General features: G+C 70.7%; 48 protein-coding genes and 1 pseudogene. 27 read left to right on the forward strand and 22 right to left on the reverse strand.

Features of this window, described 5'->3' with window-relative positions; all coding sequences use genetic code 11:
• Window positions 1-211 precede the first annotated feature (211 nt).
• Window positions 212-1,311: pseudogene (locus V6U89_RS25085) on the forward strand (carboxylate-amine ligase).
• 45 nt (window positions 1,312-1,356) lie between these two features.
• Here the strand turns inward: V6U89_RS25085 and V6U89_RS25090 are convergent.
• Window positions 1,357-3,141 (reverse strand): N-acetylglutaminylglutamine amidotransferase, encoded by a 1,785-nt coding sequence (locus V6U89_RS25090; protein ID WP_334574297.1) that lies wholly within the window; start codon window positions 3,139-3,141, stop codon window positions 1,357-1,359.
• Window positions 3,142-3,532: 391 nt separating this feature from the next.
• Here V6U89_RS25090 and V6U89_RS25095 point away from each other — a divergent pair, with 391 nt between their 5' ends.
• The 3 genes from V6U89_RS25095 to V6U89_RS25105 all read left to right on the forward strand — a co-directional run bounded on the left by V6U89_RS25095 (window position 3,533) and on the right by V6U89_RS25105 (window position 5,700).
• Window positions 3,533-3,814, forward strand: a complete 282-nt coding sequence (locus V6U89_RS25095) for an STAS domain-containing protein (protein WP_334574145.1) — start codon at window positions 3,533-3,535, stop codon at window positions 3,812-3,814.
• A gap of 97 nt (window positions 3,815-3,911) precedes the next feature.
• Entirely contained in the window at window positions 3,912-5,126 is a 1,215-nt protein-coding gene (locus V6U89_RS25100; protein ID WP_334574147.1) for a hypothetical protein, read from the forward strand.
• Window positions 5,119-5,700: a hemerythrin domain-containing protein gene (locus tag V6U89_RS25105; protein ID WP_334574149.1), complete on the forward strand. Its 582-nt coding sequence runs from the start codon at window positions 5,119-5,121 to the stop codon at window positions 5,698-5,700. Before V6U89_RS25100 ends, V6U89_RS25105 begins: the two co-directional genes overlap by 8 nt.
• Window positions 5,701-5,812: 112 nt before the next feature.
• Here the strand turns inward: V6U89_RS25105 and V6U89_RS25110 are convergent, their stop codons facing one another.
• Window positions 5,813-6,553: an SDR family oxidoreductase gene (locus tag V6U89_RS25110; RefSeq protein WP_334574151.1), complete on the reverse strand. Its 741-nt coding sequence runs from the start codon at window positions 6,551-6,553 to the stop codon at window positions 5,813-5,815.
• 131 nt (window positions 6,554-6,684) lie between these two features.
• Here V6U89_RS25110 and V6U89_RS25115 point away from each other — a divergent pair, with 131 nt between their 5' ends.
• Complete coding sequence (locus V6U89_RS25115) at window positions 6,685-7,194, forward strand: RrF2 family transcriptional regulator (protein WP_334574152.1); 510 nt, start codon at window positions 6,685-6,687, stop codon at window positions 7,192-7,194.
• Window positions 7,195-7,525: 331 nt separating this feature from the next.
• On the opposite strand, the gene V6U89_RS25120 is transcribed toward V6U89_RS25115, so the two are convergent.
• Window positions 7,526-7,765 carry a tautomerase family protein gene (locus V6U89_RS25120; protein ID WP_334574154.1) on the reverse strand — a complete coding sequence of 80 codons (240 nt, stop codon included), beginning with the start codon at window positions 7,763-7,765 and terminating at the stop codon, window positions 7,526-7,528.
• 35 nt (window positions 7,766-7,800) lie between these two features.
• Window positions 7,801-8,517: an SDR family NAD(P)-dependent oxidoreductase gene (locus V6U89_RS25125; protein ID WP_334574156.1), complete on the reverse strand. Its 717-nt coding sequence runs from the start codon at window positions 8,515-8,517 to the stop codon at window positions 7,801-7,803.
• Window positions 8,518-8,656: 139 nt separating this feature from the next.
• On the opposite strand from V6U89_RS25125, the gene V6U89_RS25130 reads away from it, so the two are divergent.
• The 10 genes from V6U89_RS25130 to V6U89_RS25175 all read left to right on the forward strand — a co-directional run bounded on the left by V6U89_RS25130 (window position 8,657) and on the right by V6U89_RS25175 (window position 20,810).
• The gene (locus V6U89_RS25130; RefSeq protein ID WP_334574158.1) at window positions 8,657-9,274 is read left to right on the forward strand and encodes a TetR family transcriptional regulator C-terminal domain-containing protein; all 618 of its coding nucleotides are present in this window, start codon (window positions 8,657-8,659) and stop codon (window positions 9,272-9,274) included.
• A 282-nt stretch (window positions 9,275-9,556) separates the two neighbouring features.
• Window positions 9,557-10,468 carry an MBL fold metallo-hydrolase gene (locus tag V6U89_RS25135; protein ID WP_334574160.1) on the forward strand — a complete coding sequence of 304 codons (912 nt, stop codon included), beginning with the start codon at window positions 9,557-9,559 and terminating at the stop codon, window positions 10,466-10,468.
• A 92-nt stretch (window positions 10,469-10,560) separates the two neighbouring features.
• On the forward strand, window positions 10,561-12,654 hold the full coding sequence (locus V6U89_RS25140; RefSeq protein ID WP_334574163.1) for an amylo-alpha-1,6-glucosidase: 2,094 nt from the start codon (window positions 10,561-10,563) through the stop codon (window positions 12,652-12,654).
• A gap of 226 nt (window positions 12,655-12,880) precedes the next feature.
• On the forward strand, window positions 12,881-13,831 hold the full coding sequence (locus V6U89_RS25145) for an NADP-dependent oxidoreductase (RefSeq protein ID WP_334574165.1): 951 nt from the start codon (window positions 12,881-12,883) through the stop codon (window positions 13,829-13,831).
• A 474-nt stretch (window positions 13,832-14,305) separates the two neighbouring features.
• A complete protein-coding gene (locus V6U89_RS25150) occupies window positions 14,306-15,685 on the forward strand; it encodes a ferredoxin reductase family protein (protein WP_334574167.1) in 1,380 nt (459 codons plus the stop codon).
• 45 nt (window positions 15,686-15,730) lie between these two features.
• A complete protein-coding gene (locus V6U89_RS25155) occupies window positions 15,731-16,213 on the forward strand; it encodes an FMN-binding protein (RefSeq protein ID WP_334574169.1) in 483 nt (160 codons plus the stop codon).
• Window positions 16,210-16,944: an FAD:protein FMN transferase gene (locus V6U89_RS25160; RefSeq protein ID WP_334574172.1), complete on the forward strand. Its 735-nt coding sequence runs from the start codon at window positions 16,210-16,212 to the stop codon at window positions 16,942-16,944. The genes V6U89_RS25155 and V6U89_RS25160 overlap by 4 nt, the downstream gene beginning before the upstream one ends.
• 126 nt (window positions 16,945-17,070) lie before the next feature.
• Entirely contained in the window at window positions 17,071-19,473 is a 2,403-nt protein-coding gene (locus V6U89_RS25165) for a PEP/pyruvate-binding domain-containing protein (protein ID WP_334574176.1), read from the forward strand.
• 36 nt (window positions 19,474-19,509) lie between these two features.
• Window positions 19,510-20,175: a hypothetical protein gene (locus V6U89_RS25170; protein WP_334574180.1), complete on the forward strand. Its 666-nt coding sequence runs from the start codon at window positions 19,510-19,512 to the stop codon at window positions 20,173-20,175.
• A gap of 53 nt (window positions 20,176-20,228) precedes the next feature.
• Window positions 20,229-20,810, forward strand: a complete 582-nt coding sequence (locus tag V6U89_RS25175) for a TetR/AcrR family transcriptional regulator (RefSeq protein WP_334574181.1) — start codon at window positions 20,229-20,231, stop codon at window positions 20,808-20,810.
• Between the two features lie 8 nt (window positions 20,811-20,818).
• Here the strand turns inward: V6U89_RS25175 and helR are convergent, their stop codons facing one another.
• Window positions 20,819-23,218, reverse strand: a complete 2,400-nt coding sequence (gene helR, locus V6U89_RS25180; RefSeq protein ID WP_334574184.1) for an RNA polymerase recycling motor ATPase HelR — start codon at window positions 23,216-23,218, stop codon at window positions 20,819-20,821.
• Window positions 23,219-23,470: 252 nt separating this feature from the next.
• Window positions 23,471-25,024 carry a glycerol-3-phosphate dehydrogenase/oxidase gene (locus V6U89_RS25185; protein ID WP_334574188.1) on the reverse strand — a complete coding sequence of 518 codons (1,554 nt, stop codon included), beginning with the start codon at window positions 25,022-25,024 and terminating at the stop codon, window positions 23,471-23,473.
• Window positions 25,025-25,070: 46 nt separating this feature from the next.
• Between V6U89_RS25185 and V6U89_RS25190 the strand changes: the two genes are divergently transcribed.
• Both V6U89_RS25190 and V6U89_RS25195 read left to right on the forward strand, forming a co-directional pair.
• Window positions 25,071-26,633, forward strand: a complete 1,563-nt coding sequence (locus V6U89_RS25190; RefSeq protein WP_334574190.1) for an FAD-binding oxidoreductase — start codon at window positions 25,071-25,073, stop codon at window positions 26,631-26,633.
• Between the two features lies 1 nt (window position 26,634).
• Window positions 26,635-27,549: a diacylglycerol/lipid kinase family protein gene (locus V6U89_RS25195; RefSeq protein WP_334574192.1), complete on the forward strand. Its 915-nt coding sequence runs from the start codon at window positions 26,635-26,637 to the stop codon at window positions 27,547-27,549.
• A 17-nt stretch (window positions 27,550-27,566) separates the two neighbouring features.
• On the opposite strand, the gene V6U89_RS25200 is transcribed toward V6U89_RS25195, so the two are convergent.
• The 3 genes from V6U89_RS25200 to V6U89_RS25210 all read right to left on the reverse strand — a co-directional run bounded on the left by V6U89_RS25200 (window position 27,567) and on the right by V6U89_RS25210 (window position 31,016).
• Window positions 27,567-28,160, reverse strand: a complete 594-nt coding sequence (locus V6U89_RS25200) for a TetR/AcrR family transcriptional regulator (RefSeq protein ID WP_334574194.1) — start codon at window positions 28,158-28,160, stop codon at window positions 27,567-27,569.
• Between the two features lie 187 nt (window positions 28,161-28,347).
• Window positions 28,348-29,553, reverse strand: coding sequence for a chitosanase (locus V6U89_RS25205; protein ID WP_334574197.1), 1,206 nt, complete (start codon window positions 29,551-29,553; stop codon window positions 28,348-28,350).
• Window positions 29,554-29,786: 233 nt separating this feature from the next.
• A complete protein-coding gene (locus tag V6U89_RS25210; protein WP_334574201.1) occupies window positions 29,787-31,016 on the reverse strand; it encodes a trypsin-like serine peptidase in 1,230 nt (409 codons plus the stop codon).
• An 88-nt stretch (window positions 31,017-31,104) separates the two neighbouring features.
• Here V6U89_RS25210 and V6U89_RS25215 point away from each other — a divergent pair, with 88 nt between their 5' ends.
• The 4 genes from V6U89_RS25215 (at window position 31,105) to galE (ending at window position 36,137) form a co-directional block, all read left to right on the forward strand.
• On the forward strand, window positions 31,105-31,641 hold the full coding sequence (locus tag V6U89_RS25215) for an alpha/beta fold hydrolase (protein WP_334574204.1): 537 nt from the start codon (window positions 31,105-31,107) through the stop codon (window positions 31,639-31,641).
• A gap of 86 nt (window positions 31,642-31,727) precedes the next feature.
• Window positions 31,728-32,711 (forward strand): 2-dehydropantoate 2-reductase, encoded by a 984-nt coding sequence (locus V6U89_RS25220; RefSeq protein WP_334574205.1) that lies wholly within the window; start codon window positions 31,728-31,730, stop codon window positions 32,709-32,711.
• Window positions 32,712-33,164: 453 nt separating this feature from the next.
• Window positions 33,165-34,988 (forward strand): glycosyltransferase family 2 protein, encoded by a 1,824-nt coding sequence (locus tag V6U89_RS25225; protein WP_334574208.1) that lies wholly within the window; start codon window positions 33,165-33,167, stop codon window positions 34,986-34,988.
• A 60-nt stretch (window positions 34,989-35,048) separates the two neighbouring features.
• Window positions 35,049-36,137 carry a UDP-glucose 4-epimerase GalE gene (gene galE, locus V6U89_RS25230; RefSeq protein WP_334574210.1) on the forward strand — a complete coding sequence of 363 codons (1,089 nt, stop codon included), beginning with the start codon at window positions 35,049-35,051 and terminating at the stop codon, window positions 36,135-36,137.
• 37 nt (window positions 36,138-36,174) lie between these two features.
• On the opposite strand, the gene V6U89_RS25235 is transcribed toward galE, so the two are convergent.
• Together V6U89_RS25235 and V6U89_RS25240 are read right to left on the reverse strand one after the other, a co-directional pair.
• Window positions 36,175-36,762 (reverse strand): DinB family protein, encoded by a 588-nt coding sequence (locus tag V6U89_RS25235; RefSeq protein ID WP_334574212.1) that lies wholly within the window; start codon window positions 36,760-36,762, stop codon window positions 36,175-36,177.
• Between the two features lie 149 nt (window positions 36,763-36,911).
• Window positions 36,912-38,534 (reverse strand): right-handed parallel beta-helix repeat-containing protein, encoded by a 1,623-nt coding sequence (locus tag V6U89_RS25240; protein ID WP_334574214.1) that lies wholly within the window; start codon window positions 38,532-38,534, stop codon window positions 36,912-36,914.
• Between the two features lie 344 nt (window positions 38,535-38,878).
• Between V6U89_RS25240 and V6U89_RS25245 the strand changes: the two genes are divergently transcribed.
• Complete coding sequence (locus V6U89_RS25245; RefSeq protein ID WP_334574216.1) at window positions 38,879-41,149, forward strand: hypothetical protein; 2,271 nt, start codon at window positions 38,879-38,881, stop codon at window positions 41,147-41,149.
• A gap of 108 nt (window positions 41,150-41,257) precedes the next feature.
• Here V6U89_RS25245 and V6U89_RS25250 read toward each other — a convergent pair whose 3' ends face one another.
• The 5 genes from V6U89_RS25250 to V6U89_RS25270 form a co-directional block, all read right to left on the reverse strand.
• Window positions 41,258-42,538 (reverse strand): FUSC family protein, encoded by a 1,281-nt coding sequence (locus tag V6U89_RS25250; protein ID WP_334574218.1) that lies wholly within the window; start codon window positions 42,536-42,538, stop codon window positions 41,258-41,260.
• A 223-nt stretch (window positions 42,539-42,761) separates the two neighbouring features.
• On the reverse strand, window positions 42,762-43,706 hold the full coding sequence (locus tag V6U89_RS25255; RefSeq protein WP_334574220.1) for a hypothetical protein: 945 nt from the start codon (window positions 43,704-43,706) through the stop codon (window positions 42,762-42,764).
• The gene (locus V6U89_RS25260) at window positions 43,703-44,194 is read right to left on the reverse strand and encodes a hypothetical protein (RefSeq protein ID WP_334574222.1); all 492 of its coding nucleotides are present in this window, start codon (window positions 44,192-44,194) and stop codon (window positions 43,703-43,705) included. Before V6U89_RS25260 ends, V6U89_RS25255 begins: the two co-directional genes overlap by 4 nt.
• Before the next feature lie 3 nt (window positions 44,195-44,197).
• Window positions 44,198-45,415, reverse strand: coding sequence for a macrolide family glycosyltransferase (locus V6U89_RS25265; protein WP_334574224.1), 1,218 nt, complete (start codon window positions 45,413-45,415; stop codon window positions 44,198-44,200).
• 151 nt (window positions 45,416-45,566) lie between these two features.
• A complete protein-coding gene (locus V6U89_RS25270; protein WP_334574226.1) occupies window positions 45,567-46,406 on the reverse strand; it encodes a helix-turn-helix domain-containing protein in 840 nt (279 codons plus the stop codon).
• A 114-nt stretch (window positions 46,407-46,520) separates the two neighbouring features.
• Between V6U89_RS25270 and V6U89_RS25275 the strand changes: the two genes are divergently transcribed.
• Window positions 46,521-47,114, forward strand: a complete 594-nt coding sequence (locus V6U89_RS25275) for an NADPH-dependent FMN reductase (RefSeq protein WP_334574228.1) — start codon at window positions 46,521-46,523, stop codon at window positions 47,112-47,114.
• 110 nt (window positions 47,115-47,224) lie between these two features.
• Here V6U89_RS25275 and katG read toward each other — a convergent pair whose 3' ends face one another.
• The 5 genes from katG to V6U89_RS25300 form a co-directional block, all read right to left on the reverse strand.
• The gene (gene katG / locus V6U89_RS25280; RefSeq protein ID WP_334574230.1) at window positions 47,225-49,501 is read right to left on the reverse strand and encodes a catalase/peroxidase HPI; all 2,277 of its coding nucleotides are present in this window, start codon (window positions 49,499-49,501) and stop codon (window positions 47,225-47,227) included.
• 23 nt (window positions 49,502-49,524) lie between these two features.
• On the reverse strand, window positions 49,525-49,953 hold the full coding sequence (locus V6U89_RS25285; RefSeq protein WP_334574232.1) for a Fur family transcriptional regulator: 429 nt from the start codon (window positions 49,951-49,953) through the stop codon (window positions 49,525-49,527).
• Window positions 49,954-50,124: 171 nt separating this feature from the next.
• A complete protein-coding gene (locus V6U89_RS25290; protein WP_334574234.1) occupies window positions 50,125-50,217 on the reverse strand; it encodes a DUF6766 family protein in 93 nt (30 codons plus the stop codon).
• 31 nt (window positions 50,218-50,248) lie between these two features.
• Window positions 50,249-50,638, reverse strand: coding sequence for a hypothetical protein (locus tag V6U89_RS25295; protein WP_334574236.1), 390 nt, complete (start codon window positions 50,636-50,638; stop codon window positions 50,249-50,251).
• A 137-nt stretch (window positions 50,639-50,775) separates the two neighbouring features.
• A complete protein-coding gene (locus tag V6U89_RS25300) occupies window positions 50,776-51,987 on the reverse strand; it encodes a low temperature requirement protein A (RefSeq protein ID WP_334574238.1) in 1,212 nt (403 codons plus the stop codon).
• 192 nt (window positions 51,988-52,179) lie between these two features.
• Between V6U89_RS25300 and V6U89_RS25305 the strand changes: the two genes are divergently transcribed.
• Window positions 52,180-52,338, forward strand: a complete 159-nt coding sequence (locus tag V6U89_RS25305; RefSeq protein ID WP_334574240.1) for a hypothetical protein — start codon at window positions 52,180-52,182, stop codon at window positions 52,336-52,338.
• A gap of 102 nt (window positions 52,339-52,440) precedes the next feature.
• Window positions 52,441-52,905, forward strand: coding sequence for an STAS domain-containing protein (locus V6U89_RS30265; protein WP_442933984.1), 465 nt, complete (start codon window positions 52,441-52,443; stop codon window positions 52,903-52,905).
• Here the strand turns inward: V6U89_RS30265 and V6U89_RS25315 are convergent.
• Window positions 52,827-54,713 carry a glycoside hydrolase family 15 protein gene (locus tag V6U89_RS25315; RefSeq protein ID WP_334574244.1) on the reverse strand — a complete coding sequence of 629 codons (1,887 nt, stop codon included), beginning with the start codon at window positions 54,711-54,713 and terminating at the stop codon, window positions 52,827-52,829. The genes V6U89_RS30265 and V6U89_RS25315 overlap by 79 nt on opposite strands.
• Window positions 54,714-54,851: 138 nt before the next feature.
• Here V6U89_RS25315 and V6U89_RS25320 point away from each other — a divergent pair, with 138 nt between their 5' ends.
• Window positions 54,852-56,135 (forward strand): AI-2E family transporter, encoded by a 1,284-nt coding sequence (locus tag V6U89_RS25320; protein WP_334574246.1) that lies wholly within the window; start codon window positions 54,852-54,854, stop codon window positions 56,133-56,135.
• Window positions 56,083-57,309: a low temperature requirement protein A gene (locus V6U89_RS25325; protein ID WP_334574248.1), complete on the forward strand. Its 1,227-nt coding sequence runs from the start codon at window positions 56,083-56,085 to the stop codon at window positions 57,307-57,309. The genes V6U89_RS25320 and V6U89_RS25325 overlap by 53 nt, the downstream gene beginning before the upstream one ends.
• Window positions 57,310-57,478 lie beyond the last annotated feature (169 nt).

Raw genomic sequence — 57,478 nt, forward strand, 5'->3', positions numbered from 1 at the left:
TCCGCCTGCGCCCCACCCCGCACGAGTTCGCCATGTACTTCGACTGCTGAGCAGTCGACCGACCCCGACCTACCGGCCGGGATCACGAGGCGGATCGGGGGCTCGACCACGGCCGACCAGCCGCTGTCAGCGGCCCGACCGGCCCGCCGACCACGATGGCAGCACGCCGCGCCGCGGTACCCCAGCACACTGCGCACGATCGGACGTGACCATGAAGCCGCACCGAGTCGCCGCCCCCGCGACACCCACTCCCACCATCCTCACCCTGGGAGTGGAGGAGGAGTTCCTGCTCCTGGACCCGGCCACCGGGGAGAGCCTGCCCGTCGCCGACCAGGTGCTGCACACGCTGTCGGGGGCCGCTCGGGAGCAGAGCCGGCAGGAGTTCCGGCACAGCCTGGTGGAGATGGTCACCCCCGTCTGCACCGACCTGGCACAGCTGCGCGAACACCTGGTCGCGCTGCGCGCCTCGTCGCGGTCGGGGCCACCCCGGTGTGCGAAGCGCACCGTACGGTGCCGGACGAGCAGCGCTACCACGCCATGTCCCGCCGGTTCGGTCCGGTGGCCCACGACCCCGCGGTCTGCGGCTGCCACATCCACGTCGGCGTGCCGGACCGGGAGCTGGCCGTGCAGGTGTGCAACCACCTGCGCCCGTGGCTGCCGGTGGTGCAGGCGCTCACCGCCAACTCCCCCCTGCACGACGGAAGGGACACCGGGCACGCCAGCTGGCGGTCCATGCAGCTGGAACGCTGGCCGAGCATCGGACCCACCCCGCACTTCGAGTCGGTCGCCGACTACGACGCCACCGTGCAGGAGTTGATCGCCGCGGGGATCATGCTCGACGCCGCGATGGTCTACTGGTACGCCCGCCCGTCCGCCGCGTACCCGACGGTGGAGATCCGGGTCGGCGACGTCTGCCCCACGGTTGACGACACGGTGCTGGTCGCCGCGCTGGTCAGGGCGCTGGTCGCCACCATGGCCGACGACGTCCGCGCCGGGGTCCGCGCCACTGAGATCCGGGACTGCCTGGTCGCCGCCGCGCACTGGCGAGCCGCCCACAACGGGGTCGACGGTGACCTCATCGACCTGCGCGGCGGCGGCGCCCGCCCCGCCTGGGACCTGATCGACGAGCTCCTCGTCACCGTCGCGTCCGCGTTGACCCGGCACGGCGATCTGGACCCGGTGCTGCGCCAGCTCGACCGGATACGCCGGGACGGCACCGGCGCGACCCGACAGCGGCGGATCCTCGCCCGCACCGACGGCGACGTCCAGGCCGTTCTGGATCACCTGACCGCCCAGACCATCGCCCACTGAACCGGCGGCGGGGCGGGCTGAGCCGACGAGCGAGCGCGCCGGGAGTCAGTGGATGTCGTGGGCTTGGAGCCAGAGCTCCAGCAGGCCGAGCTGCCAGAGCTTGTTGCTGCCGGCGGCGGCCTGCGCCTGGGCCGAATCGGCGAGCAGCTCGGCGACGTACCCGGGCCGGAACAGGCCGCGCTCCCGGGCGGCCGGCGCGGTCAGGGCCTCCTCGACGAGGTGCCGCACCGGCCCGTCGACATTGCGCAGGGCGGGAACCGGGAAGTAGCCCTTGGGCCGGTCGATCACCTCGGCCGGCAACACCTCCCGGGCCACCTCCTTGAGCAACCCCTTGCCGCCCTGCGCCACCTTGTGCTCCGGCGGGCAGACCGCGGCGAGGGCGACGAGATCCTGGTCCAGAAACGGGGTGCGCACCTCCAGCCCCCACGCCATGCTCATGCTGTCCACCCGCTTCACCGGGTCGTCCGGCAGCATCAGGTGGGTGTCCAGACGCAGCACCGCGTCCAGCGCGGTGTCCGCACCGGGCGCGGCCAGGTGCGCGGCGAGCAGTTCGCGGCTGGCGTCGTGGCCGCACGCGTACGCCGGGTCGACCACCCGGTCCAGTTCCGCGTGGTCGTGGTCGAAGAACGCGGCGGCGAACGCCTCGGCGGCACCCTCGCGGGGTACCCGGGTGAGCGGCTGGTGGTAGGCGTAGCCGGCGAAGACCTCGTCGGCGCCCTGACCCGACTGGGCCACCTTGACCTGGCGGGCCACCTGCTCGGAGAGCAGGTGGAAGGCGACCACGTCATGGCTGCCCATCGGCTCGGTCATCGCCTCGATCGTCCGGCGGACCGCCGGCACCAGGTCGTCGTTGCCGAGTTGGATGCGCTGGTGGTTGGTGCCGAAGGTGGCGGCGACCAGGTCGGAGTAGTGGAACTCGTCGCCCACCTCGCCGCCTCGGCTGTCGAAGCCGATGCTGAACGTCTGGAGGTGGTGCTGCCCGGCCTCGGCGAGCAACGCCACGATCATGCTGGAGTCCAGGCCGCCGGAGAGCAGCACCCCGACCGGTACGTCCGCCACCAGCCGCCGCCGCACGGCCGTGCGCAGCGCGTCGCCGGTCGCGGCCTGCCAGTCCCGCGCGTCCATGCCGGCGTGCGCCGGATTCCGTTGGTAGTCGGGCTGCCAGTAGACGCGCTCGCGGCTGCGCCCGCCGGACTCCACCACCCGCAGCGTGGCCGGGGGCAGCTTGCGCACGCCGCGCAGGATGGTCCGGGGCGCCGGCACGATCGAATGCCAGGAGAGGTAGTGGTGCAGCGCCACCGGATCGATGCCGGTGTCCACGTCCCCGGCGGCCAGCAGCGCCGGCAGGGTGGAGGCGAACCGTAGCCGCCCCGGCGACTCCGCCAGGTAGAGCGGCTTGATACCCAGCCGGTCCCGGGCCAGCACCAGCCGGCGCCGCCGCCGGTCCACGAGCACCACGGCGAACATGCCGACCAGGTGGTCGACGAACTGCTCACCCCACTGCGCGTACGCCACGAGGATGACCTCGGTATCGCTGGTGGAGTGGAAGGTGTGCCCGGCCTCCCGCAGCTCGTCGCGCAGCTGGGGATAGTTGTAGACGCAACCGTTGAACACCAGCCCCAGCCCCAGGTCCTCACGCACCATGGGCTGGCCGCCCGCCTCGGACAGGTCGATGACGGTCAGCCGGCGGTGTCCCAGGGTGACCCAACCGTCGTTCCACAACCCTTCGCCGTCGGGCCCCCGGGAACGCATCGCCTCCGTCATCCGGGTCACCGCGCCGGCGTCGGGGGTCGCGCCGTCGAACCTCGCCTCCCCGCTGATGCCGCACATCTCACCGGGAGCCGATCGCTCGACGTGCACCCGCCACGACAACACCCCTGCCACCGTCGTCCGCCGGTCGGCGATCCGGCCGGCGATCCGGCCGGCGGTACCGGAGCCGGCGACTACCCGGTGCGTACCTGCGGAAACCTGAGGCGGGCGGACCCGGCGGGCCGCTTCATTGCCGGCGGCGACGGACGGGTGTACGCCCGGCCTCCGGGGGTAGGGACATCGGCGGGTCAAGACACGCGCCCTGAACCGCCGCTGCCGCACCGTCCCGTGGGCAAGCGGGTGATCCCCGGTGAAGGGCGGAGGCGCCATGTCAACAGATCCGGAAACTCCCGAAGAACGAGGGACTGCCCGATCCTGCGTCGAAGGGCGACCCGGAGCGCGTGAACCCATCATGTCGTTGTCGTTGAGCTGCGACGGCGCCACCAAGGTGATCACCGCCAGCGGCGAGATCGACATGAACAACGCGCACCTGCTCGTGGAGCTGGTGGAGTTTCTCTGCCGTCCCCCGCTGCCCCCGATCGCGCTCGACCTGTCGACGGTGACCTACCTCGGTGCGCCGGCAGTCGACGCCCTGCTGCAGGTGCGCGAGCTGGTCACCTCGGCCGGTGGGCGGTTGACCCTCCGCTCCTTCGACGGCACTGTCCCCGCCGACCAGCCGGCGCCTTCCGGCTGACCGACACATCCCCTCGACACCAGCGCCTGTTCGGGCGATTCCGCTCGACGAGCCCGGGTAGCACCCCACCAGCGCACCCCGACGCGAATGGAGAGACATGTTCAATCCACTGGACCACAAGGGAATTCCCCTGGAGAGCCAGATCCGCAACTGGCGCGAACTGAATGTCGAACCGATCGATCCCGAGGCGGTCGACCCCTACACCCGGTGCCGGATCATCACGATGAACGGCATCGAGGTCGAGGCGATCAACTTCCAGCACCAGTTCGCCCGCGTCTGCCCGGACCAGGAGGTCCGGCGGCAGCTCGCGTACGTGCGGTACGTGGAGAGCCAGCAGCAGCGGGTGGTGAACTGGCTGCTGCCGGGGGTGGCGAGCGTGCTGGAGACGACCCTCGGTTACGAACAGGTGGCGGTCGACCTGACGGCCTGGGTGGCCCGGCACGAACCGGACCCCTACCTGAAGCAGGCGTACGAGTTCGGGGTGCTGGAGGACTTCGACCACCTGTACCGCTACGCGAACCTCTACGAGATGGTCGAGCGGCGCAAGGCGGAGAAGGTCGTCGACGGCCTCACCGAGGTCATGCCGGGGCGGCCGACCGTGCAGGAGCACCGGCACCCGTTCGACGAGGTCCGTACCCCGTACGACCGCAACTCGGTCGACCCGCGCTCCAAGCTGAACGCATTGACGATCCTCTCGGCCGAGCAGCAGGTGATGTTCTACTACATGAACGTCGGCCCCCAGTACATGGAGCCGATCGCGCGCCAGCTCTACCAGGAGATCAGCCTGATCGAGCAGGAGCACGTCACCCACTACGAGTCGCTGCTGGACCCGGGCGAGAGCTGGTGGGAGCGGCTGCTGACCCACGAGTACAACGAATGTTGGTTGTACTACTCCTTCCTCCAGCAGGAGAGCGACCCGCGGATCAAGGCGGTCTGGGAGCTGCACCTGCAGATGGAGCTGGCCCATCTCCAGCAGGCGGCCGACCTGTTGCGCCGACACGACGGCCGCGAGCCGGAGGAGATCGTCGGCAGCGCCGGCCTGCCCGAGCCGCTCACCTTCGAACCGAACAAGGAGTACCTGCGCCATCTGTTGGCCACCCAGATCGACCTCACCAAGCTCGGCGAGGGCTACGTCACGGAGGCCCACGAGCGCTTCGAGTGGATGCAGCAGCAGCTGCACGACGGTCAGCAGCCGCCCACCGAGCAGGTCATCGACATGCACCGCGAGCGCTTCGGCGACGAGTACCGCATCGAGACCGAGGGGCCGCACCCGGTGGAGGGGCTGCGCGCCCGGGGAGGTAGCCATGCCTGACACCGACGTCCCGGCCACGCCCGGGCCCGAGGAGGACGTGGTCGACCTGCTGCTCGCCCAGCACGCGCGCGTCGAGCAGCTCTTCCTGCTGGTCGTCGGCAGCACCGGCGACACCCGCCGGGAGGCGTTCGACGACCTGGTCCGGCTCCTCGCCGCGCACGAGACCGCCGAGGAGGAGGTGGTCCACCCGCTGGCCCGGACCCTGCCCGGTGGTGGCGGCGACGCCATGGTCGACGACCGGCTCGAGGAGGAACGGCAGGCCAAGGAGACGCTGAAGACCTTGATCGCCGGCGGCGTCGAGGCCGACGGCTTCGACACCGGCATCATCCTGCTCCGCGACGCGGTGCTCACCCACGCCCGCTACGAGGAGCGCTACGAGTTCCCCCGGCTGCGACAGCACGTGCCGGCCGACCGGCTGCGCAGCCTCGCCGCCACCGTACGCGCCGCGGAGGCCGCCGCGCCGACCCGACCACACCCGAGCGCACAGTCGGCCAAGGGCAACCTGGCGGCCGGTCCCGCGCTGGCGGTCGTCGACCGGGTCCGCGACGCGCTCCGCAAGCCGTCCGTCAGCTGAAGAACCAGGTGCCGACGCTGCCCGGATGACCGGGCAGCGGGCGACGAGCATCGGGGGCGAGCCCGGCACGGGCCGGGGCGCCCCCGATGCTCCTCACGACCGCGCACCCCGGTCAGCGGGCGGACTGCATCCAGTCCTGGTAGTGCGTGGGTGCCAGGTGGGCGTCCGGGCCCGCGATGAGCACGTCGCCGCTGACGACCGCGAACATGCCGGCCGCGTCGTCCGTGACGACCTTCCGGTTGTCCTGCTGTGCGGCCAGGGTGATCCTGCCGAGCTCGTCGAGGGCGAAGACATCCGGGCCGGCGACGTTGCGGATGCCCTGCAGCGGCGTCCCGGTGGCGACGTCCACGACCGCGTCGACGACGTCCGCGGCGGCCATCGGCTGAACCCGGGTGGCGGGCAGGCGAACGGTGGTGTCGTCGGAGGTCCAGGACATGATGGCGTTCACGAACTCGAAGAACTGGGTGGCACGCACGATGGAGTACGGCGTGGGCCCCTGCCGGAGCAGGTCCTCCTGCAGCGTCTTGGCGCGGTAGTAGTCGAGCTGCGGCACTTGGTCGACACCGACGATCGAGAGGACCACCTGGTGCCCGACGCCGGCGCGCTCCCCGGCGGCCAGCAGGTTGGTCATGGAGGTACGGAAGAAGCCGAGCGAGGCCTCGTCGAAGGTCGGCGAGTTCGAGACGTTGACGACGACGTCGGCGCCTTGCAACGCCTGGTCCAGGCCCTCACCCGTGAGCAGGTCGACGCCGGTCGACAGCGCGGCGGGGACGGCCTCGTGGCCGGCTGCGGTCAGCTTCTGGACCACCTGCGAGCCGATCATTCCGGTACCACCGACGACTGTGAGCTTCATGGCTCTCACCCTTCCACGCGCGCCGCGCGGGCACGCCAGATTTGTCGAGGACCCGCCTCGAACTCGGACAACTCTTGTCCGAGACAGTAGTCGGATAAACTTTGTCCGAGTCAAGCGGGGGGGGGGGTCGGATGAAGCTGTCAGGTGGAGTCGAGTGGGCACTGCACTGCTGCGTGGTGCTGACCACGGCGACGGAGCCCGTGCCGGCTGCCCGGCTCGCGGAACTGCACGACGTCTCCGGCAGCTACCTGGCCAAACAGCTGCAGGCACTGTCTCGCGCCGGCCTCGTGACCTCCGTCCAGGGCAAGGCGGGCGGATATGTCCTGACCAGGTCACCCGAACTGATCACCATGCTCGACGTCGTCACCGCCGTCGACGGCGCTCAGCCCGCGTTCGTCTGCACCGAGATCCGCCAGCGCGGCCCCCTGGCGACACCGCAGGAGGCCTGCACCCGGCCGTGCCCCATCGCCCGCGCGATGGCCGGCGCCGACGTCGCCTGGCGCGCCGCCCTACAGGCGATTTCCATCGCCGACCTCGCCGGCGGCGTCAACGACGACTACGGCCCTGCCGCGCTCGCCGGCCTCGGCAGCTGGCTCACCGCGCGGAACGAGGGCGACACCGCGACCGGCGAGCGGGGCTGATCGTGCAGGGCGGCTGTCGGATCCCGCGTCCCTGACGGGACTCGACCGCCACCGACACCGTGACTGGGCGCATCAACAGCGGTGCGATCACGGCGGAGCATGGCCGTGGATCGACGTGGACGACCCGCAGCCGGCTCAGCCGGCGCGGTAGCCCGGTCGCACGGCCGGAGACGATGATCGGCCGGTGGGCGAAGCTCTCGCTTCGCCCACCGGCCGATCGCCCCCGTGGGGGAACTTTCAAGGCTGCCATCGGTCCGGTCGGTGCAGGTTCACGACGACGTCGCCCACCGCCGCTGTCCGCGGCGCACGCCGCGGTACTGCGCAGGCGGTCCTATTCGCTGGAGCGCGACCGCTGCTGCTCGCGGAACTGCTCGACCGGCAGGCCGCCCCGGCCCCAGTTCTCGGTCTCGACCTCGTCGATGACGACGAAGGTCGAGTCCAACGGCTTGTTGAGGACGTCGCGCAGCAGTTCGCTCACGCCCTTGATCAGCGCGGCCTTCTCCTCGGCGGTCGCCGCCGACGCGCCGGGCGTGCTGCCCTCGCGGGTGATCTGGATGTTGACGATCGGCATGGGATGCTCCTGTCTACGGGTTGCGGTGCTGGCGGTCAGCGCCCGGCGTTCTGGCCGCCGTCGACGTGCAGGATCTCGCCGGTGACGAAGGGCGCGGATTCGAGGTAGATGACGGCGTCGACCACGTCGCTGGTCTCGCCGATCCGGCCGACCGGGTGCAGGCCGGCGAGCGCGTCGTGGGTCTCGACCGGGTGCATCGGGGTCTTGATGATCCCGGGCGCGACAGCGTTGACCCGGACTCCACGACTCGCGTACTCGATGGCCAGCGACTTGGTCGCGGAGCTGAGACCACCCTTGGTCAACGATGCGAGCGCGGACGGGACGTGCACGCTGGGCTGGTCCACCAGGCTGGTGGTGATGGTGACGATGTGACCGCCGCCGGCTGCCAGCAGGTGCGGCAGGACCCGCCGGGTGAGGTGGAAGAACCCGAAGAGGTTGATCTTGGTGACCTGGTCGAGATCCTCGTCGGTGTAGTCGGTGAACGGCTTGGCGACGAAGATCCCGGCGTTGTTGACCAGGCTGTCGATGCGGCCGAAACGCTCCACCGCCGCGTCGACCACCCGCTGCGCGGTGTCGGGGTCGGCGATGTCGCCCCGGATGGTGACGATGTCCGGATCATGGGCATCACCGATCGAGCGTGAGGTTGCCACGACGCCGTATCCCAGCTTGCGGTACGCGTCCACGAGGCCGGCGCCGATGCCCTGCGAGGCACCGGTGATCACGGCAACCTTCTGAACCTGACTGCTGCTCATGACGAACCACTTCCTGACTGGCCGAAGCCCTGGTAGGACGGCGGCTGACGGGGCCGGGAGCCGCGATCGCGACGCCCGGGACGACCACTAGACGACTGGTCGACTAAAAGCTAGCCGACCGGTCGTGTATGGTCAAAGCATGGGTCGGACCAGTGACGCACGGAACAAACTCCTCGACGCGGCCGCCACGCTGATCGAGCAGCGCGGCTACGCGGCGCTGGGGGTCGCCGAGATCTGCACGACCGCCGGCGTGCCGAAGGGCAGCTTCTACTACTTCTTCGAGTCCAAGCAGGCACTCGCCCTCACCGTCATCGACGAGCACTGGGCGACCCAGCGCCGCCAGTGGGAGGCGCTGCTCGGCAGCGGACACGACCCGCTGCGCCGCCTGCGGGACCTGTTCGAGGCCACCGAGGAGGTGCAGCGCGCCGGGCAGCAGCAGGTCGGGCTGGTCGCCGGCTGCCTGTTCGGCAACCTCGCCCTCGAACTCAGCAACCAGGCGGAGGAGATCCGCCGTCGGCTCCAGGAGATCTTCGAGGCCCAGATCGACCTCATCGAGCAGGTGGTCATCGAGGCGAAGGAGCAGGGCCAGGCCGGTCCGTCGGTCGAACCCCGGGAGGCCGCCCGGTCCATCGTCGCGCAGATCGAGGGGCGGGTCCTGCTCGCGAAGCTGCTCAACGATCCGGGGCAGTTGGAGACGCTGTGGCGCAACTGCCTGGACCTGCTCCAGGTGCCGGCGCACGCGCGGACGACCGACTGAACGACCCCGGCCGAACGTGGCGGTGCCGAACCTCCGAGCCGTCGGAGGAGTCCGCCGCATTCGCAGGTGTCCCCGTGCGGATGAGCATCGGACGATACGGCTGCCGGCCCGGACCCCGCCGAGGACGATCGAGCGTGCGTCAGGCGGTTCGACATTCAGCGACCGTGGCGCACCGTAGCGGGCACCGTTGGTCGGTGCGGTTGGCGAGGCGGGGAGCCACACGTGTCGAGAACGCCGTATTCGGACCTGGCCGAACGAGCGCGAGAGCTACCGACGGCCCCGGTGCCGCAGGCCGCCCTGGGCCCCGAGATCCCCAAGGCCGGGTACGTCCTGGAGGAGATCGCCGACGGTGTGTTCTGGCTCAGTGAGGGCATGTACCAGATGATGTTCGTGGTCACGGCCGACGGCGTCATCGCCGTCGACGCGCCACCCACCCTGGGCCACAACATCCTCCGTGCAATCGGCAGCGTGACCAGCCGCTCCATCACCCAGGTCGTCTACAGCCACCAGCACTCCGACCACGTCGGAGCGATGTCGGTCTACCCCGAGGACGTGCCGCGCTACGCGCACCGGATCACGGCGGAGCGACTCGCGCTGCTCCGCGATCCCCACCGCCCGCTGCCGACCCACGTCTTCGACGACACGCTGGCCATCGAAGCGGGAGACCACAGCCTCCAGCTCGACTACAAGGGCCCCAACCACGCCGAGGGAAACATCTTCATCTACGCCCCGACGCAACGCGTGCTGATGCTCGTGGACGTGATCTTCCCGGGCTGGGTCCCGTTCTCCAACCTCGCGGTCTCCGCGAACATCCCCGGCTTCGTCAACGCTCAGGAACAGGCGCTCGAATACCCCTTCGACAAGCTCGTCAGTGGGCACGTCACGCGGCCCGGCACCCCGGACGATGTCAGGACGCAGATCGAATACCTGAACGACCTGCGCTCCACCACCGAGGCAGCGCTCTCCTCGGTCGACGTGCAGAAGATCCTGGCCCCGGTCGACGCCACCAACGCCTGGGCCGTCTTCAAGGCCTACCTCGACGCCGTGGCCGCCCGGGCCGCCGATGAACTCGTTCCGCGGTGGAGCCGGCGCCTGGGCGGTGCCGACATCTTCACCCTGCCGAACGCATGGGCGATGGCCGAAGCCCTCCGGCTGGACTACGGCAGCATGGGTCCGTTCGGCATCGCGCCCTGAGGCGTCCACGGCAGCGGAAGGAGGTGTCGGTGTCGGCAACATCCGGGCGTCCCACGCCCGCGGATCCGATGGTCACCGGGACCGCCCGTCGCGTGCCCAGCGGCGCATGCCGTGACCTCCCGCCCGAGCTGGGGCCGGACGCGATCGGCGTGTTGGAAGGGCGCACCTTCATGCTCTCCGACGCCGTGGGCAACGTGCCGGACGGGTCCATCGGCGGGCTCGTGCACGACGACACCCGCTTCCTGAGCAGATGGGTGCTGACGATCGGCGACGCACCGCTGCTGGTGCTCTCCTCGGGCACCGTCGACCCGTACTCGGCGGCCTTCTTCCTGGCCAACTCGGGGCTACCCGGGCTGCCGGCGAACCGGGTCGGCGTGCGGCGGCAACGGTTCGTCGGCGACGGGCTCTACGAGCGCGTCGAGCTGCGCTACTTCGGCATTGAGCCGGCAGAGGTGCGGCTGCGGCTCGCGGTGGGAACCGATTTCGCCGACCTGTTCGAGATCAAGGAGTCCGGCCGGGACCGCAGCCCGCACATCGTCCGTCGGCACGCGCCGGACGGGTCGGCCCTGGAGTTCGCGTACCGCAACGGCGACTACGCGGCGACGGTGCGGATCGAAGCTGATCCGCCGGCCGACCAGGTGGACGGCGACGCGCTGGAATGGAACCTGCGGCTGGCGCGCGGACAGCAGTGGGGCTGTGAGCTGTGGGTACCGCTGCGCTGCGGCGAGGAGGACTACCGCCCCACGCCCCGCGAGTTCGGACAGGCCGTCGACCACGGCATGCAGGATCCGTCGACCCGGTGGGCGGCGAGCAAGCCGCACCTGCACGCGGACGCGGACCTGGTCCGGGACGTCTACCACAAGTCGGCGGTGGATCTCGTGTCGATGCGGATCGAGAAGACCATCGCCGGGGAACCGGTCGTGCTGATCGCCGCCGGCCTGCCGTGGTTCCTGACCGTCTTCGGCCGGGACACCCTGATCACCGCCTACCAGACCATGATGTGCGGCCCCGACGTCGCCCGCGGCGCCCTGATCGTGCTGGCCGCCCACCAGGCCACCACGTTCGACGAGTTCACCGACCGGGAACCCGGCAAGATCTTCCACGAGTACCGGTCGGGCGAGCTGACTCGGCTCGGCCTCAAGCCCTACCGCCCCTACTACGGCGGCGCCGACACCACCGCGCTGTGGCTGATCCTGCTGTCGGAGTACTGGCGGTGGACCCGCGACGACGATCTCGTCCGCCGGCTGCGCGGCAACGCCGACGCCGCCCTGGGCTGGATCGACCACCACGGCGACCGCGACGGCGACGGCTACGTCGAGTACGCCACCCGCTCCGAGCAGGGCCTGGGCAACCAGTGCTGGCGGGACTCCCCGGACGGCGTGCAGTACGCCGACGGGACCGTCCCGGTCCTGCCGATCGCCACCTGCGAGACGCAGGGCTACACCTACGACGCCAAGGTACGCCTCGCGGAACTCGCCGACGGCCCCTGGCAGGACCCGGATCTGGCCCGCCGGCTGCGGGCGGAGGCCGACCGGCTGCGTGAGCAGTTCGACCGGGACTACTGGATCCCGCGGCGGGGCGGCTACTACGCCCTCGGGCTGGACGGGGACAAGCACCCCATCGACTCGATGACCTCCAACATGGGTCATCTGCTGTGGAGCGGCATCGTGCCCGAGGACCGCGCCGGGCACGTCGCCCGGCAGCTCATGTCCGACGAGATGTTCTCCGGCTGGGGGGTCCGCACCCTGTCCACCGCCGACACCGGCTACAACCCCATCGGTTACCACCTCGGCACCGTATGGCCGCACGACAACTCCATCATCGCGGCCGGCCTCGCCCGCTACGGCTACCGGGACGAGGCGAACCGCATCGCCATGGCCATGCTGGAGGCCGCCCGGTACTCCGAGCACCGCCTGCCGGAGGCGCTCTCCGGCTACGACCGGTCCTTCGGCCGGCAACCCGTGCCCTACCCCACCGCCTGCAACCCGCAGGCCTGGGCCAGCGGCGCACCCCTGCTCCTACTCCGCACCATGCTCGGCCTGCACCCGCACGCAGACACCCTCGTCGCCGACCCGCAGCTGCCCGACGAACTCGGCCGGATCCGCCTGCACCGCGTGATGGCCGCAGGCCGGCGGTGGAACCTCGACGCCATCGGCTGCCACAGCACCCTCACCGAAGCGAAGTGACGCACGCCGACCTCCGGCGGGCTGTGGGGCACGGGTGAGCCCATGCCAGGTGCAGGCAGGCATCGGGACGCTGGTGACAGTGCTCGGCAATGCTTGTCTTGCGCCTGAGATTGCGGAAGTTCGGCGGGCGGCTGCCGAACCGCCAGATAATGCGACAGTCAGCCTGGGTGCATCCTCCGGGGCTGCTGGGCTGATCGCCATGCCTCGGGGAGGGAGCAGCCGTCGGATGAGCACGATGCACGCCGTGAGGGCTCACAGCCGGGGCGGCCCGGAGCAACTCGTGTACGAGGAGGCGCCGCGGCCCGAGCCGGGGCCCGGTGAGGTGTTGGTTGCCGTGAAGGCTGCTTCCATGACACCCCGCGAGCTCACCTGGCCGGAAACCTGGACCCACAGCTCGGATGGGACAGGACCCGAGCGCACCCCGATCATTCCGTCGCACGAGTTCTCCGGAGTCGTCGCGGCGTGCGGCGCGGGGGTGGAGAGCCCCACCGTGGGGGAGGCCGTCTACGGGTTGATCCCGTTCACCCGGGATGGCGCTGCCGCCGAGTATGTCGTTCTGCCCGCGGCCGTCGTGGCGGCCAAACCCGCCACCGTCGACCATGACCACGCCGCGGCGCTCCCACTGGCTGCGCTGAGTGCCTGGCAGGCGCTGGTGGACCACGCCGATCTGCAGGAAGGCCAGCACGTGCTGGTGCAGGGCGGCGCCGGCGGCGTGGGGAACTACGTGGTGCAGCTAGCGGCCAGCCTCGGTGCTCGCGTGAGCGCCACGGTGGCGGCGGTCGACCTGGAGTTCGTCCAGGATCTGGGTGCGGAGCAGGCAATCGACTACGCGCGCGACCGCTTCGAGGATCACGTCAGCGACCTGGACGTCGTCGTTGACCTCGTGGGAGGAGCCACCCAGTCGCGGTCCTGGGCCGTGTTGAAGCCGGGCGGCATTCTGGTCAGCCTCGCCACGCCTCCTGACGAGCAGGAAGCAGCCCGGCACGGCGTGCGCGGGGTGTACTTCATCGTCGAGCCCGAGCAGAATGCGTTGGGTTCCATCGCCGAGCTCGTCGACCACGGCCACTTGCGGCCGGTGCTGGACCGGGTACTGCCCCTCACCGAGACGCGCTCGGCTTACGAGGCGCTCGAGACGGCCAAGCGCCGCGGCAAGATCGTCATCCACGTCGCCGACTAGGGCCGGTGTCGAAGCCGCCGGCGGCGCGCCCACGGCGGGTCAGGACGGGACGGCCGCCTGCCTGTCGGACTCTCCGGGCGTACCCGGGACGAGACCATCGTCGACGGCCGCCGAGGTCCGGACGGTGGGGCGTGGGTAGGCGGTTCGCTTCCGATACGTCATCGACAACTCGGCGCTGCCCACGCCGGCGCCTGAACGCCGGTTCGCTCCCCCGCCGACATGAACGGCGCGGATGCGGGAAGAAGCGGTTCCCTGTGGCGATCAAATCGAGGAGGGCAGCGAGGCGCGTGAGGAGGGTCGCTTCCTGACTCGCCGGCTGATAGCCGCGATCGCACTCAATCATCTTTGTCCGGTGCGACGTCTCTGACCGATTCTGCGACGTACCTCCCGCTCGCCGCTGGAGCGCGCAATGGCGATGGGGGCAATCCGACGATTGACGGCCGAACAGGCGGGGCGGGTGCGGAAGGGGGTGTCGTGACGGGGAAGGCGCAGGCGGTCAGGCCCGTACGAACCACCGCATCGGCGTGGTGGGCCGATGCGATCGCCTCGGCCGCCGCGGTCAGCCTTCTGGTCGTCGTCGCGCTCTGGGTGCGGGGCGGCGGTGTGCAGGCACTTCGTGGCTGGGCGGCGGGCCTGACGTCGCTCGGCCGGCTGACCGGGCTCGTCGCGGCCGACCTGCTGCTCATCCAGGTGCTGCTGATGGCGCGCGTGCCGTGGATCGAGCGCACCTACGGGCAGGACGTGCTCGCCCGTTGGCACCGCGTCGTCGGGTTCGGGTCGTTCAATCTGATGCTTGCGCACATCGTGCTGATCACGGTCGGGTATGCCGCGACGGATGGGGTTTCGGTGACAGGTGAGGCGTGGTCGCTCGTCACCACGTACCCGGGAATGTTGCTGGCGGCCGCCGGGGCGGCGGCCCTGACGATGGTCGTGCTCACCTCCCTGCGGGCCGCGCGGCGGCGGCTGCGCTACGAGGCGTGGCACCTGCTGCACCTGTACGCCTACCTCGGCGTCGGCCTGGCGCTGCCGCATCAGCTCTGGACCGGGGCCGACTTCACCAGCTCCCGGGCCGCGACGCTGTACTGGTGGACCGCGTACGCCGCGTGCGCCGGCGCCGTGGTCGCCTTCCGGCTCGGGCTGCCGGCCTGGCGGACGCTGCGGCACCGACTCACGGTCGACGCAGTCGTCCCGGAGGCTCCCGGCGTTCACTCGATCTACCTGCGCGGCCGCCATCTGGACCGGTTGCCGGCGCGCGCCGGGCAGTTCTTCCAGTGGCGCTTCCTGAGCGGCCCGGGTTGGAGTCGCGGCCATCCGTACTCGCTCTCCGCGGTACCGCGGGAGGACACGCTGCGGATCACGGTGCGATCCCGCGGCGAGGGCAGCGAACAGGTGTCAAAGTTACGGCCGGGTACCCGTGTGCTGATTGAGGGCCCGTACGGCCGGCTGACAGCCGCCCGGCGCACGGCTCCGCGGGTCACCATGATCGCGTCCGGTATCGGAATCACCCCGCTGCGTACGTTGTTGGAAGAGTTACCGTACGCGCCGGGCGAAGCCACGCTGCTGTACCGGGCGCGCTCGGCAGAAGACCTGGTGTTCCGCCAGGAACTGGAGCGCCTCGCGGCCGTCCGTGGCCTGCGCGTGGAGTACCTGTTGGGGCCGCGCGGGCGGGCGGGGTCGTGGTTGCCGGCCGGGTTCGGCGATGACGCGGAAGCCTTGCGTGAGCTTGTCCCGGACATCGCGCAGCACGACGTGTTCGTCTGCGGACCGGATGAGTGGATGCAAACGGTCGTACGGGCGGCTCGGCAGGCAGGCGTGCCGGCGGAACACATTCACCTTGAACGCTTCACCTGGTGACTCAACCACCCATCCCCATTGCGCTCGCAATCGGAGGAGGACGACATGCGCAAGATCACTATGTGGTTTCTGGCAACGATCGCCGTGGTGGTACTGCTCTTCAGCTACCGGACGTCGACCGGACCCGACAACTCGCCTTCGGGCGGGACCGTTGGCACGAGCGCGCCAGGCGTGGTGACCGGCCCCGGTGCGCCGGCGGACCCCGGGAAATCACGGGGCACCGTCGCACGGTCCGGTTCCACGACTGTCGCCGACGGCCCAGCCGTGCAGACGAAGCGCGGGCGCGTCCAGGTGCAGGCACACATCAGCGGCGGCCGGATCACCGACATCACCCCGCTGGCGGTGCCGAACACCAACAACCGCGACCGCGAGATCAACAAGCGCGCGGTGCCGCAGCTGCGCGCCGAGGCGCTCGCCGCACAGAGCGCGCAGATCGACGCGGTGTCCGGGGCGACGGCGACCAGCGAGGGCTACACGAGGTCGCTCCAGGCCGCGCTGGACTCCGCTCAGTTCCAGGCCAAGCCATGACCAGGCAGGCATTCGTCGAGCAGATCATGGGTCTGCCCGTCAGCGTGCATGTGCGCGGTCCGGGCGCCGACTCCCCGGCGGCGGCACACGCCGCCGCCGGGGCCTTCGCCGAACTGCGCGCGATGGACGCCGTCTTCAGCCCGTATCGCCCGGACAGCCGGGTGAGCGCGCTGAACCGGGGAGAGCCGGTGCACGATCCGCTGGTCGACGCGGTACTCGACCTGTGTGAGCAGGCGCGGCAGCGTACCGACGGCTACTTCGACGCCTACCTTCCCGAACCGGGCGGTGGCGCCCGCTTCGACCCGTCCGGCCTGGTGAAGGGCTGGGCGGTCGAGCGCGCCGCGGAGCACCTGGCGGGGTACGAGTTCTACCTGAATGCCGGTGGGGACATGACGGTACGCGGCTCCTGGCGGGTGGGCGTCGAGGATCCGGCACAGCCCGATCAGCTCCTCACCGCCATCGAGGTCGTCGACGGGGCCGTCGCGACCTCGGGCAGTGCCCACCGCGGAGCGCACATCGTCGATCCGCACACCGGCGCCCCCGCTCGGGGCCTGCGCTCGGTCACCGTCATCGGGCCGTCCCTGACCTGGGCGGACGTGTACGCCACCGCAGCGGCCGCGCAGGGGCCGCCGGCAGTGACATGGCTCGCCACGCTACCCGGGTACGAGGCTCTGCTCGTCGGCGACGACGGTGCCCTACTGGCCACGCCCGGCTGGCCACTGCCCGACTGACGCGGCGGAAAGCTCGGGCGGCGGGCTTGCCGAGGATGGCCCGCCCTCGCGGTGACATTGCAGTCGCATCGCCAACCCGGTAGCGTGGGATGCAATGCAGATGCATTGCATAGAGAGAAGGCCCACATGCACGTGATCGCGTTGTCGGAGGCGACCGCCGACATGGTCGAGCTGGTCGGCGGCAAGGCGGCCGGGCTGGGCGAGCTGATCCGGCGAGGTGAGCGGGTCCCCGAGGGGTTCTGCGTCACCGCCGAGGCTCACCGGCTCGGCGTGATTCCGGAGGCGGAGATCGTCGCCGCGTACGAGCAGCTCGGTGCGGGCCCGGTGGCCGTGCGTTCCAGCGCCACCGCGGAGGACCTGCCGGAGGCGAGTTTCGCCGGGCAGCAGGACACCGTCCTGAACGTCACGGGCACCCCGGATCTGATCGCCGCGATCAGGAAGTGCTGGGAATCGCTGCACACCGTCCGCGCGACCGCCTACCGCGACGCCCGCCAGATCGATCATCAGGCGGTGCGGATGGCCGTCGTCGTGCAGCGCATGGTCGCCCCTTCGGTGGCGGGGGTGTTGTTCACCGCGAACCCGGTGACCGGTCGCCGCGACGAGATGGCGGTCGACGCCGCGCCGGGTCTCGGCACGACGGTGGTGGACGGGGCGGTGACGGTGGATCACTACGTCCTCGACGGTGTGACCCGAGCCGATGCAGGATGTCTGACATCCGGGCAGCTGGCGGAGCTTCGCGCGACGGGTGAGCGGCTGCAGGGTCACTTCGGCTGCCCGCAGGACGTGGAGTGGGCATTCGACGGGGCCGGCGTGCTGTGGTTGCTGCAATCGCGGCCGATCACCAGCCTGTTCCCCCTTCCTCCGGAGACCGGGAAGCCCTTCCCCCGGGTCTACCTGGAGTTCGGCCACGTCCAGGGGATGCTGCAACCGGTCACCCCGATGGGCATGTCGACCCTGCAATCACAGATCACGGCGATGCTCGCCTCGCTCGGCATCCGGGTCGAGATCGTCGACATCGGCGGTCGCCTCTACGGTGACCTGACCGAGCTGGCCCGGAACAGCTCATCCCGCAAGCGGCTGGTCAAGCTCATGGCGGTCGACTTCGGACCGCGGGCACAAGCGGTGATGCAGCACGTCCTGGCGGATCCGCGGTTCGCGCCGACCAGGGGCAGCACCGAGCGCGGCGCGGCGCCGGGGGCCGCGTCCCTGCGCACGGCCGGCCGCGCGGTGGTGGGGATCCTGCGCGCGCTGGCCCGCCCCGACGCGGCGCGAATCCGGATGTTCCAGGCGATCGAGGAGATGAAGGTACGGTCGACGGCCCCCGCCGACCTGCGGACCGCCGCCGACCGGCTCCGCTTCCTGCAGGCGCGGGACGCCGAGGACGGCGCCAACGCGATCATGTGGCCGATCGTCACCGGGATGCTGGCCGCCGCGTTGCCGGCTTCGTTGCTCAAGGGCGTCGCGAGCCCAGACGAGATCCACACCGTGCTGGGCGGGATGCCGCACAACGTCACCATCGAGATGAACCTGGCGCTCTGGCGGCTCGCTCAGGGCGCGGGGGAACACCGTCAGCTCCTCCTCGACACCCCGCCGGACGAGCTCGCCGCGCGGTATCTGCGCGGGACGCTGCCGGACGTCGGGATGGACGGCTTCCTGGACACCTACGGTCATCGCGGCGTCGCCGAGGTCGACCTCGGCGTACCGCGCTGGGCGGAGGATCCGGCACCGGTCTTCGCGGCGCTCGCCAACTACCTGCGGGTCACCGATCCGCAACAGGGGCCCGACCAGCGGTTCCAACGGGCCGCCGCCGCGGCCGAGGCCGCTCTCGACGAGCTGGTCAGGCGGGCCCGCCGTCGACGGCCGGTACGCGGCACGATGGCCGGGTTCCTGCTGCGCCGGGCCCGGTCCCTGGCCGGCCTGCGCGAGGCCGGCAAGTTCGCCGGGCTGTACCCGCTGCGGGAGACGCGCCGGCAACTGCTGCTCATCGGCGCCGACCTGCATGGCGCCGGGCTGCTGGAGCAGCCCGACGACATCATGTTCCTGACCCTCGACGAGGTGCACGCCGCGGTGCACCGGAGCACCGATCACCGGGCGACGGTCGCCTCCCGCAGGGCGGTACACCGCAGGGAGTTGGGCCGCAGGGCGGTGCCCGTGGCGTTGCTCTCCGACGGCACCGACGTCGAGACCGTACTGCCGGCGGCACCCGCCCTCGACGGCACCGTCGCCGGCGTGGGTGCGTCGGCGGGCCGGGTGACCGGCCCCGCCCGGGTCGTCCACGACCCGGCCACCGCCCACATCGAGCCCGGCGAGATCCTGGTCGCCGCGACCACCGACCCCGGCTGGACCCCGCTGTTCCTCACCGCTTCGGCGCTGATCACCGAGACCGGCGCGATCATGGCGCACGGCCCCACCGTGGCCCGGGAGTACGGCATCCCCGCCGTCATCTGCGTGCCCGACGCCACGCGGACGATCTCCACCGGTCAGCTCGTCACCGTGGACGGCGGCGCCGGGACCGTCACCCTCCACTGACCGCCTGACCGCCAGCTCACTACCGCGAGGACGACGATGAACGACACGACACCCCCGATCGGGGCGAAGGTGGGCCCGCTGCTGCGCCGGGTGGCCGCGATGGAGGCCGCGATGTGGCGCAGCCTGTACGTGTGGGCGCGGCGCAAGCCGCTGCCGCTGGCGCCGGGCGATGAGCCGTTCGGCTACCTGGGCGTGGTCAAGCCGATCCTCGGGATCTTCATCGCCCTGTCGGTCGTGGAGATTCCGATCTTCGATCTGATCGTCACCAACGTGGTGCCGTGGGGGCCGGCCCGCTGGATCGTGCTCGTCCTCGGCATCTGGGGTCTGCTCTGGATGGCCGGCCTCTACGCGAGCATGCAGATCCACCCACACGTCGTCCGGGACACCGGCCTGCGGGTCCGGCTGAGCTCGGGCATCGACATCTGGATCCCGTGGACGGACGTCGAGGCCCTGCGCAAGCGTCACCGCTCGCTGCCCTCCAGCAAATCGGTGCAGGTCGAGCAGGAGGAGGACCGCCGGGTGCTGTACATCTCCGTCGGCAGCCAGACGAGCATCGACGTCCTGCTGCGCCGGCCGACGACCTTCGACCTGCCCAAGGGCCGGTCCGAGCCGATGGACGAGTTGCGGCTGTACGCCGACGACCCCGACGGCCTCCTGCGCAGCGCACGGGGCACCCCCGCGACCGGAACCGTCAGCCGGTAGCTGCCGCCCGCCGGCGGAGTGTCCGGGCCATCCACTGTGAAACGATCGAGGTCATGCCCAAGAAGGTCGATCACCAGGAGCGACGCACTCTCATCGCTGACGCGTTGATGCGGGTCGCCGCGGAGCAGGGCCTGGAGGCCGTCAGCCTCCGTCACGTGGCTGCCGAGGCCGGGGTGTCCGCCGGGATGGTCCAGCACTACTTCCGCACCAAGGACGAGATGATGGCGTTCGCGTTGGCCGTGGTCCGCGAGCGCAGCCAGGTCCGGGTCACCGAGGCGATGGCGCGACTGGGCGAGAACCCGTCCCCTCGGCTCTTGCTGCGTACGATGATCGCCGCGCTGTTGCCGCTCGACGAGCGGACCCGCGACGACGGACGGGTGGCGCTGGCGTTCCTCGCCTACACCGCGGTGCGACCGGCGGCCGCGCCCAGCCTGCGCGAGGACACCGTGCAGCTGACCGGGTTCATCGCCAGCCTCCTCCCGTCTCGAAATGCCGTCGCCGCCGCGGCCGGACTGCTGGCGCTGATGGAAGGGCTGGGCGTCTATCTGCTTGGCGGGCAGTACACCACCGAGGAGGCGTTGGGTGCGCTGGATGCCCACCTCGACCTGCTCTTCGGCTCGTCGGCTGCCGCCTGACCAGCGGTTCACCGGACCGTGAGGATGACGAGTTGCTGGGTCGCTCGGGTCATCGCGACATAGCGGTCGACCGCTCCTTCGATGCCTTCGCCGAATGCCGCTGGCTCGATCAGGACGACGAGGTCGAACTCGAGCCCCTTCGACAGCTCCGGGGTCAGCGACCGGACCCGGGGCGTCGCCCGGAACGTCGGGTCGCCGATGACGCAGGCGGTCCCCTCGGCGTGCGCCGCGAGCCAGCCGTCGAGGATCGAGTTCAGATCGGAAACAGATCCGTGTACGACGGGAACGCCGCTGCTGCGGATGGAGGTCGGCACGTTGGCGTCCGGGAGCACGGCCCGGACCACCGGCTCGGCTTCCGCCATGACCTCTTCCGGCGTCCGGTAGTTGATGGTCAGCGAGGCCAGGTTGATCCGGTCGAGCCCGACCCGCTCGAGCCGTTCCTGCCAGGACTCCGTGAACCCGTGCCGCGCCTGGGCGCGGTCCCCGACGACGGTGAAGCTCCGGGACGGGCAACGGAGCAGCAGCATCCGCCACTCCGCGTCGGTCAGTTCCTGAGCCTCGTCCACGACGATGTGCGCGAACGGGCCGGCGAGCCGGTCCGGCTCAGCGCTGGGCAGTGCGGCCTCGTCGACCAGGGCATCCTGGAGATCCAGTTGACGTAGGCTCGACAGCACACCTTCACCGTCGTCATAGGCGTGGGCCTCGATCAGCTCGTCGACGACCGTGGCCATCCGTTCCCGTTCGACCGCGACGGCGGCGTCGTGCCGGCGGTCGCGCCGTGACACCTCCGGATCGCCGAGCCGCTGCCGTGCCGCGTCCAGGAGCGGCAGATCGGACACCGTCCAGGCCTGGGCGTCTGCGCGCTGCAGCTTCCGGACGTCGTCCGGGCTGAGCCAGGGAGCGCACTTGCGCAGGTAGGCGGGTACCGACCACAGGTCTCCGACAAGGTCAGCCGCGTCGAGCAGCGGCCACGCCCGGTTGAAGGTCGTACGCAACTCCCTGTTCCGCAGCAGCGACCTGCGGACCAGCTCATCCGGCTCATCGCCGTCGTACTTCTCCACCAGGATCGTCAGCAGTTCCTCCCAGATCTCGTCGCGCGCCTCGTTGTGCGGGGTACCCGGGTCCGGTGCTTCGAACGCCTCGGCCCAGTCCTCGGCGCTCAGCCGGATGTCGGAGTCGTCGGTCGTGACCGTCATCGGTGTGGCCGGCGGCTCCTCGTAGAACCTGACGGCCGCCTCGACCGCCTGCACCAGGTCCGCGGACGACTTCAGCCGGGCCACGTCCGGGTCGGTCTCGATGGTTGCCGCGGCTCCCTCGGGGACGAGGTCCCGCAGGATGCAGGTCTGCACGTCCTCCTCTCCGAGGCTGGGCAGGACGTCGGCGACGTAGGCGAGATAGGGCTGGTGCGGACCGACGAACAGCACGCCACCCTGGCGGTGGCCGAGGCGTGGGTCGGAGTAGAGGAGGTAGGCGGTGCGGTGCAGTGCGACGACCGTCTTCCCCGTACCCGGACCGCCGTCGACGACGAGCGCGCCGCGGGATCCCGCACGGATGATGGCGTCCTGGTCGGCCTGGATCGTGCCGAGCACGTCCCGCATCCGGCTCGACCGGCTGCTGCCCAGGCTGGCGATGAAGGCGGACTGGTCGTCGAGCGCGGCGTGCCCTTCGAACCCGCCCGAGGTGAACACCTCGTCCCAGTAGTCGCTGATGCGGCCGCGGGTCCAGCGATACCTGCGTCGGCTCGCCAGACCCATCGGGTTGGCGTGGGTCGCTCCGAAGAACGGCTCAGCCGCGGGTGAGCGCCAGTCGAGCAGCAGCCGCCGACCCGCGCTGTCGGTGAGGCCACGTCGTCCGACGTACACCGGCTCGGGGTTGTCCGCACCGACCATACGTCCGATGCACAGGTCGAGACCGAAGCGACGCAGCGTGCGCAGCCGAGCGGTCAGCCGGCGGACCTCCTGGTCCCGGTCCACCGCCTGCCGGCCCTTGCCACCGGGCGCCTTGCGCGCGGCGTCGAGGCGGTCGGACAGATCGGAGAGCAACTGCTCCAGGCTTTCCGCGATGGCCGCGAAGTGCTGCTCATCGCCGGATATCAGCGCCGGGTCGGCCTTGGCCGAAAGATGGTCGGGAAGGCCGAACGCGCTGGCAGTCAGGGAATTCACGTCATCAGCTCCGATGTGAGATCGCGTGCAACGGGAGACGAGGGCGGGTGCAGTGGCGTCCTGCCGAAGCCCACGTCTACCGGTGGTGCGCCGGCGTCCAGGAACCCCACCAACTCGGTTTCGCGACTCCCATTTCCCGTGGGGTTCTGGCCTCGGCCGGCAATTTTGCGGCACGACCCCGGCCTTGCGGCAAGTCCCCCGGTGCGGTATATGTTGAGAATGGAAGGGATTGTTATTCCCTTCCATTGATCGTCCGCTGGACGGACAACCTCCCCACGAAGCCCCGCCGTGCCGCCGACCACCGGTGGGCCAGGAGGATGTCCTGCGGATGCGCCGCGCGAGCGCCGGGCGGAGCCCGCCAAACGCAGCGCTATGAGCGGTGGCGGCGCCGGTATCAGACCGAGGTCACGGCGCACCTACCGGCGCCCTGCCCCTTCACCCCGAGCTGCAGCGGGTAGGCCGCTTCGGCGTCCGAACGGTCCGGCTTCTGGCGTGGCCTCAGGCCGACGCTCCGGTGGGGTTTGCCGTGCCGTCGGCAGCCAGCGCGAGAACGTCCCGCGCCACGGGCAGCGCGGCCTCGCGGTGTGCCGGGACGAGTCCGATCCGGGTGCGTCGGTCGAGCAGGTCGTCGACGGTGAGGGCGAGTTCGCGGCGGGCGGCCCAGAGCAGTTCGGCGCCGGTGACCGGGATGTCGGAACTGATCGGCTGGCGGAGGTCGGCCGGCGCCCCGGCCAGTACGTCGACCGCTTCGGTGCCGTACCGCTGAACGAGCCGGCGTGGCGCGGGGACCCGGGCCAACTGGGCCCTGCTCGCGGCGCCGGGCAGCGGGAGGCGGCGGGTGCGGCAGGCGCCGGCGGCGAGGCGGCGCCGGCGCACGGCGGTGTCGACGGCGTCCTCCGCCATCCGTCGGTAGGTGGTGAGCTTGCCGCCGACCACGCTGATGATCCCGTCCGGGTCGTCGATGACGGCGTGTCGTCGGGACAGGTCGGCGGTCCGGGCGTCCGCGTCGGCGAGCAGCGGGCGGAGTCCCGCGAAGGCGCCGAGTACGTCGGTGGGCCGCAGGGGCTGGTCGAGGACGCTGTTGAGCACGTCGAGCAGGAATGCGACGTCGGCGTCGGCGGGCTCCGGCACGTCCGGCACCGGTCCGTCCACCGCTTCGTCGGTCAGTCCGGCATAGACCAGACCGTCGGTCTGGGGCAGGGCGAAGACGTAGCGGGTGAACTGCCCGGGTACCGGGATGGTCAGTCCGGTCCAGAGCCCGCCCAGGCGGGCGGCGGACAGGACGATGTGGGTGCCGCGGGAGGGGCGCAGGCGTACGTGCGGCGTCAGGCTGCCCGCCCACACACCGGCGGCGTTGATCACGGAGCGCGCGGTCACGTGCAGACGGGCCCCGGTGAGGGTGTCTTCGATGGTGGCGCCGTCGCGGTGCAGTTCGGTGGCCCGACAGCGGGGCAGGATGCGGGCCGATCGCGCCGCGGCGGCGCGGGCCAGGCCGACGACCAGTCGGGCGTCGTCGCAGAGCTGGCCGTCCCAGGACAGGTGCGCTCCGCGCAGGCCGGCCGGGCGCAGCGCCGGCGCCATCGCGCTCGCCTCGGCCGCGCCGAGCCGGCGGGTGCCCGGCAGGGTCCGGCGGGACGTTCCGGCACAGGCGCGCAACAGGTCTCCGGCGCGGAGGCCGGCTGCCGCGGCGCGATCCTGCCAACCGGTGGTGTATCCGGTCGCGGCGAGCAGCATCGGCAGGGGGCGCGTCAGGTGCGGGGCCGTGCGGGTCAGCAGGACGTGGCGTTCGACGGCGCTCTCGTAGGCGATCCCGACCTGGCCGTGGGCGAGGTAGCGCAGGCCGCCGTGAACGAGCTTGGAGCTCCACCGGGAGGTGCCGTGAGCGAGGTCGTTGGCGTCGACGGCGACCACGGACAGGCCGCGGCTGGCGGCGTCGAGCGCCACCCCGGCGCCGGTGACGCCCAGGCCGACGACGAGGACGTCGACGACGTTGCCGGCGGCCAGCTCGGTCAGGTCCCGCTCCCGGCCTGCGCCGGTCAACGATGCGCACACGCACCCTCCTTGCGCTCAAGTGACATCCGATGTAACTCTGTCACACATGGATGTACAAGGGGAAGCGTCGACCGCCGGCTGGGCCCGCTGGGGAACCGCGCGGGCCGTGCAACTGCCGGACTCCGCGTCCCGCCTGCTGGCACAGGTGCTCGACCTGACGCCCCCGCCGTCGGTCGTGGCACTGGCGGCGGTCGCGGTGCCGGACTGCGAGCTGGACGGCGCGGTCCTCGACGCGCTGCGGCAGGTGGTCGGCGACGGCAACGTGATCACCACCGGAGAGGCCCGGGTACGCCACGCCTCGGGGATGTCGACGCCGGACCTGTTGCGGGAGCGACACGGTGACGTACGCCGGGCCCCGCAGGCGGTGATCCGCCCGGCCGACCACCGCCAGGTGGTCTCCGTCCTCGACATCTGCTCCCGGCTCGTGGTGGCCGTGGTTCCGTTCGGTGGCGGCACCTCGGTGGTGGGTGGGCTGACCCCCGCCGCGGCTCGGTACGTCGCCCTCGACCTGGGACGGCTGAACCAGGTTCTCGCCGTCGACCCGGTGTCCCGGACCGCCACCCTGCAGGCGGGGCTGCGCGCCCCGCAGGCCACCGAACTGCTCGCCGAGCACGGATTCACCCTCGGCCACGTCCCCCAGTCCTACGAGTACGCCACCATCGGCGGATTCGCCGCCACCCGCTCGTCCGGCCAGGCGTCGGCCGGGTACGGCCGCTTCGACGACATGGTGATGGGGCTGACCGTCGCCACGCCCCGGGGCACCGTCCGGGTGGGCCGGGCTCCCGCCTCGGCCGCCGGTCCCGACCTGCGACAGCTCTTCCTGGGCAGCGAGGGGACGCTCGGCGTCATCACCGACGTCACCGTGCGGGTACGCCCGCTGCCCGCCCGGTCACACTACGAGGGCTGGCGATTCGAGTCGTTCGCCGACGGCCTGCACGCGGTACGGCGGCTGGCGCAGGACGGGCCGCGACCCACGCTGCTGCGACTCTCCGACGAGATCGAGACCATGATCGGGGCGGCCGGCTCCGGACGCTCGGAGGGCGGCTGCCTGCTGGTCGCCGGGTACGAGGGCACGGAGGTCCTGCCCACCGTCGAGGCCGCCGCCGAGGTGCTGGCCGCCCACGGCGGGGTGCCGCTGGGTGAGGAGGCCGGGCAACAGTGGGCACGGCACCGCTTCGACGCCCCCTACCTGCGGGACGCGCTGCTGGACGCCGGGGCGTTCGCGGAGACGCTGGAGACCGCGGCGTACTGGTCGGCGCTGCCGGAGGTGCACGGCCGGGTCCGCCAGGCGATCCTCGACGCGCTGCCCGACGGGGCGCTGGTGCTGGGCCACGTCTCCCACGTCTACGAGACCGGCGCCTCGCTGTACTTCACGGTGATCTGCTCGCCCGGATCGGACCCGATCGGCCGCTGGCGGACGGCGAAGGCGGCGGCCAGCGAGGCGATCGCCGCCACCGGCGCCACGATCAGCCACCACCACGGAGTCGGCGCGGACCACCGCACCTGGTACGCCGCCGAGATCGGCGACGTGGCCGTCGACCTGCTGCGGGCGGTCAAGCAGCACCTGGACCCGGCCGGCATCCTCAACCCCGGCATCCTGGTGCCGTGAGGTGCGCGCCTTCACCGTGGTCCTCGGGCCGGCCGCGCGCCGAGGACTGTCCCGCGTGATGCCGGTGGCCCACCGGCTCCGCGCCGCCGGCGCGCGGATCCGGGTGGAGTACACGCAGACCACCGAGCAGGCCCGCCACCGCGCCGCCGCTGCGGTGCAGGACGACGAGGTGGTCGTCGCGGCCGGCGGTGACGGCACCATCCGGCTGCTCGCCGGGGTGGTCGCCGACCTGGGCGGCCTGCTCGGCGTCATCCCGGCCGGGCGCGGCAACGACTTCGCCCGCCAGTTGCGGTTGCCGCACTCCCCCGATGCCGTCGCCGACCTGCTGCTGCACGGCCGGCCCCGGCACCTCGACGTGCTCCGCGTCGCCGGGCAGACGGTCGTCGGCAGCGTCTACACGGGCGTCGACGCGGCCGCCAACGAACTGGCCAACCGGTCCCGCCTGCCCGCGTCGCTGGTGTATCCCACCACCGGGCTGCGGGCGCTGCTGCGTTGGCCGCGGACCCGGTACACGATCACCGTGGACGGCCGGACGGAGGAGCTGCACGCGTACACGGTGGTGGTGGCCAACTGCGGGTACTACGGCCGCGGGCTGCACATCGCCCCGATGGCGCGGCCCGACGACGGAACGCTGGACGTCGTCGTGGTCCGACACGCGCCGAAGCTGCTGTTCCCGGTCGTGTTGCGACAGATGCGCGCCGGCGGGCACCTCGGACGCCAGCAGGTCACGTCCTACCGCGGCAGCTCGGTCACGGTACGCGCCGACCGGCCGGTGGTCGCGTACGGCGACGGTGACCCGATCGGCCGGGGCGACCAGGTGCACGTCGAGCTCCGCCCGCACGCGCTGCGAATCATCTGCGACCAGGCCCTGGTCGAAGCGGGTCACCGCCGTCGAGGGTCGCCGATGGCACCGTGAGCGACGTCGACGCAGCCCTAGTCCGGCCGCAGGTAGCCGTCGACCAGCCGGGCCAGCTCCCGGTCGAACTCGGCGACCGGCACGTCATCGGCGACCGTGCGGAGGGACAGCACGAACGACTGCGTGGTCAGGTAGACCATGCGGGCCAGCACCTCGGCATCGTCGGCGCGGACCGAGCCGTCCTCGTGGCCGTCGCCCAGCGCCGCCACGAGGAACCGCAGCATCTCGTCCTGGCCGTTGCCGCGCCGGTCGAGCAGGTACGGCAGCAGCACCTCCGGATCGACGTCGCGGATCTTGCACAGCAACGGGTGACTCCGGAGCACCCGGGCCGCCGACACCACCCGCGAGACCAGGCGGGACCGGGCCGAGCCCGCGCTCCCGTCCTCCGCGGCCGCCATCAGCACCTGATGCCACTCCCGGTTCATCAGGTCCCCGATCAGCGACTGTACGTCCGGCCAACGCCGGTAGACCGTCATCCGCGAGACCCCGGCCCGGCGCGCCACGTCCGTCAGCGTCGTGCGACGCACCCCGTAGGCGAGGACACAGTCCCGGGCAGCGTCCAGGACCGTATCGTCGACGCCGCGCTCGCCGGGCTGACTCACCTCCACCACGCGGAATGTCTACCACGCTCCCCGTTCCGGCCGCCCCGGGCGCGGACGACATGCGGTCACGGCGACCGTGCGAGTGCCGGGCGCGGCCGGTGCTGCCACTCCCCCCGGCGCCGCAGGGCGACCGGCCCGCCGGCCGTCGGAGCGGCACAGCCGGGGTCGCTTCCGACTCGCGACCGGGGGGCGGGCGTCAGCCGATGCGGTACTGGTCGCCGTAGACGGCGAAGACCAGCGGCGTGTTCAGGTTGAAGTTGCCGTTGTTGAGGAAGACCCGCTGGGCGGTGTCGACGCGGGAGGTGTCCGAGTGAGCCGCCTCCTTCCTCATCTCGGCGACCCGCTCATCGAGAAAGGCGTTCAGCCAGGTCCGCTCGTCGCCGCCCTGCGCCGGCGGCTCTGCTCGGGTGAGGGCACGGCTGCGGATCCCCCGCATGCCCTCATAACCGTGCATCACCGCCGCGTCGTAGTAGGCGAACTGCCCGAGCGCCCGTACCCCGTCGGCCTTGCCGTCGCGTACCGACGGGTTGAAGTACACCCGGTCCCGCTCGGCCTCCTGCGCGGCCCGGAACACCGGGTCCGCGGCCGCGGTCCGCCAGTCCCGCGGGAAGTACGGGTCGAGGCCGGCGTGCGAGTCGGTGCCGTTGACGGCGCGCAGGGCCGGCAGGTACCCGGCCAGCACGTTGCCCGGCTTGGTCCTCGTGTAAGCCTCCACCAGTTCGAGCATGTCGCCGGTGCCGGAGCAGAAACCGATGATGCCGGCGGTGTAACCCCGCCCGTCGCCGATGTCCTCGATGTAGGAGAACTGCGCGCGCCAGTCGAGCGAGGAGTTCTCCGCCGCCGAGACGAGCTGCATGGCGACGTCCTTCTTCGCCGGGTCGTCGAGGGGGGCGCCGGCCGGGGCGGACGGGCTGGGCGTGGCATCGCCGCCGGGCAGGACCCACCGCTGGTTGGCGTTGCCGGAGCAGCTCCAGATCTGCAACCGGGTGCCGTTGGCCGTGCTCCAGCCCGTGGCGTCGAGGCACTTGCCCGAGCCGGTGTTGACCAGCGCGCCGTTGCTGGCGGTCCACTTCTGGGCGCCGGTGCCGTTGCAGTCGTACAGCTGCACCTTGGCACCGTCGGCGGTCGACGCGGCCGTGACGTCCAGGCACTTGCCGAGCGCGCGGACCGACCCGTCGGCATTGCCGACCGTCCACGCCTGGGCCGCGGTGCCGTTGCAGTCCCAGAGCTGGACCGGCGTGCCGTTGGCCGGGTTGGCGCCGGCCACGTCGACGCACTTCCCCCCGAGGCCGGTGATCGGCCCGGCCGACGCGGCGCTGGCCGACGACAGGCCGTAGCCAACCGTCGCGGTGGACACCAGCAGAGCCGCTGAAAGGTGGGCGACTGTCCGCTTGCGAAGCATGGGCTCTCCTCGGATGGGGGGTGCGGTGCTACCGCCCTCCGGTTGGTGGCCTGCGCCGGGTCGGGCGGTCCCGGTTACCGCCGTGACGCATTAGATAACCTTATTAACAGATATCAGTACGTCTATGCGCTGTCAATCTACCGACGGTGCTGGCGCCGGCTGTGGTGGCGGGCAGGTAGCGCATGCCGGTGGGCCGGTGGGGCGCCCCACCGGCCCGTCGTTGTCAGCAGTCGTCAGCCGTTGTCGATCAGGCCGGCGATCTCGTTGTAGATCAGGTGCGCCTTCGCCCCCTGGTTGGACGGGCAGCCGCCGAGATGGTGCAGGGCGATCACCCGGTGGCTGGCGTTGAGCACCGGCGAGCCCGAGTTGCCGCCAGAGGTGTCACAGCTGTAGCTGATGTTCCAGGTGTTGTAGTTCGCGTTCCGCACGGTGCACGTCGTGCCACCTTGGGTGTTCTCGTAGATGGACAGTCGCTTCGGGCTGCCGTCGCCGTGCCCCGGGAGGTACATCCGGGTGCCGGTGCTGGTGGCGGTAGTCGCCAGGTACAGGGTGCCGAAACCTTGGATGGCAGCGAAGTTGTTCACCGAGTACAGGGTGTAGTCCAGTTCGCCGGAGCCGCCGGAGCTCACCTTGTAGAGGGTGGCGCCGCTCACCTTGGTGCCGGGCCCAGGGTTCGCGCCGCCGCAGGTGGCGCACTGGTAGTTGAACTGCATCTCGCTGCCGCTGACGGCGGACTGGGTCGAGAAGCAGTGCTTGTTGGTCAGCATGCGGTTGGTGTTGCCGACCCGCCAGGTGGTGCACAGCCCGCCGCCGCTGATCAGCAGCCGCGCCACCGCGTTGCCGCGCGCGTACTCACCGGGGTGGCTGCTCTGGTAGCAGACCACGTCGCGGCGGGCGTCGGTGCTGCAGACGGAGAGCGTGGAGAAGTTGTGCTGGGAGATCTCCGCGCGGTCGTAGCCGCGCCAGAAGCGGTCGATGGTGGCGGCGCCGCCACGGGAGCGGCGGCTGCTGTGCAGCGTCACCACTGCGGTGTCGCCCTCCACCGACATCGCCCAGAAGCCCGGCTGCCCGTCGATGGTGTAGTCCGAGCCGGTCGCCCGGTTCAGATAGCGGTCGTACCGGTAGCTCTCCCTGCCGTCCGGGCTCGAGACGGTGACGTAGTCGCCGTGGGCCAGGCGCAGTGAGCTGAAGTGCACCTTGACGTACGCCGCGCCGGGGTGCCGAATGATCTGCGTCCGGCCGCCCCGGGTGTAGGACAGGGAGCCGTCGACGGTGCGGAGTTCACCGACCGTGGTGACGCCCTCGGCCGAGAACTGGTCCGATTCGGGTGCCCGCTCGGAGTGTGGTGTGAGAGGCCGCACCGAGTACGCCTCGGCGGCGGGTACCGACAGCAGGCTCAGCCCAAGTGTGCAGGCGCCGAGCGCGACCGCCACCGTTCGCAGGCGGCGTAGGGCATTTTTCATCGTCGCTCCTCCCCCGGAACCAGCATCCGGACGTGCCTTTGCACCTTCATACCCGATTCCATTGACACATGCAAGTACGTCAATGTTTATGAGGGCCATGTCAGCGCCGCACTTCGTCCCGGTGGCCACCCACCCCGAACTGGCCGGGCACCGGTCACTCTTTCTCGACCTGCTCGGCCACGGCCTGAGCGATCGACCGCCGGACTTCGGCTACCCGCTGGAGGAACACGCTGCCACCCTCGCCACCGCCCTGGACCACGCCGGAGTCCGAGCGGCGGACGTGGTGGCCCACAGCATGGGCGGCGGGTTGGCGGTCGTGCTCGCCCACCACCGGCCCGAGCTCGTCGGCCGGCTGGTGCTGGTCGAGGCCAACCTGGAGCCGAGCCCGGCACCGAAGGCGGGCGGCAGCGGCATCAACACGTACACCGAGGCCAGGTTCCTCGCCAGCGGTCTTGCCGAAACCCTCGACCAGGTCGGACCGCAGTGGGACGCGGGCAGCCTCACCGCGGCCGGGGTGAGAGCGCTGACGGTGCCGAACGCCGGGCACAACGTCATGCTGGACAACCCGGAGGCATTTGCCCGGGTGACCGCCGCGAGTGTGACCGGCCGGGCCCGGCCCTGCTGACCGCAATGGCCGCTGGTGCAGACGGGCGGGACATGCGGCGCCTGCGGCCACAAGGCCCGGCTCCACGTAGGTGTAGCTTCGGCTCCGTGCGAAAGGTCTGCGTGGTCGGGGCGGGCGCGGTCGGTGGGGTGATCGGCGCGCGCCTGGCCCTGGCCGGGCTCCCCGTGTCGGCCCTGGCCAGGAACGACACGCTGGCCTCGCTGCGTACGCACGGCTGGTTGGTGAACTCGCGCGACGGCGGGCCGCAGGCCGCCCCGGTGGCCGCCGCCACCGACGACGCCGCGGCACTGGGCCCGCAGGACGTCGTGATCCTCGCGGTGAAGGCGCACCACCTGCCCGCGCTCGCGCCGGCGCTGGTGCCGCTGCTCACCCCGGAATCCGTGCTGGTCCCGGCGCTGAACGGGGTGCCGTGGTGGTTCTTCCACGACTTCGGCGGCCCACTGGCCGGCACCGTCCTGGACGCGGTCGATCCCGGCGGTGTCGTCTCGACGGCGCTGCCACCTGAGCAGGTGATCGGCTGCGTGGTCTACCTCGCCGCCCGCACCCTCCGACCCGGGCACGCCGTGCACACCGCGGGTGACGAGCTGGTCATCGGCGAGCCGTCGGGCGTGCCGTCTCCGCGGGCGGCGGCGGTGGCCACCCTGCTGCGCCGCGGCGGGTTCGCGGTGACGGTGTCGGAGTCGATCCAGCGGGACGTCTGGTTCAAGCTCTGGGGCAACATGACCATGAACCCGATCTCCGCCCTGACCGGCGCCACCGCCGACCGCATCCTCGACGACACGCTGGTCAACACGTTCGTACAGCGGGTCATGACGGAGGCGGCCGAGATCGGCGTGCGGATCGGCTGCCCGATCTCGCAGAGCATCGCGGAGCGCACGGAGGCCACCAGACGGCTCGGCGCCTTCAAGACCTCCATGCTCCAGGACGCCGAGGCTGGTCGCACCATCGAGCTGGACGCCCTGGTCACCGCCGTCGGTGAGATCGGCGCGCTGACCGGCACACCCACCCCGCACCTGGACGCGTTACTGGGTCTCGCCCGCCTCGCGGCCCGCGAGCGCGGCCTCTACTGACCGAGGCCCGGCCGAGGGCCCCGCTGCGTCGAGCGCGGCCTGGCCCCGGCTCCGTCATGCCCTGCACCGCGTAGACGGGCTGCCAGGGTCGGCTTGCGTGCTCCTCGTCGCGGAGGTAGCGGCTTCACGGAGGTGCCCTTTATATAGCAATCCTCCGGTTTTGCCGGATTACGGTCACTAGCATCGCTTTGGTCAGTCCTGCACTGATCGAGGCCGCCCCGGTCGGAAAGAACGGGCCCGCTGGGCGCCACCGCATCGCCAATCATCGATCTTGATACGGAGACCGCAAGTGCACGTGCAGACTTCGGGGAATCGGCGAGCCGGCGGGCGCCGGCGGGCGCACGCACCCGGTACGGAACACTCCGGTCGGCACCACCGTCTCGCCGAGGACGCCCGGCGATCGGGAAACAGACCGCCGGAGATCCGGGCCGGGCAGCGGGCACGGACCGCGGCATGAGCGCGCCGGCTCGGCCAGCACCCGATACCCTCGAAACCGAGATCCGGAATCTCTCGGGCGGCCGCGTCCTACGCGCCGGTCCCGGTGGACCGGCCTTCGGGCCCTTCCGGTACCTGCGCGCCACCCGGGCAGCCACCTTCGTATCGGCCCTGCGCCGGCGCGACCGGGTGGCCGTCGCCGGGCTGACCGTCGGCTGGGCGATCTCCTTCGGGGCCTTCTGGTGGTGGTGGTGGCAACCCACGCACCGCGTCGGCTGGGCGGGACTGGCCCTGAACAGTCTGCTGCTGCTGTACCTGACCGCGCTCCCCGCCTACTACCTTCTCGCCGTCTCGCGACTGCGGCAGGTCAACCCCGCCCTCGGGGTGCCGCGGCTGCGGGTGGCCTTTGTGGTGACCCGCGCACCGTCCGAACCCTGGTCGCTCGCCCACCGCACCCTCACCGCGATGCTGGCCCAGCAGTTCCCCTATTCGTACGACGTCTGGCTGTGCGACGAGGACCCGTCCGAGCAGGCGCTGCGATGGTGCGCCGCGAACGGGGTCGGGGTGTCCAGTCGACGGGGTGTCGCCGCCTACCACCGGGCCACCTGGCCTCGCCGTACCCGCTGCAAGGAAGGCAACCTCGCCTACTTCTACGACCACTGGGGTTACCGGGACTACGACGTGGTCGCCCAGCTCGACTGCGACCACGTGCCCGGACCAACGTATCTTGCCGCGATCACGCGACCGTTCGCCGATCCCGCCATCGGCTACGTCGCCGCACCGAGCGTCTGTGACGCCAACAGCGCGAACTCGTGGTCGGCGCGGGGACGACTGCACCGCGAGGCGACCTATCACGGCCCGGTGCAGCTGGGCCACAACCGCGGCCTGGCTCCCCTCTGCATCGGCTCGCACTACGCCGTACGGACGCAGGCGCTGCGCGACATCGGCGGTCTCGGCCCCGAACTGGCCGAGGACTTCTCCACGACGTTCCTGCTCACCTCAGCCGGCTGGCAGGGTGCCTTCGCCATCGACGCCGAGGCGCACGGCGACGGCCCGCTCACGGTCGCCGACATGCTGACCCAGGAGTTCCAGTGGTCGCGCAGCCTCACCATGCTGCGCTACGACCTCGCGCCGGACCATCTGCGGCGGATGGGCGCCGCGCTGCGGCTGCGCTTCGCGTTTCAGTTGTCCTACTACCCGCTACTGGCGATCGCGACCGTCGTCGGCCTCGCTCTGCCCCCGTTCGCCGCGGTCACCGGGCTGCCGTGGGTCAACGTCAACTATCTGGAATTCCTGGCCCGCCTGGCCGCAGTATCGCTGTGGCTGCCCCTGTTGACCTTGCTGCTCCGCCGGCGCGGGCTGTTACGCCCCCGCTCCGTGCCCGTCCTGAGCTGGGAAGGTGTCCTGTTCGCCCTGACCCGCTGGCCGTACGTCGTCTGGGGCGTCCTGGCCGCGACGCGGCTCAACGCGCGGCCCAGGCAGGTCTCGTTCAAGGTCACCCCCAAGGCACGCACCGGCCTGGAGCCACTCCCGACCCGACTCGTCCTGCCCTATGCGGCGATCACCGTGGTGCTGTCCGCGGCGGCCCTGCTCGGCGAGCGGTCGGCACACACTCCGGGGTACGTCTTCCTCTGCATTCTCGGCGCCCTCTGCTACGCGGCGGCGGGCCTCGCCGTACCCGCCCTGCATGTGGTGGAGGCAGCCCGGGCCGCCGGGCTACGCGTGCGGTCAGCCGTTTCGACCGCCGCCGGACCCCTGCTGGTCGGCGTGGTGGCGCTCCTCCCGCTCGCGACGGCCATCGCCGGCTACTCCTACGCCGCAGTGCCGCTCCATATCCCATGACGCCCCGCTGCGCGGACCCACAGGAAGGAAAGTCCCATGTCTGGTTTGAAGACCGTCCTGGTGACCGGCGGCGCCGGCTTCATCGGGAGCCACACCTGCGTCGAGTTGCTCGAGCATGGCTACGAGGTGTGCATCGTCGACAACTACTCCAACAGCTCACCGGCGGCGCCGGCCCGGGTCGAGAAGGTGGCGGGCCGCCCTCTGCTGAGCGTCTACGAGGCCGACGTACGGGATCGTCGGGCGCTCTCGGCGATCTTTGCGGAGAACCCCATCGACGCGGTCATCCACTTCGCCGGGAGGAAGGCGGTCGGCGAATCGGTGTGGATCCCCGTCGACTACTACGACACGAACGTCGGTGGCACCACGAGCCTGCTGCGGAGCATGCGGGAGAACGGCGTGCACCGCCTGGTCTTCTCCTCATCGTGTTCCATCTACGGGGAGGCGGCCCGGATCCCGATCGACGAGCAGGCCCCGCCACGGCCGACGAACCCGTACGCCAGATCGAAGTGGATGTGCGAGCAGATCATCGCCGACGCCTGCCGGCAGCACCCGGAGCTGGCGGCCTATGCGCTGCGATACTTCAACCCGGTCGGCGCACATCCCAGCGGGTTGCTCGGCGAGGACCCCCGCGGCATCCCGCAGAACGTGATGCCCTATCTGATGCAGGTCGCGATCGGCAGGCTCGAACGGCTGAGCATCTTCGGCCGCGACTACGCCACCGCGGACGGTACGGCGGTACGCGACTACATCCATGTCATGGACGTCGCCCAGGCGCACCGCATCGCACTGGAGCGTCTCGACGAGGTGACGGGACTGGAGACCCTCAATCTCGGCACCGGCGTCGGGACGTCGGTCCTGGAGCTCGTCCGGGCGGTCAGCGCGACCTGTGGAAAGTCCCTGCCGTACGACATCGTCGAACGGCGGCAAGGTGATGTGGCCAGACTGGTAGCCGACCCTGGCGCGGCGGCCCGGAAGTGGGGTTGGCGCACGACCCGGAACCTCGCCGCGATGTGCCGGGACGCGTGGCGCTTCCAGCTGCTGAATCCCACCGGATTCGACGACGACCGGACGGGGCCGGCCGCCATCCCGTCGGCGCGATCGCTCGATGTGGACGCCATGCCCAGCTCACCTGCATCCGACCATCGCTGACGCTCGACGGCGACGATCAGCGGCTCACGGCCGCGCCTCAGGCGACGGTAGGATCGGCCGCCTTGGCGGCCCGCTCGATCTGCGCGCGTCTGGCTTCCCGGGAGGCCGCGTCGGGCTGCCGGTCGGCGTATCGGGCTGCCGACCCGGTCGAACCGTCGAGCTGTTCGCGCAGGATGTCGGCGTGTCCGGCGTGCCGGTTCGTCTCGGTGAGCAGGTGGACCAGGATGGCGAACAGCGTGACCTGTGGGCGCGGCCACCAGGGCACGTAGCCGGGCGAGTCGATGTCCAGGGCCATGATCGTCGCGTCTGAGTGCTCCCACACCCGACGGTAGCGGTCGATGATGTCCTCGCGCGTCTCGTGCTCGGTCGCCCACATGTCGCTGCCGCTCGCCTCGGCGTCGTCCCAGCGAGCCAGGGGTTCGGGGAACGGCCGCCCGAAGACCTCGCCGAAGTACCTGGCCTCCCAGACCGACAGGTGCTTCACCAGGTCGAGAAGATTCGTGCCGGTCGCGGTCAGGGGGCGGCGGATGTCGTACTCGCCGAGCCCGTCGAGCTTCCAGAGGATCGCCTCGCGAACCTCCCGCAGGTCGCTGTGCAGGTGCGCCTTCGCGACGTCATCGATCATGGGGCATGAGCCTGCCACGTGCTCCCGGCGACCTCAACCTGCGACCACCACCAGGGGCGAAGCCGGACCGACGTCGTTCCCCGACCGCCACCAGGGGCTGACCCCACGCGCCGTCGGCAACGGCGTCCTACGGAGTGGCGAGACGTCGCTCAGGCGGCGGGCTGGATGGCTCCGACGGTGCCGGCCCCGACGAGCGGCCGGCCGAGGAAGTCCACCGGCCCCGGATCGACATTGAAGAGCGACCGGAGGTCGAGGGCGCGGCGGGCCAGCGGTGAATCGCGGTGCGGCGTGAGCGCTTTCGCCCGTTGGGCCGGCGAGCCGGAGCGAGCGGCCCTCCTGAAACCCGGGTCCGCGCTCGATCCGCCGACCTTCGCCCCGAGGCGTTCCTGCCCGCTCGCCGCGCGCCAATCTTCCAGATTGGCGTAGGACGCGCCGGCCCACGAAACGGCCCAGCTTCCCGATTCGGCGAAGTAGTTGTTGCCCTGCAACAGGACGTTGGCCGTGGAGAACTCGTCGGCGATCACGAGGTTGGTCCCGCCCGAGACGATCAGGTTGTTGCGCAGAACGACGTTGGACAGGCCACCGAAGAATTTCTGCAAGCGGATGCCCGCGGGAGCCCAGCCCTTCGCCTCCATCACCACCGTGTTGTGGTAGACCTCGACGTTGTTGACCGACCCGGCCAGGTGGATGCCCGCGTACTCCGGCAGCTTGCGGGCGTCGTTGATGCTGATGTTGAAACGGACGACGTTGTCGGTGTGCGCGGCGTTCATTTGGCCGCTGTAGAGCAGGTACCCGGCGCCGTCGTTCTCGTAGGACAGGTTGTACTGCAGGATCGACGAGGACACGTTCTGGTCCATGTCGAAGCCACCGCCGTCCTTCTGGCCGGCCGTGTGGTTGCGGAACGAGACATTGCGCTCCATGACCACGGCGGTCGAATCCCAGGTCCAGATGCCGACCGGCCCTTCGGGGGCCGCAGCCAGCCACCCGTTGTCGTGCGCGCTGGACCGCTCGATGCGCCCGCCTCGCACACTTCCGAGGGCGATTCCGCTGCCCGTGTTGTTGAAGTGATTGGTCGGGTCTCCCGGGTTGTGGTGCGCCTCGACCTCCGACACGACAACGTCCTCGTGCGCGTAGCGCGGCGCCGCGGCGTCGAAGCGAGGCCCGAAGCTCTTCAGCCCGTTCTCCGTGTTGCCGTGCAGGTTGGCAGCCCGGATCCGTACGCCGCGAAAGCCGGTGGAATTCGGGCCGGCGGCGATCTGGATTCCGTTCTTGAACCCGCTCACCTCGACCCCGGAGATGTCCACGTGGTCGAGTGTCCGGCCGTCGGTCACGTCGGAGTAGAGCTCGATCCCGCCGGTGGTCCTGTTGTCCGCTCCGCCGCCGACGATCACCAGGTCGCGAATCTCGATGCCGGCCGTGTTGTGCACCCTGACCCCCGCGCCGCCGACGGCCTCGATCGTGGCCCGGCCGCCGCCGTAAGTGCTGACGACGACCGGATGTGCCGCGTCACCCGCCTCGCCGGACCCGAAGGTCAGGCTCCCGCGAAAGTGCGCACCCCCTTCGAGCAGGAGTTTGTCTCCCGGCTTGAAGGCGAAGGCGGCGGCCTTGTCCAGCGATCGCCATGCGGTGGCGGGCGAGGATCCGTCGAGGGCATCGTCACCGGTCGGGCTGACATGGAACGTGTGGATCACGGGCGGAGCGGCTTCCCGTTTCGACCTGAGCTCGAGAACATGCGCAACCAGGGGGAGGAACACCGCCAGCGCAAGCACCACCACCGCGACGATTCGCCGACGTGAGCGCCGGGTGCCCGGCGGGCCGACCTCCTGCAGATCAACCTCACTCTGTTGCCTATCTGTGCCGGCTAGCAAGAACTCCTACCGCCCTTCGGTAACCCCTGCATACCGCATCAAACTTCCTATATCGGCATTTTAGGCCACTCTGGTACTTGTAGTCGTCATCCGCGCGGACTGCCCCGAGATGCCCGTGGTCGTGCCGGGCGGCACCAGTCCCGGGGTTAGAGACCGTCGGGCGGGGTAGATCCGCCTTCCACTCGGCCGATGGGACCATCCTCAGCACGCCACCTGCGCTGGGGCTGCCGAGATGTCTCGGAGGGTCGATGGCAGATGAACCAGCGGGAGTGAGCGGGCCGGCGAGGCCGCACGACGTGGTGGAGTTGCGGGTCCACGGGATCGCCGCCGCAGGTGCCGCCGAGGTGTTGGACCAACCGAACGTGCAGCAGGTCGCAGGGGATCGCAGCGCGGGCTTCTACCGGCCACGACCCGGCTGCTCGGAGGCCAGCGGCCCGAGCGGGGCGACCCTGGAGGCGTACCGGTGGAGTGACCTGCCCTCCGGCACCGCGGTTCGGAGCCTCGCGCTGCTGTTCCTGCTGCCGTTCATGCTGCTCAACGTGGCGATCTGGATGCGCCCGGGAAATTCGGCTTCCGATGCGGTGGTCAGATCTCTGTGCCGGGTGCTGGGCCTCACCCTGACCGCCCTCTACGTGCTTGCCGCCGTCGGCGTCGCGCTGGACCTCGTCGCCTGGCAGTGCATGTCCTCCTCGGCCTGCCTGTCTGGTCGTAGCTGGCTGTCCTGGCTGGGTGAACGTCCCACCGGGTTGCGGCTGGCGGTGCTCGCGCTGGTGCCGGTCGCCGCCATCGTCCTGATCTGGTGGGCCAGCACGCGCCCGGGACGGTCGTTCCAGGCGTTCCGCGCGCCGGACAGCACGGTGTCCGGGCACCCGCTCAGCACGGTCGGCCAGTGGGACACCGAGCCACTGGTGGGACGGCTGCGCTCGGTCCACATCGCTGCGGCGTTCGCAACACTGGACGGCAGCCTGCTCGCCGCCCGGGCCGCACAGGGCACCTCGGCCATCACCATCGTGTTGGCGGCGGCAACGGGAGGTGTCCTGGCCACCTGTGTGGCCCTGCTCTGCACCCCCCCGCTGATCGACCGGGCCCCCACGAACCGGCGGCTCGACGGTGCCGCCCGCCTGCTACGGACGATCGCCGTCGGTCTCACCGTCGCGGTCGGCACCCACGTCCTGACCAGCCCCACACGCTGGCAGGAGGGGGGTGGCCTGCCCGGCTACGGCTCGACCCTCACCTGGCTGTTCGTCGCTCACGCCGGGCTGCTGGCCGCCCTGGCCTGCGCGCTGCTGTGGCGCCCGGACCCACAGCCGGGTCACCCACCGCTACTCGGGCTGGGCGCGCTGGCGACCGCGGCGGTGGCCGCCGGTCTCGCGGTGGCGTTCTCCGCCGAACTCGTCCGCCGGGTGGCCGACTACCTGGACCGCACCGCAGCAACTTCACAAGGCCTGGTCCCCCGCCCACCAGCTGCGTACACCTGGGCGATCTACGGCTTCTTCCGGGCGGCGCTGATCACGCTGGTCGCCGCCAGCGTGGTGACCGTGATCTCCCGCCGCGACCGCTCCCGCGCGGCGGCCGCGATCGTCGCACACGACTTCCCGGACCCGCCGCCGGAGGCCGCACCCCGGCTGCGGCAGGTGCAGCAGGCGATCGTCCGGGCCCGGTTCACCGAACGGCTGATACCGCTGGCCGTGGTCTACGCCTGCCTCGCCGGACTGAGCGCGGCAACCACCGCACTGGACCTGCTCGGGCTGTATCCAGGCGACGCACTCGAGCGGTATGCGGGGGTGCCGGCCGGCCTGGTCAACTTCGGCATCGGGATGGGCAGCTACCTGATCGCGGCGACCATGCTCAGTCTGGTCATCGGCGGAATCTTCGCCTACCGGACCGCCGGGTTCCGGCGTCACGTCGGCGTTCTCTGGGACCTTGCCACCTTCTGGCCTCGCGCCGCCCACCCCTTCGCGCCGCCCTGCTACGCCGAACGGGCCGTGCCGGAGCTGGTACGACGCATCACCTACCTGGTCGAAAGCGGCAACGCCGTCCTGATCGCCGGGTACAGCCACGGCTCCGTGCTGGTCACCGCCACCGTCATCCAACTGCCGCCCCACGTCAGCGGCCGGGTGGCCCTACTCACCTGCGGCTCACCACTGCGGCGGATCTACGCCCGGCTCTTCCCCGCCTACGTCGACGACGACATGCTGCACGAGGTGGGTGGTCGAGTCGGCTGGCGATGGTTGAACCTCTGGCGCGACACCGACGCGATCGGCGGATGGATCTTCTCCGCCCACCGGCCAGACGAGCCGTCCACCGTCACCGGCCCCGCGGCGACCGTGGACCGCCGCCTCCGAGACCCAAGCGACGTGGTCGTCCCACCCAGCGACAGCGTCCCACCGCCGATCAAGGGACACGGGCCCCGCGAGTCCGACGAGCCGTACATCGAGGCGGCGCGCGATCTGGTCGAGCGCCTCCGCAAGCCGATGGACCCAGGGCCTCATCCGGCCGACCCACCGGCCCGACAATGAAGTCGACGCCCCGGGCTCCCCGGTCAGGCCCGGTCCCTGATGCCCAGGCGTTGAGGTCTGCCTCCACGCCGGGGGCGGGCTGCTCCAGGCTGGTGGCGGGCTACCGGATCAAAGCCGCCCGGCCGACGCATCCGGCGCCAGGCGCGGATGATCGGCGCTATTGCCGGCAGGCCCGCTTCCCCGGGCTTGTTGCGACGGATCCGGCAGCCTGCCGAAGGCGCGGCGGACCTGACTGTTGGCTTCCGCCTGAGAGAGGCCGGACGCGACGAGCAGGTCGCTGGCCGTGGTGCGTATCTGGGCGAGGACGACGGTCCCGGAGAAGCCAATGTCATCCCCGTACGCTGCGCCGGCATGTTGAACGGCTTGCAGGGCTTTCGCCCGGGCATCGTGCGGCTCCCGTCGAGCCGCAAACTCGTCCCGAAGTATCCGCACCGCCTGAGCAAGGGCGAGAACCGCGTCGATCATCGCTGCCGGGACTGGCTCGTTGTCCTCGATGACAGTGACAGCTCGACGGATCAGTGTCCCGCTGCTGCCCATCGCTCTCTCCACCGGCTCGGCGGTTCGGGCGTAATGACTGAGCACACCGTGCCGGTGTCGCCATGACAACGGAGACAGCCGGGTAACCTCCCGTGCGCCCGCCACCGCCTCCCGCAATACCCGAAGTTCCTCCTGGTTTCCGCGCAGTCGGTCCCGGGCCCGGATCGCCCGCTCGATATCGCGCTCGCACAACGCCTCTGCCGTTTCCGTCAGTTGCTCGACCAGCGTTCCCAGCGCCGGTCCGGCAGCGCGCCTGACTACTCTCAACGGGTTGACCGGCAAGAGGATCGCCGTGGCCAGTGCGACACCACCGCCGAGCAGCGCGTCAGCGAACCGGGATTGCTCCACGTTCGGGGCATGCGGGCTCAATGTGGTGATCAGCACTGCGGTGCTCGCCGTCTGGATCACCACCGCCGCCCGACTGCTGAGTGCAAAGGCGGCGAGGATCGACATGACGACAATCAGGCCGAGCTGCCACGGCCCGGTGCCTATGAAGGACAGCAGCGCATCACCAACAAGCACCCCCAGCGCCACACCCACGACCAGCTCGACGATCCTCCGTACCCGCTGCCCTACAGACACGGCCAGGGTCCCGACCGCAGCAAGCGGAGCAAACACCGGACTGGGATTACCGATCAGTTCGTGCGACAGCAGCCAAGCGATTACCGCAGCGATGCCCGCCTGTAGGGCCACGACGCCTCCGCCGTACACCCGGACCGCCCGCTCTCGCACCTTGAGCCGTTGGACGAGCCGGTCCTCGGCGGCACCCCGTCCACCCGCCCGCACGAACCGTTCCCAGCGCGAGCCGGGACTGCCCTTCAGGTATCGGCGCCATGGCACCTGTTGACGCATGCTGCGCTTTACCCGTGAATGCGCGCCATACACGGCCAATGGCAATCTGCGAGCGAATACCGCGACTGTACGAATAACGGCTCTCGACCGATCAAGGGAGAGCGCCGGATGACGACCGAGACCACGGCGACCTGGGCGTCTCGATCCGGCCCGCGGTGCCGGTGTACTGCCGTTGCACCCCGACCGGACGGGTGCCTTTCTTCAGGTCACCGGCCCCGTCAGGTCAAGGCAGCGGGCCGTCGGTCTTCGCAGTCGCGCTGAGCCGATCCCGGATCAGCGCGATCACGGTGTCGGCGGTCCGGTCGAGGTGACTGCGGCCATCGGGCAGCCGGGCCTCCGGGCTGATGTAGCTGCGCGGACCGACGTGGGTGGCCGGATCGAGCCCGTGCACCGTGATCTTCCCTTCCCGGTCAGCCCGGTTCCACCCACTCCAGCGGAACAGCCGCCACCGCTGCGGGAACATCCAGGTGCTGACCCGCTCGATCCGGTCGCCGGCACTGGTGAGCCGGTCGAGGTGCTGGGCGTGGCTGAGGTCGTTGGCGCCGTTGAGGAACCCGCCGAGAGTGATCAGCCAGAGCGGGGAGCGCAGCTGGGACCACAGTTCTTCCACCGCCCCGGTGGCGACCTGGGCGCCGCCGCTGTAACTGAGCAGTACCACGGGGATACCGCTGTCACGCTGGTAACCGGCGAGTCGGAGCTGAGTGGCGATCTGCGAGCCGACGGCGCGGTTGTACAGGGGACGGTACCGGCGGTCGGCGGCGACGAAGATCTGCATCACGTTGTGCAGGAACAGCGCCAGCCCGATGTGGCGGCGCAGCCATTTCCACACCGGCCGATCGGCGAGCGCAACGGCCAGCGGAGAGTAGGGCTGTACCTGGCCCAGCACCCTGAGCTCCGGCGCTCCGTCGATCAGGGCCTTGACCAGTCGGCCGCCGTCGCGGGTGTCGTGGAAGCGGCGTTTCCCGATGCCGTCCAGATAGACCAGGTAGGCGTCCGGAGGGCGGTCCGGGTCCGCGCCCCGGGCGTGGGGCATGCCCGTGGGGAGCGCGATCGTGGGAGTCCGCCAGCCTGCGGCATAGACCAGCACCTCGTAGCGGGCGAGCAGAGCTTCGGCGATCAGGACCAGGCCGAGCCCGCCGAGCAGCAGCAAAAGCGCGAGGTCGATCATGTGACTGGCTCCGGTGCTCTTGGCTTGTTGAGCCTCACGACCAGGCGGCGGACGCCCTCGACGGCGACGCCAAGCCCGACTCCCGCGACGGCTACGCAGCCGGCGGCAGGCCACCAGCCGAGCCCGGCCCCCGTGGCGAGCGCAGCGGCGAGGCCTGCCCCCACTCCCACCATGAGCACAAAGTGCAGCACCGGCCCGAGCAGCGGGAACGCGAGGACTGCGGCGAGCAGCAACGGGGCGGCCAGGCCTGGTGTCCAGACCAGCGCGGCCTCGTCGGACGGTGACGTGGGCAGCACCAGCTCGGCAAGGGTCCACGCGGACAGCGGCCAGAGCGCGAACACCGCGCCCTCGACCACGGCGCCGGCCAGCATCAACCCGACCACCCTGGTGTGCGACACGCCGGACAGGCGTGCCACCACGGGCAGGAGACGCCCAGCGGCCTCGGACAGCCCGGCGCACAACAGCAGGATGACGACGACGGGGGACATCGGTCAGCCCTGCGGTGGCAGAACAGCAGAGCCCGGCTGAGTGACGGGGCCGGTCTGCCGCACATAGCCCTCGAGTTCGTCGGCGGCGCGCGAATAGCCGCCTGCCTCACGCTGGGCGACCTGCAGGGTGCTCGCGGCGGCCCGGAATCCGGGTTCGTCGAGCAGGCGCTGGGCGAGGACGCGCACGGCCTCCACGTCGACGTCCTCGGTGCGGATCGAGAGTCCGGCACCGAGTTCGACGATGCGGGCAGCCACCAACGGCTGGTCAGCGCCCTGCGGAACCACCAGCATCGGGACGCCGGCGTACAGGGCCTCGTTGACGCTGTTCACCCCGCCGTGGGTGAGGAACAGCGCTGCGCGGGCCAGCACCTCCAGCTGCGGTACGGAGCGGTGGGCGATCACGTCGGCCGGCAGCGGACCGAGTTCGGCGGGATCGGTTGATCCGGTGGAGATGATCACGGTGCCACCCAGCGGAGCGAGCGCGTCGGCAAGGCTGCGCAGCAGCCGCGGGTCGGCCTTGAACAGCGTGCCCAGGGAGGCGTACAGCACCGGGTCCCGCAGTCGATCGACCGGGAACGACGAGTCGGCTGGGCGGGCACCGATGCTCGGTCCGACGAACCGGTACGACTGGTCGAAACTGTCGGCCTCGGGGTGGAACGCCCGCGAGGTGTAGACCAGGTTGAGCGGCTGACGGATGTTCGCCAGGTCGATCAGGGGCACCGCACTCGTGTCGTACCGGCGGCGCAGCTCCCAGCGCGACCTCAGGTACCCCCCGGAGTGGCGGGGCCGGGCCGCCGCCGCGGCGAGCAGCTCCCAGGAGCCGCGGGTGGGGCTGGGCACCTGCCGGTTGAACGCGAACGTGGTGAACGACGACGCGGCCGGCACGTCGAGTTCCCGGGCGGCCACCGGCCCCCAGGGGCAGAGGGAGTCGTGCACGATCAGATCGGGCCGAGCGCCGCCCAGATCGGCCAGGACGGCGGGCAGCACGCGTACGGCGGTGCGGGCAAGCTGCTCCATCAGCGTGACCGGCGTGCTGGCGAGGGGTTGGTCTTCCCCGGAGTAGCGGAGCACTCGCGCGCCGGTGGCCGCGATCTCCTCAGCGAAAGCGGGCGTCGTGTGATAGGTGACGGCGTGGCCACGACGAACAAGTTCGGCCACGATCGGAAGCGTCGGGTTGATGTGCCCGTGCATGGCGATGTTGAGGAATGCGATTGCGCTCATCGGCCGACCCCGGAAAAGGAAGGAGCCAGTGCCCGGCACCAGGTAAGGATCATGATCCGCCCTTCTCGGTAACAGCGTAGACGCCGCCGGACGGGACAGGGCGCGGACAAGGTACTCGCCTCGTTTCGCGGGCAGGTTCGAGCGGGTCGAGCTAGACAACCGCGCGAAGAATGCGGTCGGGTTGGCGACGCAGCCGCTCCATGGCCCGCGCCGTCGCGTCGTCAGCCGGCAGGAGGACGACCAGCTCCTGTGCGTCGGTTCTCGGCAACTCGAGCTTCTCTCGCTGCCACCGAAGCTCGTGCGCGATGGGGTGGTTGACCCGAAGCGGGACGTGCGGTGGGGGCAGGTGGCGGTGGAGTCGTCGGGTGAACTCCGTTCCGGCCAGGGGGGCGAGCTCGGCCCTGAACCATTCGGAGGTCTCCGCGGACGGCCCGAGCCACAGTTCGAACGCTCGTTCGTCGGCCACCTGGTCCCAGTCCGGGAAAAAAGTCCGGGCGTGCGGATTGGTGAACACGTAGCGCGTCAGGTTGGGTGTCCCGCTCTCGAGCAGCCCGATCCCACGCATCAGCAGCTCGAACCCACGCGTGTAGGCGAGCACGTCTCCCAGGCGGTTGGTGACGAATGCGATGCCGGGCTCAAGGAGTCGGAGGGTCTCCAACACGGTGGGCCGGACCTGGCGGTTGGGCGGCACCGGCCGCCCGCGCCCGGCGCACCCTCCACCGGTGATCTTGGCGAGGTGGCGCAGGTGATTCCGTTCGGCGGCATTGAGGCTCAAGGCGTCCGCAAGAGCATGGATCACCGCAGGGGACGGGTTGCGGTCTCGTCCCTGCTCGATACGGGTGAGGTATTCGACGCTGATCCTGGCACGGGTGGCGAGGTCTGAGCGTCGTAGCCCAGGGGCCCGACGGCGGCCACGATCAGGCAGTCCGAACGATTCCGGCTGGATGGAGTCGCGCTTGGCGCGGATGAAGTCGCCCAGCGGCGTGCTCATGGTCAGGAGCCTAGCGCGGTCCCCCCGGCGCATCGAACCCCGCAGGGTGGCCCCACGAGGGCCAGCCTGCGCCCGGTCTGGTTGCCAGTGTCCGGACGATGGACCGTGGCGCCCATGAGCGAGAAGCACAAGTTGGTCATCATCATCGGAAGCGTCCGAGAGGGCCGGTTCGGGCCTGTCGTCGCCTCCTGGGTCGCCGACCAGGCGCGCGAGAACGGCGCGTTCGACATCGACGTCGTCGATCTCGCCGACGCCGAGATCCCGCTGTCGTTGCCGGCAGTCTCACCGAAGTTCGCCGGTGACTCGTACCCGCGCCCCGACGGAATGGCGTCCCTGACGGCCCACCTCAAGGACGCGGACGCATTCATCATGGTCACGCCGGAGTACAACCACAGCTACCCCGCGTCCCTGAAGGCCGCCATCGACTGGCATTACACCCAGTGGACGGCCAAGCCCGTCGCTTTCGTCAGCTACGGCGGCGCAGCCGGCGGCCGCCACGCTGTCCTCCACCTGGAGAACGTGCTCACCGAACTGCACGCCGTGACGATCCGCGATGGTCTGGCGTTCCCGAACTACCGCACGACGTGGGAGGACGGCCGACCGCTGGATCCCCAGGCGCCCGGATACGCCAAGACCCTGCTGGACCAGCTCGCCTGGTGGGCCGCCGCCCTGGGTGCGGCACGCAACTCGGTCCCGTACCCGGTCTGAAGGGATCACCCGGCCAGCTGCGGTGCCCTACCCGGATCACCGAATCCAGTGCCGGGCGAGCCCCGGTCGATCCACCAGCGATCGACCGGGGCTCGTCGGCTGGAGCCGGGTCAGGCGAGGTCGAACCGGTCGAGCTCCATGACCTTGGTCCAGGCTGCGACGAAGTCGGCCACGAACTTGTCGCGCGCGTCCTGGCTGGCGTAGACCTCCGCGAGGGCCCGCAGCTGCGAGTTGGAGCCGAAGATGAGGTCCACCGCGGTGGCGGTCCACTTCACCTCATCGGTGGCCAGGTCCCGGATCTCGTACACGTGCTCCTCGGACTCCGACGCCTTCCACCGGGTGCCCGGGGAGAGCAGGTTGACGAAGAAGTCGTTGGTGAGCACGCCGGGCCGGTCGGTGAGGACACCGTGCCGCGTACCGCCGACGTTGTTGCCGAGGGCGCGCAGACCGCCGAGCAGGACCGTCATCTCCGGCGCGGTCAGGTTCAGCATGTACGCACGGTCGACGAGCAGCACCTCCGGCTGGGTCTTCTCGCCGGGACGCAGGTAGTTGCGGAACCCGTCGGCGCGCGGCTCCATGACCCGGAACGACTCGACGTCGGTCTGCTCCTGGGTGGCGTCGGTGCGACCCGGCCGGAACGGCACGGTCACCTCGACACCGGCGTCGCGCGCCGCCTTCTCGACCGCGGCCGAGCCGGCCAGCACGATCAGGTCCGCGAGCGAGATCTGCGCGTTGCCGGCGGAGTTGAACTCCCGCTGGATGCCCTCCAGGGTCGCCAGGACCGTCGCGAGCTGCTCCGGCTGGTTGACCTCCCAGCTCCGCTGCGGCTCGAGCCGGATCCGCGCCCCGTTGGCGCCACCGCGCTTGTCGGTGGAGCGGTAGCTCGCGGCCGACGCCCACGCGGTGGAGATCAGCTGAGCAGTCGTGAGGCCGGACTCCAGGACCTTCGCCTTGAGGGCGGCGACGTCGGCGTCACCGACGAGCTCGTGGTCGACGGCCGGCACCGGGTCCTGCCACAGCTGGGGCTCCGGGACCCACGGCCCGAGGAAGCGGCTGACCGGGCCCATGTCGCGGTGCAGCAGCTTGTACCAGGCCTTGGCGAACGCCAGCGCGAACTCGTCCGGGTTCTCCAGGAAGCGGCGCGAGATCTTCTCGTACGCCGGGTCGAAGCGCAGCGCCAGGTCGGTCGTGAGCATCGTCGGCTTGTGCTTCTTCGCCGGGTCGTGGGCGTCCGGGATGATCGCCTCGGCGTCCTTGGCGACCCACTGCTTCGCCCCGCCCGGGCTCCGGGTGAGCTCCCACTCGTAGCCGAAGAGGATCTCGAAGAACCGGTTGCTCCACTGCGTCGGCACGTCGGTCCACGTCACCTCGAGACCGCTGGTGATCGTGTCGTTGCCCTTACCGGTGCCGTAGGTGCTCAGCCAGCCCAGGCCCTGCGCCTCCAGCGGAGCGCCCTCGGGCTCCGGGCCGACGTGGTCGTCGGCGACGGCGGCGCCGTGGGTCTTGCCGAAGGTGTGGCCGCCGGCGATGAGGGCGACGGTCTCCTCGTCGTTCATCGCCATCCGGCCGAAGGTCTCCCGGATGAAGTAGGCCGCCGCGCGCGGGTCCGCGTTGCCGTTGGGCCCCTCCGGGTTGACGTAGATGAGACCCATCTCGGTCGCGCCGACCTCGGGCGCCATCTCCGCCTCGCCGACGTAGCGCTCGTCGCCGAGCCAGGTGTCCTCCGGACCCCAGAAGATCTCCTCTGGCTCCCAGACGTCCTCCCGGCCGAAGCCGAAGCCGAAGGTCTTGAAGCCCATCGACTCCAGGGAGACGTTGCCGGCGAGCACGAGCAGGTCGGCCCACGAGATCTTCTGGCCGTACTTCTGCTTGACCGGCCACAGCAGCCGGCGGGCCTTGTCCAGGTTCGCGTTGTCCGGCCAGCTGTTGAGCGGGGCGAAGCGCTGACCACCGTCGCCGGCGCCGCCGCGACCGTCGTGGATGCGGTAGGTGCCCGCGGCGTGCCAGCTCATCCGGATCATCAGGCCGCCGTAGTGGCCGAAGTCGGCCGGCCACCAGTCCTGCGAGGTGGTGAGGACCTTGATGATGTCCTGCTTGAGCGCCTCGACGTCGAGCTTGGCGAACTCCTTGGCGTAGCTGAAGCTCTCCCCCAGCGGGTTGCCCTTGGACGAATGGGCATGCAGCACCGAGAGGTCGAGCTGGTTGGGCCACCAGTCCCGGTTGGTGCGCGGACGACCACCGGTCTTCGGGGTCGGCGAGTCGATCGCCGGGTTCTCGCTCTCGCTGCCGTGCGCGGTCACGGAGTCGTGCGCGACCGGACAGCCGGCCGCCTCCTTCTTGTCCACGCCCTGCGCGCTGGAGGGGGTGTGGTCCTGGGTGTCGCTCATCTACTTCCTTCCGAGCTGGCGGATCACTGGGAGGTGCGTTCGGTCGCACAGTCGGGGCAGGTGCCCCAATACACAACCTCCGCCTCGTCGACCACGAAACCGTGGTCATCCGAGGCGGTGAGACAGGGAGCATGGCCGACAGCACAGTCGACGTCGGCGATCGCGCCGCAGGAGCGGCACACGACATGGTGGTGGTTGTCCCCCACCCGCGACTCGTACCGGGCGGTCGCACCGGCAGGCTGGATGCGCCGCACCAGGCCGGCGTGGGTGAGCGCCCGGAGCACGTCGTACACCGCCTGGTGGGAGACCGTGGGCTGATCCGCCCGTACCAGCGCGATCACCGTGTCGGTGTCGACGTGGGGATGGTCGCGCAGCGCTGCGAGCACCGCCAACCGGGGCCGGGTCACGCGCAACGAGACCGCCCGCAGCTGAGTCTCGAAGTCGGACGTCACGTGCTGACCATAGCCCACTCTTCTGGAACAAATCCAGTTTAGCTTCGGTCCCAACCCGCACATTTTCGGCGGCAGACCTGCCGGACCCGCTCCTCGGCCGCTCACCCGCGCCGGGCCCGCTGGGACGGCGGTGCCCAGCACCTCACGGCGTCACACGCCCGGTGGAGACGCTCAGCCTTCCACTCCGGTGGCAGCATGCGCCGCCCCGACCGGCTTGGACTGGGAGGATCCCCGCTGCCGCAGGTAGATCGACAGGACGACCATCGACGTGACGGCCGAATTGGAATCGCACGACTCAGCCTCCCTGCAGCACGCAGTCGTAGGGCTCCTCGCCGCGAGCGGTGCACCCGGCGGCAACCACCCGCCAACCACCGGGGCAGACGGCGAGGAAGACCGTGTCGCCGTTGAGCCGAACCTGCGCCCACTGGCCGTACACCTTGCTGTGCGAGACCGAGCCCGGCCCGGGCAGGTCCGCCTCCAGGATCGCCTCCGCGCACGGCCTGCCGGCGGACTGCTCAAGCTCGGCCGCGGTGTCCGGAGCCAGCAGGGCGCAGGCGGCGGCCCCGTCCTTCGCGGTGACGGCGTCCACCATCCGCACGGTGACGGCAGCCGCCGCGTCACCGCGGTCGGTCACCGAGCCGCAGCCTGCCAGGGCCAGTACGGCCAGGGCTGCGCCCACTGCCACCCATACCACCCGCACGGAGGGATACATCCCCCGCTCGATGCGCTCCAATCCGAATCCGCCACCGACTCACCGCAGTCGGCGGCCGGACGGACGCAGCAGATCGCCGATGGTCGGCGCGAGACGGACTCGCGAATCGGTCAGTACGCCGGGGAAGGGGCCTCGGGCGGCCGGTCGGCGGCGTGGCGGGCGTCGGCGAGGGCAACGCCCAGCAGGACGAGCGCGGCCACGACCGCGGCGGCCAGCGGCGAGCCGAACCAGAGGGGTACGGCGGCGGCGGCCAGGGCGGCGATGGCGACGACCCGGCGCAGAGACAGCCGGTCGAACACGATCCGTTCCAGGCGGATCCGGCCGTAGAGGAACAGCGCCGGCCCGCCGAGGAGTACCGCCAGCCAGACGGGTTCCGGGCGGCCGGCCGGGTGCGTGAGGACGATCTCGTGGCCGACGGCGGTGGTGACGATGCCGATCACCATCACACCGTGGGCGATGCCGGTGGCTCGGCCGGCGGCGAGCCGGTCCCGGGCGGTGGCGACGGCGTCGGCGAGGATCTGCCCGGAGCGATAGAAGTAGATGCGCCACAGCAGCACCGTCGACAGGTACGCCACCACCAGGGCCGCGGACGTCGCGGGGGTGATCGGCTGGTTGGTGAAGGTGATGCCGGCGGCGAGGACGGTCTCGCCGAGCGCGATCAGCAGGAACTGCTGGTAGCGCTCGGGCAGGTGGTGGCGGTTGTCGAGGGCCCACGGGCTGAGCGGTGGCCGATCCATCAGCGGCACCGGCCAGCGCAGTTGCGCGGCGACGATGTCCACGAGCACCGCGACACCCCACAGGGCGGCGCGGGTCACCCCGCTGGACAGGGCGCCGGCGAACCAGATCGGCGTCGTGGCCGCGCACCACAGCACCGACCGGAGGTAGAGGTCCTTCAGCGCGTGCCCCCGCAGAGCGGGCAGGAGGACCAGCGGTCGGGCGAGGTGCAGGATCACGTACGGCAGTACGAACGCCCAGCCCCGGCCGACGAACGCGTACGGCACCGACGAGGCCATGACCAGCAGCCCGAAGGCGCTGGCCAGCACCACCCACTGGATCTTGGGTCGGCGGGGGTCGAACCAGCTGGTGACGTGCGCGGTGGTGATCCACAGCCAGATCAACGGCAACGCCAGCACCAGCAGGTACGCCAGCGACCGCCACCGAGCGGAGGGATCAGGGCCGGTGATGTCCCGCACCACCCGGGAGACCACGCCGGACAGGGCGAACACCAGCACCAGGTCGACGAACAGCTCCAGGAAGTTCGCCTGCCGTACGTCCTCACGCTGCTGCAACAGGTCCTGTCCGCCGCCGGTCCGAAACCCCATACCGCCATGCTCACCCGCCCCATGCCTGCCGGGTGCCGACTTACCCCTCGTACATCCCGGGGGCGCCGCGTGCCGGGCGACAGGTTGTCTGTGTCGGCGGCTCAGGCCGTTTGCACCGGCTGCCGCCGGGAAGGCGACGAGCGACAGGCGCACGTGGAACCGCGTGTGCCACCGCGCTCACGGGGAGGCGACATGGGTAACCGGGAACAGTTGCATGATCTTCGCCAGCAGGCCCACGACGCGGGCATCGAGGGCAATTCCAAGATGACCGAGGAGCAGCTGCGCGACGCGCTGCGCCGGGTCGGCAAGGGCGAGCGGCCCCAGATGGCCAAGCACGAGGCAAAGCGGTAACGAGCGCGGGCGGTGCCGGCGTCCATCAGCGGCGCCGACGCTGCTCGCGGTTCTCAATTGATGGTCGCCAGCAGATCCAGGCAGCCCCGGCGCGAGGTCGACATGAGCACCGCGCACCTCATCAGCGAGCTGACCGAGCAGGCGATCGCCCAGCGCCCCGCACAGCTCTTCCTCGATCGCTCCCGGGTGACCTTCTTCAGCGCCCACGGCATCAGCGCCCTACTGCGAACCCAGCGCGCCGCCGCCGACGCCGAGGTCACCCTGATCCTGCGCGACTGCGCCCCGTGCGTCACCTACCTGCTGGCGGCAACCGGCACCAACGGCCGTCGCCGGGAGGTCAGGGCCGGTCCACCCCACTCGAGTACGGGCAGCAGCGGCTCCTGCGCCGCGGTGAAGGCCTACCCGGCGGACTCGAAGGCGGCGAACCCCAAGCCGACCGCCGCGCCGAAAAGCATGCCGTCCCGGATCGACCTACCTGGGACGAGTCTTCACGGACGCGGTGAGTCTCCGTCGACCAGGGTCTCGAGCGGAGCGCGACACGGTCCCGGTGCGGCGTCCATGAGGTGATCGAGGGTCATCGCGGCGTTGATCAGCGCGAGGTGGCTGAAGGCCTGGGGGAAGTTGCCGAGCTGCTCGCCGGTCGGGCCGATCTCCTCGGCGAAGAGACCGAGATGGGTGCTGTAGGTGAGCATCTTCTCGAAGGTGATCAGCGCGTCGTTCAGACGTCCCGAGCGGGCCAGGGCTTCGACGTACCAGAAGGTGCACATGTTGAAGGTGCCTTCGTTGCCGGGCAGGCCGTCGGGCGAGGCGGTGGGGTTGTACCGGTAGACGAGGCTGTCCGAGACGAGCTCATCGTCCATCGCCCGCAGCGTCGACTTCCACATCGGATCGTCGGGCGCGATGAAGCCCACGCCCGGCATGATGAGCAGCGCCGCGTCCAGGACATCGCTGTCGTAGTGCTGCACGAACGCCCGGCGTGCGGGGTGGTAACCCCGGTTCATGACCTGGTGGTAGATCCGGCCGCGCTCGACGCTCCAGCGGTCGATCTCGCCGGGCACCCCGTACCGCTGAGCGAGGCGGATGGCCCGGTCGACAGCCACCCAGGACATGACGCGGCCGAAGGTGAAGTCATGGCGGCCGCCCCGGGTCTCCCAGATCCCCTCATCAGGTCTGTCCCAGTTCTCGCAGAGCCAGTCGACGAGCTTCACCGTGTTCAGCCACGCCTGATAGGAGCTACGCAGTCCATACGCGTCGGCGAAGTGGATGGCGCTCAGCGCTTCGCCGTAGATGTCGAGCTGGAGCTGGTCGGCGGCGGCGTTGCCGATTCGCACCGGGCGGGAGCCTCGATACCCCTCCAGGTGATCGAGGAGTTCCTCGTCAAGGGCGGTTGAGCCGTCGACGCGGTACAGATGGTGCAGCGGCGTCGCCCGGCCAGCCGCCTCGCAGATCCGATCGTCGAGCCACCGCAGGTATCGGCGCGCTTCCTCGGTGAAGCCGAGACCAAGCAGGGCGTACACCGAAGCTGAGGCGTCGCGGACCCAGGCGTAGCGGTAGTCCCAGTTCCGCGTCCCGCCGATCTGCTCCGGCAGGCCCGCGGTCGGAGCGGCGATCAGGGCGCCGGTCGGCGCGTACGTGAGCAGTTTCAGCGTCAGGGCGGAGCGCTCCACCGCTTCCCGCCACCGTCCGCGATAGCAGGAGCCGCTGAGCCAGGTCCGCCAGTGGTCCCGGGTCTGCTCGTACATGGCCCGTATTTCCTCAGGCCCGATGAGCCGGGGTGGCTCACCCGAGCCGGTTTCGACGAGGACCCCGCCGATGGCACCCTGGCGCAGGGTGGCGAAGGCGCGCACCCCGTCGCCGTCGCGTTCGATCTCGATCTCGTCCGGGGGCTGGTCGGCGGGGCGGGCCCGATGCACCGTCATGCTGAGCGTCGGGCTGCGGAAAACGGCGCCGTCGGCGTACATCTGGAGCTCGTGCGGGTCGCGCCCGTAGTTGAAGCGCGGCTGGCATTCCATCCGGAACCGCATGGTGCCCCGAACCACGTGGACCAGCCGGACGAGGCGATGTCGATCGGTCGGCGTATCGCCGGCGACCGGCATGAAGTCGATGACCTCACCCACGCCGTCGGACGTCAGGAAACGAGTGATCAGGATCGGTGTCCCCGGCAGGTACAACTGCTCCTTTCTGACGTTCTCGGCGCCATCGGGTGCGATACGGAAGTACCCGCCCCTTTTCTGGTCGAGCAGTCCGGCGAACAGGCTGGGCGAGTCGAACCGCGGCGCGCAGAACCAGTCAAGGGTGCCGTCGTCCGCGATCAGCGCCGCTGTCTGCAGGTCCCCGATCAGGCCATGTGACTCGACGATCGGATACCACTCCACTCACCGCCTCCTGCCAGGACTCCTGCGACTGCTCTCACCGTAGGTGCTGGCCGGAGTTCAGCGGCGCACATTGGTCAGGACCAGCGCGAGGTCGGACGGCGGGTGTTTTCTTTGTTTCGCGGAGGGTAGCCGCGCCGGATGAGCAACGCCGGCCGGTCCACAGCCCGCCAGGCGCTGATCGTGATCGGTCTGGTCCTCGCCACCCTGGCCGGGCTGGCGTTGGTGTGGGAAACCCGGCGGGTGTTGATCTGGGTGATGGTGGCCGCGTTCTTCGCGGTGGCCCTGAATCCCCTGGTGGACCGGGTGCAACGACGGATCGTCCGGCGTCGGGCAGTGGCCACGCTGTTGGTGTTCCTGGCGGCCTTCGTGGCTTTCGCCGCGCTCGGCGTACTGATCGTGGTGCCCCTGCTGAACGAGCTGACCCGGTTTGCCGACCGGGCGCCGGATCTGTTGCGCGAGGCGCGGGCCGGCCGCGGGCCAATCGGTGAGCTGCTGGAGCGGTTCCACGTGCGGCAGTACGTCGAGGCCCACGCCGATCAGTTCCAGCGCTTCGGCGGCCAGCTCGGCCGGTCGTCGGTCGGGCTGGTCCGCGGAGCGGCGCAGGGCGTCGCCGGAGTGCTGACGGTGGTGGTGCTGGCGTACCTGATGGTGGTGCAGGGGCCGCGAATCACCGCGGGCACTCTGGCCCTGGCCGGCGACGCCCGGGCCGAGCGGCTGTGCCGCATCGGCCGGGCGTCGGCGCACACCATCACCGGCTACCTGAGCGGAAACCTCCTGATCAGCCTGATCTGTGGCCTGGCGACCTTCGTCGTGCTCGCGCTCACCGGCGTGCCGTTCGCCGCCGTGATCGCGCTGTTGGTCGCCATCGCGGACCTGATTCCGCTGGTAGGGGCGACCCTCGGCGCCATCGTCGCGGGCGGCGCGGGATTCCTGCACTCGCCCACCGCCGGGGTCGTCGTGCTGGTCTTCTTCGTGGTCTACCAGCAGGTCGAGAATCACCTGCTGCAACCGGTCATCATGTCCCGCACGGTCCAGCTGAACCCACTGACCGTGCTGGTCAGCGTGTTGCTCGCCGCGGAGCTGGGCGGTCTCCTGGGCGCCCTGCTGGCCATCCCGGCCGCCGGCATCGTGCGGGTCCTGCTGCGTGAGTTCGTCCCCGCCGACCGGCGCGCCGGCTCCGTGCCGGCGGCGGCCGGACCGGCGGACCGCGCGGGGGGCGGCGGCCCGGACCAACCGGCGGGCGACCACCCACCCGGGGGACGGTGGGACGGCCGGCAGCCGGCGCTCCGGTCACCGGGACCGGCCACCGGCCGGCGACTGACCGGGCTGACCGGCGCGTGCCACCGGCTCAGGCGCGCGCTCGGTCCAGGTGACGGCGTTGGGCAGAAACGGCAGAAACGGGCGACCGATGACGACCGGTAGGGTGGGGCAACTGCTGCGAAGACCCGAGCAGGGGCGGTCGGCATTCCTGGAACTGTTCTTCGACCTGGTGTTCGTCCTCGCGTTCTTCCGGCTCTCGCAGGAGCTGCTGGAGCAGCTGAGTTGGACCGGCGCGTTCCAGGCACTGGTGTTGCTGCTCCCCGTGCTGCATGTCTGGGCCTATGCGGCAAGGTTCACCGACCTGTTCGACCCGCGGCATCCGCTGATCCAGCTGCTGGTGCTGTCGATGATGTTCGGCGTCCTCGTGATGGCGGCCGCGGCGCCTGCGGCGTTCGGCCGCAAGGCCCTGGTGTTCGCAGGTGCGTACGTCACCGTGCGGGTTGGTGTCCTCGCTGTCGGAGTGCTCGCGTTGCGCGGCCACGAGGCGCAGCGCAACGCCCTACGGCTCCTGTTCTGGGTCGGCATGGCTGCGTTGGTCTGGATCGCGGGGGCGTTCATCGACGGCTGGGCGCGTGGAGCGCTGTGGGCGACGGCGGGGGCCGTGGAGTACGTGGGGATCGCCCTCGGCTTCCGCACGCCGGGGCTCGGCCGCGCCGGTGCCCGTCGTCGAGCCGACATCGTGGTCGCCGAGAAGCACGTGGCCGAGCGGTACCAGCAGTTCTTCATCATCGCGCTCGGCGAGCCGATCCTGGTCACCGGACTGACGTACGGAACCGGCGAGTTCACGGCCGACCGCGGCGCCGCGACCCTGGTGGCGTTCGCCACCACGGCGCTGCTGTGGCGCATCTACATCCACCGCGCCGGAGCGCTGCTGGCCGACGCCATGACCGCGGCCCTCGACCCGCGCCGGGTCACCGTCCTGACGGTCTACTCCCACGTGGTCATGGTCGCCGGCATGGTGGTTGTCGCCGTCGGCGACGAACTCGTCATCACCCACCCGCTCGGTCACCCGGATCCGGCCTGGATCCCCGTCATCCTCGGTGGACCCGCCCTGTTCCTCGCCGGGCGGGCCGCCTTGGAATACGCGGTGTTCGCGCGCGTGTCTCTCTCCCGCGTGATCGGCACGCTCGCCCTCGTCGCCCTCACCCCGGCGATGAGGGACACGCCGCCGCTCGCGGCAGCCACCGCCGCCGCGCTCGTCCTGGCCGGCGTCGCCGTGGCCGACGCGGCCCGTACTCGAAGACTCCCATCCGAGCGACCGTCACCACCGGGTTGAAACGTGCGGTCAACTGGCCCTGGTGCTGCCGCACCGGCTCGGCCCAACACCGTGAACGACCAGGAGACCGCCGCCGACAACAAGCTCCCCTGCGTCGCCGGCGCGTGGCCGCGCAGGGGAATGCCACCGAATCGCCTCGACCGGGAGAACGGGTCGCAGGTTTATGAGG

It is taken from the genome of Micromonospora sp. CPCC 206171 (assembly GCF_036906755.1).
In the GTDB taxonomy this organism is placed as follows: Bacteria; Actinomycetota; Actinomycetes; order Mycobacteriales; family Micromonosporaceae; genus Micromonospora; species Micromonospora purpureochromogenes.

Bases quoted from the DNA above. Each gene is read 5' to 3' on its own strand.
- V6U89_RS25260 (WP_334574222.1), bottom strand. From the start codon at position 44,194: ATGTCCCCCGTCGTCGTCATCCTGCTGTTGTGCGCCGGGCTGTCCGAG.
- V6U89_RS25130 (WP_334574158.1), top strand. From the start codon at position 8,657: ATGGGTCGGACCAGTGACGCACGGAACAAACTCCTCGACGCGGCCGCC.
- V6U89_RS25110 (WP_334574151.1), bottom strand. From the start codon at position 6,553: ATGAAGCTCACAGTCGTCGGTGGTACCGGAATGATCGGCTCGCAGGTG.
- V6U89_RS25210 (WP_334574201.1), bottom strand. From the start codon at position 31,016: ATGAAAAATGCCCTACGCCGCCTGCGAACGGTGGCGGTCGCGCTCGGC.
- V6U89_RS25125 (WP_334574156.1), bottom strand. From the start codon at position 8,517: ATGAGCAGCAGTCAGGTTCAGAAGGTTGCCGTGATCACCGGTGCCTCG.
- V6U89_RS25120 (WP_334574154.1), bottom strand. From the start codon at position 7,765: ATGCCGATCGTCAACATCCAGATCACCCGCGAGGGCAGCACGCCCGGC.
- V6U89_RS25320 (WP_334574246.1), top strand. From the start codon at position 54,852: ATGAGCAACGCCGGCCGGTCCACAGCCCGCCAGGCGCTGATCGTGATC.
- V6U89_RS25165 (WP_334574176.1), top strand. From the start codon at position 17,071: ATGCACGTGATCGCGTTGTCGGAGGCGACCGCCGACATGGTCGAGCTG.
- V6U89_RS25190 (WP_334574190.1), top strand. From the start codon at position 25,071: ATGGATGTACAAGGGGAAGCGTCGACCGCCGGCTGGGCCCGCTGGGGA.
- V6U89_RS25155 (WP_334574169.1), top strand. From the start codon at position 15,731: ATGCGCAAGATCACTATGTGGTTTCTGGCAACGATCGCCGTGGTGGTA.
- V6U89_RS25090 (WP_334574297.1), bottom strand. From the start codon at position 3,141: ATGTGCGGCATCAGCGGGGAGGCGAGGTTCGACGGCGCGACCCCCGAC.
- V6U89_RS25160 (WP_334574172.1), top strand. From the start codon at position 16,210: ATGACCAGGCAGGCATTCGTCGAGCAGATCATGGGTCTGCCCGTCAGC.
- V6U89_RS25270 (WP_334574226.1), bottom strand. From the start codon at position 46,406: ATGAGCACGCCGCTGGGCGACTTCATCCGCGCCAAGCGCGACTCCATC.
- V6U89_RS25215 (WP_334574204.1), top strand. From the start codon at position 31,105: ATGAGGGCCATGTCAGCGCCGCACTTCGTCCCGGTGGCCACCCACCCC.
- V6U89_RS25245 (WP_334574216.1), top strand. From the start codon at position 38,879: ATGGCAGATGAACCAGCGGGAGTGAGCGGGCCGGCGAGGCCGCACGAC.
- V6U89_RS25175 (WP_334574181.1), top strand. From the start codon at position 20,229: ATGCCCAAGAAGGTCGATCACCAGGAGCGACGCACTCTCATCGCTGAC.
- V6U89_RS25255 (WP_334574220.1), bottom strand. From the start codon at position 43,706: ATGATCGACCTCGCGCTTTTGCTGCTGCTCGGCGGGCTCGGCCTGGTC.
- V6U89_RS25250 (WP_334574218.1), bottom strand. From the start codon at position 42,538: ATGCGTCAACAGGTGCCATGGCGCCGATACCTGAAGGGCAGTCCCGGC.
- V6U89_RS25300 (WP_334574238.1), bottom strand. From the start codon at position 51,987: ATGGGGTTTCGGACCGGCGGCGGACAGGACCTGTTGCAGCAGCGTGAG.
- V6U89_RS25145 (WP_334574165.1), top strand. From the start codon at position 12,881: ATGAGCACGATGCACGCCGTGAGGGCTCACAGCCGGGGCGGCCCGGAG.
- V6U89_RS25105 (WP_334574149.1), top strand. From the start codon at position 5,119: ATGCCTGACACCGACGTCCCGGCCACGCCCGGGCCCGAGGAGGACGTG.
- V6U89_RS25265 (WP_334574224.1), bottom strand. From the start codon at position 45,415: ATGAGCGCAATCGCATTCCTCAACATCGCCATGCACGGGCACATCAAC.
- V6U89_RS25205 (WP_334574197.1), bottom strand. From the start codon at position 29,553: ATGCTTCGCAAGCGGACAGTCGCCCACCTTTCAGCGGCTCTGCTGGTG.
- V6U89_RS25115 (WP_334574152.1), top strand. From the start codon at position 6,685: ATGAAGCTGTCAGGTGGAGTCGAGTGGGCACTGCACTGCTGCGTGGTG.
- V6U89_RS30265 (WP_442933984.1), top strand. From the start codon at position 52,441: ATGAGCACCGCGCACCTCATCAGCGAGCTGACCGAGCAGGCGATCGCC.
- V6U89_RS25235 (WP_334574212.1), bottom strand. From the start codon at position 36,762: ATGATCGATGACGTCGCGAAGGCGCACCTGCACAGCGACCTGCGGGAG.
- V6U89_RS25170 (WP_334574180.1), top strand. From the start codon at position 19,510: ATGAACGACACGACACCCCCGATCGGGGCGAAGGTGGGCCCGCTGCTG.
- helR (WP_334574184.1), bottom strand. From the start codon at position 23,218: ATGGAAGGGAATAACAATCCCTTCCATTCTCAACATATACCGCACCGG.
- V6U89_RS25095 (WP_334574145.1), top strand. From the start codon at position 3,533: ATGTCGTTGTCGTTGAGCTGCGACGGCGCCACCAAGGTGATCACCGCC.
- V6U89_RS25100 (WP_334574147.1), top strand. From the start codon at position 3,912: ATGTTCAATCCACTGGACCACAAGGGAATTCCCCTGGAGAGCCAGATC.
- V6U89_RS25305 (WP_334574240.1), top strand. From the start codon at position 52,180: ATGGGTAACCGGGAACAGTTGCATGATCTTCGCCAGCAGGCCCACGAC.
- V6U89_RS25225 (WP_334574208.1), top strand. From the start codon at position 33,165: ATGAGCGCGCCGGCTCGGCCAGCACCCGATACCCTCGAAACCGAGATC.
- katG (WP_334574230.1), bottom strand. From the start codon at position 49,501: ATGAGCGACACCCAGGACCACACCCCCTCCAGCGCGCAGGGCGTGGAC.
- V6U89_RS25275 (WP_334574228.1), top strand. From the start codon at position 46,521: ATGAGCGAGAAGCACAAGTTGGTCATCATCATCGGAAGCGTCCGAGAG.
- V6U89_RS25290 (WP_334574234.1), bottom strand. From the start codon at position 50,217: ATGGTCGTCCTGTCGATCTACCTGCGGCAGCGGGGATCCTCCCAGTCC.